Below are 57,671 nucleotides of genomic sequence, written 5' to 3'. Positions count from 1 at the left end.
GTGATAACCTATGGCAGGATTCCGGCTCACTTGTCATGGGCAAGGAAGATGTCTTCGAGGTGCATAAAAAAGCACCAGACGCCAAAGTCATCGCTGTTCATATGGAAGCTGTTAACCACTGGACATTATCCAGAGAAGAACTAAAACGTTTCGGAGAAGAGAAAGGCTTTTCCTCCAGTTTGTTAGTTCCTGGAGACGGTGAATCGTACAATTTTTAATATGCACTACAACGGAAGAACTATGTGTAGCTGAGGAGCACTGTGTGCATCGAAAATTTAGACCCGTTAAGGGTCTTTTCAAATTCTAAGCAAAATCGGCGTAGAGTTGTGTCTATTCAATTAAAGGGGGTATTGTACGTTGACATATCGAACTCAGAAAACTCAAAGAAACGTTGGTCCCCACAGTATTCAGCGTAGCTTATATAGGCGATCTCTGATCGTTGTTGTGATATCTCAAATGTTTGGCGGTGCAGGGCTTGCTGCCGGAGTAACGGTAGGTGCGCTGCTTGCTCAGAATATGTTAGGTACAGAAAGTTCTGCCGGTGTTCCCTCCGCACTATTAACGTTTGGTTCTGCTGTGGCTTCTTTTTTAATTGGTCGTTTTTCTCAGCGTTTCGGGCGACGGTCAGGTCTTGGATGGGGATTTATAGCCGGTGGTATTGGGGCAATTGGCGTAATTCTTTCGGCAGTGAATTCTAGTGTACCTCTTTTGTTTCTATCCCTTTTTATTTACGGAGCAGGAACTGCAGCAAACTTACAAGCACGGTATGCCGGAACAGACTTGGCAGAGCCAAATCAGCGAGCCAAGGCGATAAGTATTGCGATGGTCTCAACTACATTAGGGGCAGTTGCTGGCCCCAATATGGTGGGCATGACCGGCCGCTTTGCAACTTCTTTTGGACTTCCCGTCCTTACAGGCCTATTTATCTTAGCTGCAGTATCCTTTATCTTAGCAGGAATAGTATTACTTCTTTTTCTTCGTCCCGACCCGTTAATTACAGCTAAAACAATATCAGTTGAATCTCATCCGAAGACCGTCGAGAAAAAAGATTCGTCTCCCAAGAACAATAAAGGTCTTGTTGTTGGGGCAACGGTGATGGTTCTAACCCAAGTTGTTATGGTAGCCATAATGACAATGACACCAATTCACATGAAACATCATGGATTTAGTTTGGGAGACGTCGGGGTAGTGATTGGCATTCATGTCGGTTTGATGTATCTCCCGTCCCTTTTTACCGGTATTTTGGTGGATAAGATTGGCCGAACCGCCATGTCGATAGCATCGGGCTTTGTTTTATTATTAGCAGGTCTTATTGCTGCTCTAGCGCCTGTTAATTCCCAGTTGCTGCTCATTCTTGCTCTTGCATTGCTAGGCCTTGGCTGGAACATTGGCTTAATTAGTGGGACAGCGCTTATTGTTGATGCGACAGATTCAACGGACCGTGCTAAAAAACAAGGAGCGATTGATGTGCTGGTAGCCCTAGCAGGTGCAACGGGAGGAATTTTATCAGGAGTAGTTGTAGAGCACACCAATTACTCAATCCTTTCTTTTGCCGGTGGTGCATTAGCATTGGGGCTAATACCAGTTGTTTTATGGTCACGAAAGCGAAAGCAGAAATTAGCCTCCGATATCAAGTAAACCTATACGGACGCTCTTCTAACAAAGACAATACTATATCATCTGGCACCGGCATACATGCTGACATCAAGCTCGATGCGCGAAGCTTGTCCTTTGCGAGGGTTATAAATTTTGGGGGAATGTTAAAAAGTGAACCGAAGTTGGATATTAACTTTTATTGGCGTTGTGTTTGAGGTGGTTTGGGTTTCAGGTTTCAAGCACGCTGATGGGCCATTGTTATGGATGATTTCTATTGCATCATTGATTATTTCTTTTACACTTGTCCTCATAGCAGCAGTAAAATTACCTGTCGGAACGGTTTATGCTGTATACACGGGACTGGGTACAGCAGGAACTGTGCTGGTAGAGATGATGATATTTAATGAACCGGTTCAGGCATTTAAATTACTGTTAATTGTATTGCTCTTGGCAGGTGTGATGGGACTAAAACTATTCACAAGTTCTCCTGCTTCTAAGGAGGCCGAACAATAGTGGTTTGGTTATCTTTAATTGCTGCTGGTTTGTTTGAGGTTGTTGGAGTACTTGGTATGAATCGAGTAAAACGTGATAATAACTTAAAAGCATATTTGATCTTATTCATCGGATACGGTGTAAGCTTCATTCTTCTCAGCCTCACATTGAGAAGCCTTCCCATGGGTACTGCTTATGCAATATGGACGGGAATAGGAACTTCTGGTGGAGCGCTAGTCGGAATGCTTTTCTTTGGCGAATCAAAGGATTGGCGACGGATTCTATTCATTTTTATGATATTTGGCGCAACAGTTGGATTAAAGTTAATTTCTTAGAGCATATTGCGAATTGCATTGACCCCTAAAGTAGACAACTTATTAGTTAAGCTACCTGTAGGGCATGTGTCCGGTATTGTACAGGGCTCATGCCTTTTAATTTTGTCTTAATCTGTATGTTAGTCAGTCCAATACTTTATTTTCTTTGGACATTTAGTAGCGACGAAGTTTCGCTGTTATGCACGTTATAATAGATGGCATTCGGTTGATTTAGTCCGTCTAATTTTTGTCTCCGTTAAGCTAAACTGCCCGTTAGTTGAGAAACGGCAGCCATTATATCAGCTGCCGTATCTTAGTATTCATTGAGCTATCGTACCCGATAGCGGAACAAACAATTTTACATTCGCGAAAAGTCCATATCAATATATGGTGTGTTATCAAGTAAGTTGAAATAATAGAAGCGTCGAGCTTGTTCATCCCATTCACTCCAATCAGGAGCATTAAAATCTCTGCTTCTATATAGCGCGGATAAAACTCTAGCTTGTCTTAAATCGATAAATAAAGGTATTTTCTTTAACCATACTTGATTTATAGTATTTTCTTTACAATAGCCGTTTAAGAAGTTGGAAAAAAATCGCTTTGTAATCTCCTTTCTTACCTCTCCATCTACAACCCATGGGATAGGGATTTCATAAAATAATGGTGTAGCAATATCAGACACAAACCAACTATATTCCGCCTCATCAAAGTCGATAATATTGGCCTTATCCCCATCATTTAGATAATTACCGCAGCTGACATCTCCATGAATGAGGCCATATGTGTCTTTATCCTTGGAAAGAGCGCTAACCTCCCCAATTAAACGGTCGAAACTACTATATAATTCTGACGGACAATAGTTTTTAAATGAAGCTAATAAAGCATTGTCATTCCATTCATAGCGTATATGTTGGGGGGTATAGTGAAGTGAAAGCTTATGTATTTTTCCAACAAATTGACCTATATTCTCATAAAAAGTATTGCTCTCCTCGGCAATTTTTGCATTTCTGCCAGATACTTTCTCAAAGGCTGTCACAACAAAAGCATCATCAATTGTATGAAGAAGATCACCCGTTAAAGACTGAATCGGTCTAGCTACTTTTACACCGGACTCCGCCAAAAACATGATAAAGTCTAATTCCGCTTTCGTTAATATTTCATTCTGATGTGTGATATGGGCAATTCTTAGAATAACTTCACGATCTCCGACCAATCCAGAATAAACGAAGTTTTGAAACCCATTTAATTCGATCATTGAGTCTTCGCGTATACCATAACGTTCTGCGGCTTGTCTCAATATATCTTGATTGAATAGCTGTTTAATATTCTTATCCATAGTATTCTTCGATCACACTCCAAAGGTAATGTGATCTAATTCTAATCGAAATCAATTGATTGCGGTCAATAAAAAACGTCTTTAATTAAATTGTCCTGCCAGTTACTTCACTGCCAGAAGGCAGCCGCATCTAGCCGGCTACCTTCATGCCCTTATTGAGCTATCAGTACCCGTTAGTTGAACGACATTACCGTGGTTTACAGTCCTTAATCTCTTCTTTGATATCTTTCCAGATTTCCATCTGTTCTGATACCTGTCTAATTTTCTCATACAAGATTTCTGATAAAAGGATCTTCTCCTCATGTTATTTTCTAAATTCATTTGTTCCCCACCTTATTAACTTCTTCCCCTGGAACTAACGTTCCCCGTTAGCTTAACGCCCAGCAGTCATCTGTACAAAACATCTCATTTTGTGAAGATGTAGAAGGAGCTGCCTCCGCAGCTCCTTCATCGTTTATATAGAGATCTAAAACACCCTCCAATAATTTACTGGATGTGATTTACAATCACTCACAGTCATGTTAAAATATACGTAGTTACGTAATTACGTATTTAAATAATTTTAATGAGGTGATGTTAGTTGACTACTTCTAGGGATTACGGTAAGGAATTGGATTTTCTTACGGTGGAAATGAATGAACTTAAACAACTTCTAAGTCAATTTATCGGTGTTCAATCGTCACAAAAACCGTTACATGTAAATGATTTTAGAAAGGTGAGCCCGATAACGGAAGTTGAGAATGATTTAGGCGAGATCTTTTATTCCGGTCAATATCGTGGACAAAATGGGCTCAGATGGGATCCTCAACAAAGAAACGTAAGTCAATTGCTTGACCTCGACAGTGATAAGGGAGCAAAAGTGCTAGCTGCTCTCGGTAATAAGCAGCGATTGGACATTTTAACCACTGTTTTACGCGGACCACTTACTGGTTCAGAAATTGTAGATCAATTAAACATGGGGACTACCGGGCAGCTTTATCACCACACTAAAGCATTACTTGGGGCCGATCTTTTAGTTCAGGAAGAAAGAGGTGGTAGATACTCCCTTCCCCCTCACCGAACATTGCCTTTACTCTTGTTACTCTCTGCAATTTCCGACCTGCTTGATACAAGTAATTATATGGAGCTTACTGAAGCAAGAAATAATGCAGGAACATATCTAGGTGAACAACACGAGGGATACGATCCAAACCATCTTCTATGGGCTGTGCTCGAAAACTCTGTACTAGAGCATGAGGCCGGCTACTGTTCTGAAATAAGTATAGTTCTTCAGAAAGATGGAAGTGTGACTGTGGCTGATAATGGACGAGGCATTCCAATTCATGCACTACCTAATTCAACCAAGGCACCAGTACAAACAGTTCTTACGGAAATCGGACACTATAATACAGGTGCCTCTGTAGTTGCCCCAGGTGGACTTAAAGGAATCAATATGCCGGTGGTTAATGCACTCTCAGAGAGATTGTCCGTGGAAATTCGCCGTGAAGGAAAAGTGTTTCGTCAAGATTTCAAACATGGAATCCCGCAATCTGAACTATTAGTAATCGGGGTAACAAAGGAGACAGGTACCAGTGTTACCTTTAGACCGGATCAAGATATTATCGCATCCAGCTTTGATAAAACTCAATTATTGAATCATATAGCAGAATTCCAGAAAATTCACCCCGGTCTAAGTGTTGAAATTATCGAGTAGAGCAATCTCAGGCAACGGAATATTTCCGTTGCCTTTTTAAACGTAACTGCCCGTTAACTTAACGCTAATCACCAGGACATCCGTACAAAGACCATTATTTTGTAAAGATGGAAAGTAATGGCACAGTTCATTTAGCTGCTTAGGAGTTTTCCAAGCAATTTCATAGATGAGTCCATCAGGGTCATCAATAGTTGGTTGACCGCCTAAAATTGCAACTTCGAAATAGGTTACATGGTATTCAACTGGACCAAATGCCCCTGCCTTATCTTTTATTTCTTTGATAATTTTACAGCGGTAACCTATCTCCTAATAAACTTCCCGAATACAGCATTCTTCAGGGTTTCATCTTGTTTTTTTCCGCCAGATGGCACCGATCATCGTTTCTCTTCTTCTACCATGAGAACTTGGCTGTCAGAATTAACGCAAATAGCTGCCGCCCCAATCCACTTGCTTATCTTCTGTTCTAAACATTTACTTATGTGACAGGCAGAGTGATTAATCAATACTTCATAAAAAGGATAATTAATTCAGATTGCTAAGTATTCATTAATATTTCCCAAACCCTTTTTCGCAAGTAATGTCCAACGTGAGAATGTCATACAGGTTTTGCTTGGATTCATCTAATTTTTTTTGAGCGGCTTCAATTTCCGCAATTTTATTTTGTATCAGACTTACATGCTCATCCTTCGATATTCCGTTTTTCGAGATCATTGATTTGATATCCTGAATCGAAAAGCCAACTGCCAAACAATGTTTAACAACATTCAGATGATGAATGATGTCTGACGCATAAATCCGATAATTATTTTGATCCCTCAAAACATACTCATCCGTGATAATGCCTATTTGCTCATAATAACGGATCGTTGAAATCGGGAGATCAATACTTTTTGCTACTTCACTTATCTTTATGACCATCACCCCGTTTTTAGTGCTTGCTATAAAGTATACTTTATAGTTTACCATCTTAATAGTTATGATAAGCAACATCATTTCCAAACTCAACCGAAAAAGGAGAGAAACCTGCATGAGCATCCTTACAGGCAACTACCAGAAAACAAACAACTTCAATAAAATTGCACTGGAACGTCGTTCCGTTAAAGTTTACGATCCCGAAGTGAAAATCAGTCGGGAGGAAATGACCGAAATTTTAGCAAAAGCTTCCCGAGCTCCATCTGCCATTAACATGCAACCCTGGCGTTTCCTTGTGATCGACAGCGCCGAAGGCAAAGAAAAACTTGCGCCACTGGCCTCCTTCAACCAGACACAAGTTATGACATCTTCGGCTATTATTGCGGTATTTTACGACGCTAACAATATTGAATATATGGACGAAATTTTTAATAAAGCAGTAGAACTTGGCTATATGCCGCAGGACATCAAGGATATGCAATTGCAGCAGGCAAGACCGTATTATGCAAGCCTGACTCCATCCGCCTTGCGCGACATAAACATGCTGGACTCGGGTCTTGTTTCGATGCAACTGATGCTTGTAGCTCGCGCCCACGGCTATGACACCAACCCAATGGCGGGTTATGACAAGGATCGAATCGCGGAGGTCTTTAGCTTGGACAAGGAGCGATTCCAGCCGGTCATGCTGCTTTCGATTGGCAAAGCGAGCAAAGAAGGCTATCCATCCTACCGATTACCATTAGATACGATTACCACTTGGGCATGATCGGACTTGGGAGATTAGTCGTAGAGCAAAGACAAGCGATAATTAAAAAAATCGCTGTCAATAAGTCCTAAATGAAAAGTTGAGCGGAGAAGCAGAATGTTTTCCGCCCAACTTTTTGAACTCTTGCCCTTGTGTATGAAAGCAGCGAGGCCGATGCCGCTACCCTCATGAAATTGTGGGCCAAAGCCCCCCAAAAAAAAAGTTAGTGAGAACCTCCTTAGCGCCTTTCAGAAGAACCGAGGGAACAAGCGATTGCTCTTGATGAGACCGAACGCGCTTTCTACCACCACGCTGAGAGCATTGAATGGAATAATGCTCTTGTCCTGTCCCATCACATATTAGAATCTGACCAATGAAGATTCGTGGCTTGCCCGTAATCCCACCTTGGCGGCAACGTAAAAAAGACCTGCCACTTCCCCTTAGATATCTAATCGGTAATTGGTACATGTTCTTGTCCGTTATGACAAATGGTATAAGTTTTTCTCCTTCGACAGTATCTGCCTTTCTATCCTCTAAGCCTTTTCGTTTAAACTGTATTTGAGAAATCTTTTATTATTCACCCTTTAGATTTCCTGTAAGATGATGATATGAGAAAAATATTATCTTTCATGGATTGGGGTTTATTCGCTCTTCGTTTATATCATTATATTTTGCTGTTGTCCCGGGTTCTGGCAGTAAGTGAGTTTTCGAACCGAACGTTATTAAACGTGATCTGGCTGAGCATAGCCCTTGTCGTCCCTTTGCTGTTCTGGTTTCCTGGGCGCCGGATGAACAAAGTCTGGTTTTGCATACTGGAGCTATTGCTTGGCGGTTCTTATTATGTGAATTCTGTCATTCATCCTGATCTGACTTCAAAAGCGGACTATTTGCTGCCGAGTCTTACAATGGGGTACTTATTGACTAAGCAAACCCTTTTGATCATTCCCTTACTTGTTTTCATTCCTTTTTCCTTTCAGTCTTACCTAAGATTATCTTGGGAGCAAACCCTAAGTATCGGAACAGACAATCTGCTGTTCTGCTTCATCGGTATGTGGGCAAGCTTCGTAGCCAATGCGTATTATCAGAAGAATAAACTGGTAGCCGATGTAGAGCATCAAAATAAACTGTTAACTCACTACTCGGCCGAGATCGAGAAAATGACTTTGCTTGAAGAGCGCAACCGCATGTCCAAGGAGCTTCATGATACACTGGGGCATTCCTTTATCTCACTCATTCTGAGCCTTGATGCTTCTATTACCCTTATGGATAGCAAGCCTGCCGAGGCCAAAGATCGGTTAATTCGCTTAAGAACATTGGCTGAGAAAAATCTGGACGAAATGAGGAACATCGTACACGAGATGGGGGAAGAAGAGGAATCAAGTCTGATCCGACAGGTTGAATCCCTTGTGGCCCGTTTCCGAGAGCACACGGGTACGGCCCTGACTTTGAGTCTGCCGGGGACAGAGCGGTCCATACGTTTTGAAGTACGGCAAGCGATCCTTCGGGTCATCCAGGAATCCTTTACAAACGCACTAAAGCATGGAAAAGCTTCTCAACTGCATCTGGAGCTTAGATTTTCTGAGAGCAATCTGCAATTGTCCGTTCGAAATAACGGCAAACCGATCGACAAGCTAAATTATGGCTTCGGCTTGACCACGATGAAACATCGGGTTGAGCGGTTGGGAGGCAGCCTACACCTATCATCTGGGGAGGGAACTCCAGTGATAACCGAAGTCAGATGTGAAATCCCGCTGAAGGGAGTGATGCCGCATGGTGAAAATTAAAGTGCTGCTTGCTGATGATCAAGAGTTAATTCTCGAGAGCTTACATATCGTCCTGTCCATGGAAGAGGATTTGGAAATTGTCGGTTTAGCCAAGAATGGGGAAGAAGCCATAAAGGGCTGCGAGCAGTTTATGCCGGATATTGTGTTGATGGATATCAATATGCCAGTCATGGACGGCGTTGCCGCAACGGCCCTGATTAAAGAACGAATACCTGCAACCAAAATCATCATGCTGACTTCCTATAAGGAAGTAGAATATGTGTTAGCGGCGTTAAGCTATGGAGCAGAAGGATATCTGCTCAAAGCCCTTCATCCCAAAGACCTGGCTGCAGGCATACGGGTGGTTCAGGCGGGAGGGACTTTAATCTCGCAGGAAATGGCGAGTAAAATGATCAAGAGCATCAACAATACCACCCCTGCGAAAAATAATGAATTCGGGCTCACTGCCCGTGAAATAGAAGTGCTGCATAAGCTGGCTTCTGGCCTGCGTAATCAAGACATTGCCGAGGCGCTGTATCTTAGTGAAGGGACGGTTAAAAATTATATCTCAACGATTTATTCGAAGCTGAATGTGAAAGGAAGGCGGGAGGCCGCCCGTAAAGCCCGAGATTCGGGAATCATGGATCATTAAAAAGCCGATCCCCAATAAGCTGGTAACCTATTAGGGTTGCCGGCTTTTTTTGAATATAGCCATAGAATAAATGATGACAAAAGCGCACTGTCTCTTTATGACTTTTTCAGCCTATACTCATAACATCAAACAACAAAGGAAGCGATGTAAGACATGAAGAAAAAAATGTCCGAAAATAAAGAGATGCTGCAGAATGGCAGGAATTTAAGTGCTCGGAGTTCATTTTGGCGCTTTCCAATCGTCTGGATGATTGTGGGGGCTATCGGAATTGTTCTCATAGATACGTTATTCCGGCGGCTGACAGAGCAAGTAGAGGGGATGATTTCCCTTGTTTTTACACTAGTGATGGGATTTCTGGCCATCTTGGTTTATAAGTTCACGCTGACATACCTGGCCCGGCGGTCCACTCCAGAGATATCTAGACAGCGCGCAGGGATTGAAACTGTCCTGGGCGTACTAACCGGGACAATCTTTATCACAGGGTCCGCTTTTATTATTATGGCTCTGGGAGGTTATTCCTTTCAATGGGCAAGTTCTGCGGATACGAGTTCTGTTCTAATATCCTCCATTGAAGCAGCTTTAGGAGCAGCCATTGTCGAGGAACTTATCTTTCGTGGACTTATGTTTCAAGCCATTGATAAACTGGGGGGGAAACCGCTCGCACTCGCTGTGACCTCTCTATTCTTTGGAGTTGCCCATCTTGGAAATACAGGGGCAACATTATATAGCGCGTTCGCCATAGCCCTGGAAGCAGGTGTTCTGCTCGGAGCCGCCTTCTTGTGGCGGCGGAACTTGTGGTTTACCATGGGACTGCATTTTGCTTGGAATGCCATTGAAGGCTTGCTTGGCATTCCTGTTTCTGGACACTCTGCTGCCGGTCTATTTACTGTAAAGGTGAACGGTGCCGCACTTCTCACAGGTGGCGATTTTGGACTTGAGGGCTCTATTGTTCCGGTTGTGGTCAGTCTTCTGATCTCCATACCTATGCTAATTTGGACTGCACGGAATCGAGGAGTTGAGGTTGGGAACCTTCCTGTATCAAAGTAAACGGCAGAGGAACATTTACAAGACTCAATGATGGCTTTGTCAATATTAAAGATTTCCAAACAACCGGTGTTGTTGCTTTTACAGAAGGCACTCCTTTTAGCAAAGTAAGCACTGGTAGACACTTAACGGGTCTAACGGCGAAAAGCCTTGTCGTTATACAAAACAAAAAGGGAGAAATCCCTCTAACTTGCAGAGGATTTACAACACCATAGTTAACTTGCTGCTCTCTAAGATAATGAGCAAGGTTTAACCAGTAGTGACCGGTCGGCTCCATGCCGACGATGGCGTCCTGGAACCCCTGTTCCCGCAGCAATCCTTTTGGAACCAACTAACGAATACCTCAAAACCTTCTCGATTATTTTAAAATATGATGGGCTTCCCGAACTCGACACCGCGGTAGTCTTGTGCCCTGGCCACATGTTTGAATTTAGCAATGTCGACTCCGACAATTAAGGTAGAAGAAGTGATTTGATTAATTCGTTCATTTTGAGTAGAATGCATCTTGTAGTCTCCTTGGTTTGTATTTGGATCAAGTAGCCGGCCAGCGTCCTGGACCCGTTAACATCATACCAAGGAGTCTTTTTGTTTCTCAAACCTCGTATTTCTTCATAATAGGAATGCTGCCCGTTAGCGTAATGAAGCAGCCGATCATTGTGGTCGGCTGCTTCCGTGTTTTTATTGAACTATCGTGTCCCGTTAGTTGAACTTTAATGTCATTAAAACCTGATTTTCTTTCTCGATTGAATTGATGGTTTATCTATTAATTTTGCAACATTCTTCCCTTTTTTATATTTCACATGGTTAAGCCAATATATAAATGCATTCGAGTCAAAGCATACCGCATGAATTTCTCCACCTTCTCCGTCCTCTACAACCACCCAGTAAGGGTGAGCGTTTTTCCGCAGGCTGAGGCCGCTTATTGTCCTTTTCACCTTTCGGCGCAGCTTTTGCCGCGGATGACGCTGCCTGCTTTCTTTTCTTGCTCATCATCCTTACATTCCCCGATTCTTAATGATATCAATATGGACGATGTTTCGCATGCCTATATGTTTATAATAACATCCCCGCTGCAAAAAGGTTAACTCATCGGAACATCAAACCAATGCATTAATAGTACTACGATTACGATAGAAACCAGATAGGCCAACAGAGGCCTCTTATGATGAAAGATCAACATTGGAAACATCATGATATCAAATAAGAACGAATGAAATAAGCTCCATCCGTTTTGATAAGAGATTCGTCCAAAGTACTGCAAAATGATTTCTGCAATCGTGTAAATCAACAGCCATTTGGTTAAATAAATAAGCTGCTTCTTTATTGTTTGCGGGAATCGGGACAAGAAGAGCAGAACGCTAAGCGGCATCGTAACAAAAGCATATACAATGACAGTCATTTGCTGATTATATAGAAAATCCGGATGAAAACTCCAAAGTGTATGGCCTTTAGTTAAATACTCGTATAATAATCCGCCTGCCACTATGTAGAACATAGTCGCGTGATATTTTCGCCAATTTTGCCAGTCACCCCAACGCCAAACGGAGAAAATCGTAAATAGACAAATCGCTACATGCATATATCCACCATCGTTTTCATATTTTTTCTTTTTTTATATTTACCTCATCGACTTTTCTTTATTCTATTTCCTGAAATTTCATACAAACGAACATCTGAAAACTTATCCATAACTGTAAATGGGTATAAAAACAAGCAATGAAACCATAATAAAGAAATATTCTCGTTATGAGGTGTAACCATGCACTTTAATTCGTATTGGTATCTGGGATTAGGGATTCTAAGCCTTCTTCTTCTAGGTTATGTATGTCTGAAAAAAAGAAACAAGCGAAGCCTAATGCTGTTTTTTTTTATGATAGGTCTCGGTTACTTTATTGAAGCTATCATTTATATTTTCTTGGGCAGCTATCAATACTTCCCTAAATTTTTAGCTGATGAGCCTTATTATGATAGTAATATGGGAGCGATTGCATCCAATGCGTTAGCTTTGCCTTCGGCAGCAGCCTTCATTGCCGTTTTTCGATTACGGTGGATTTGGTTGTTTGTTTTTACAGGCCTATTCGTAGGTATTGAATTGTTATTTCTATACCTACACATCTATTCTCACAATTGGTGGCGCCTTAGCTATACGGCATTGGGCCTTCCCGTATTTTTTGCTACGGCTAAAATGCTGCACCTCAAATTGTTACAACCCTTAAAAGGAGCCATTCACTTTATGATCCTGATGTTCATTATTGGTCCCATTACAGGCACCTTGCATATTCTGCCTATTATGCTGCTGAACAACAGATATTACCGTCCAGGCTGGTTCGTTAACCTGGCTCATGATACAACGGCTTTTTCCGCCGTTTATTATATGTGCTTGAGTCTGCTCCTGGTGATCACGGTCAACCTCCATTGGAAATATAAATGGTTGAAATATGTGTTTGTTTCAGCTTTTGCAGCATTAGTTACAATCACTCTGAATGCAGTTGGCCTACTGTATAGCCTTGTGTGGTGGGATCCGATTTATTATATTGTTATGCCTATGGTTATTTTGAAGATCGCCATGGAGGTGAGTAAACGCCTTTCCATCGGTCCGGTATTAAGGAAGGAATAGGCCTTTCTTCGTTACGACGCCGTATACAAGAGATCGCGAGGAAATATAACTATGAAATTAAAAAGAAACTTCAACACCTCTGGACAAAGCGGTCAACAACAAAATATCGCGCAAGCGGAACCGCTGTATGCAAGTCTCGATGAAAATATAAGAAAGATCAAAATGGATCTCGGCAGCAGCACGGATATCATTATTCGGGAGATCCGGAGCGGCAAAGATAAGAAGACAAAAACAGCCATACTTTATACGGACGGATTAGCAGATAAACAAGTCATCACGGATTTTTTTATGGAATCGCTAATGCAGGAATCACAAATCGAACCGATCGAGCAGCTTTCTGAAAGCGACAATCGTTTGGAATCATTAAAAGGCATGGCTCTCCAAATTGGAGACAACAAAGAAATTACGGATTTCTCCTCTTTGTATAACTCTATTTTATCTGGAGACACGGTGATTTTATTAGACGGCTGCTTGCAAGGGATCTCTGCCAGCACTCAAGGGTGGAAAAGCAGAGGGATCTCCGAGCCTGTCGCACAAAGCGTTGTTCGAGGCCCGCAGGAAGGCTTCACCGAAACGCTGCGCACAAATACTGCCATGATCCGCAGAAAAATTAAAGACCAGAACCTTTGGCTGGAAACAAAACAAATCGGCAGCGTTACAAAAACCGATGTAGCCATCATGTACATAAAAGGTATCGTCAACGACAAGATTGTTGAAGAAGTCCATAAACGGCTTGATAAAATCAACATCGACGGGATCTTGGAAGGAGGATATATTGAAGAACTGATTCAAGACGAACCCTATTCTCCTTTTCCTACTATTAATAACACCGAGCGGCCCGATGTGGCGGCTGCCGAGCTTTTAGAAGGTCGTATCGCCATTATGGTCGACGGGACCCCCTTTGTTCTCATCGTTCCAACCTTGTTTATTTCGTTTTTCCAAACCGCGGAGGATTATTACCTGCGCGCGGATATCAGCACCCTCCTTCGGATCATCCGTTTTATAAGCTTATTTATAGCCATGGTTGGTCCGGCGATCTATATCGCGATTACCACCTTCCACCAAGAACTGCTGCCTACCCAGCTGCTTATCAGTTTGGCTGCACAGCGGGAAGGCGTACCTTTCCCTGCTTTTATCGAAGCACTCATGATGGAAGTAACTTTTGAGATTTTGCGTGAAGCAGGCATAAGAATGCCGCGGCCGATTGGACAAGCCGTATCAATCGTAGGGACGCTGGTCATTGGACAAGCGGCGGTCGAAGCCGGCATTGTATCGGCGTCCATGGTCATTGTCGTGTCGATTACCGCGATATCTAGTTTTGTCATTACGGGATACAGCATGGCAATCTCTATAAGAATGATTCGTTTCCCCATTATGGGTCTAGCTGCATCCTTCGGCATTTTCGGGATAGTTGTCGCTTTAATTGCTCTTGTTCTGCATCTTTGCAGCTTGCGCTCCTTTGGTATTCCTTACATGAGTCCTTTTGCTCCTATTGTGACTGCTGACCTGAAGGATACGATTTTTCGCCTTCCCCACTGGGCTATGACTTCAAGACCTCGTTTGATTAATCAGAAAAACGTGATTCGTGAGCAAATGTCCCCGCCCACTAAACCAAAGACTTAAATAAGCTCAAGAAAGGAGCTGGCATAGTGATACGCAAGGGGATTTTTTTCATCAGCTGCCTCCTGCTTCTTAACCTGTTAACGGGATGTTGGAATAGACGGGAATTGAATGAGCTAGGGATTTCAGTAGGGATCGGAATCGATAAAGAAGGGAAAGGATACCGGGTCTCTGCCCAAGTAGTCAATCCGGGAGAAGTGGCGTCGGCGAAACCGAGCGGGAACCGTACGCCGGTAACCGTTTATGAAGCAACCGGGGACACTATATTCGAAGCGATACGTAAAATGACAACCATCAGTCCCAGGGTCATTTATATGGCGCATCTTCGCGTGCTCGTGATTGGCGAGGCTTTGGCAAGGGAAGGAATTGAGAAACCTCTCGATCATTTTTCCCGGGACCATGAGGTGCGAACGGATTTTTTCATCGTTATTGCGAAGGGTTCGTCTGCCAAGGATGTGTTGAAGGTATTGACCCCAGTTGAGAAAATACCGTCAAACAAACTATTTCTTTCGCTTCAAACATCTCAGAAGATATGGGCTCCAACCTTGACGACCACCTTGGATGAACTCATTACGGACATTATCAGTGAAGGGAAAAGCCCTGTGTTAACGGCTGTTAAAGTGTCTAACGTAAATAAGGGCCAGTCCCAGGAAAACGTGGAATACATAGAGCCCCCGGGTAAATTAAGATATTCGGGTTTAGCTGTATTCAAAGAAGATAAATTAATCGGATGGTTGAACGAAAAAGAAAGCAAAGGTTATAGCTATATCAGGGATAAAGTAAGGAACACGGTTGGGACTCTAGCATGTCCCGAGGGCGGTAATATAGCCGTGGAGGTCATGAAGTCAAACACGGATGTGAAAGGCAAGGTGAAAAATGGAAAACCGCAAATTGACATCGAAATAAAGTCGGAAGAAAACGTGGGCGAGGTGGAGTGCGATATCGATCTTACAAAAAGAGAAACGATCGTTATGCTCGAAAAAAGCGCAGAAAAAAAAGTAACGGCAATCATCCTGGAATCCATCCATAAGACGCAGAAAAGACTAAAGGTTGATATTTTCGGATTTGGCGAAGCCATCCGCCGGTCGAATCCTGCAGCTTGGAAAACTTTAAAACAGGACTGGGAGGAACAGTTTTTAAGCTTGGAGATCAATGTAAAGGTAGATATAAAGATCAGGCGTATCGGAACAGTATCCAATTCGTTCCATAGAGAAAAGGAGGAATAATCGGATGTGGATGATTACGGGAATATTGGCAACAGCCTCTTTCATCGCCATGATCGAATTTCCCCCTTTGTTGAAAGCGAAATTAAAAAGGGAGCTTTGGCTCTTTTCTGTCCTGCTCGTGCTTGGAACCGGGTTAAGCATAGCGAAGTCTCTTCAATTCCCTATCCTTAATCCGCTCGACCTGCTCTTTATCATCTTTAAGCCTTTCAGTAATTTGTTATTCAGCTTCCTAACGTAATATTGGAGTGAAAAAAATGACCGTCAATATTAAAATATCTGTTCGTCAATTAACCATACTTGTCATGTTCTATACGGTCGGAACGACCATATTAGTGATTCCGTCTAGCTTAGCTGCGGATGCTGACCAGGATGCTTGGATAGCTGCGATTCTAGGATGGGCATTGGGATTTTTAATTGTAGGATTGTTTGTATGGTTAGGCCGGCAGCTTTCCAATATGACGCTCATTGAATATAACGAAAAAGTGCTTGGGAAATGGTTAGGCAAGCTCATCTCCTTCCTATTTATTTTCTTTTCGTTTATTGGGGCTGCTTCTATATTGTATTACGTGGGAAATTTCATGACGACGCAGGTTTTGCCAGATACGCCGATTGAGTCCTTTTCGATTCTCTTCGCAGGCATTGTCGTCATGGGGCTGCGTCTCGGTCTTGAAGTCATTGCCCGGGCCGCCGAAATTTTATTCCCTTGGTTTCTTATGTTGTTCTTCGTTACTACTCTTTTCCTTTTGCCTGAGATAGAAATTCAAAAAATACAACCGGTATTCGAGGGCGGCATTCAACCGATAATGAAAGGATCATTAACATTTGCAAGTATTGCTTCCCTTCCGCTAGTGATTCTCTTGATGATATTTCCTGCTTTCATTAACAATCCGAAGGACGCAGGAAAAGCCTTTTTTATTGGGACCCTTCTCGGGGGCGTGTTTGTTGTCATCATCACCTTTTTGAGCATTTCGATATTAGGGGAAGATTTCAGTGAAAGAAATATGTACCCCAGCTACGCTTTAGCGAAAAAAATAAATGTCGGTAATTTTATTCAAAGGGTGGAAATCTTAGTAGCGGGGATGTGGTTTTTGACCATTTTTTTTAAAACAATATTATATTCCTACAGTTTCTTGACGGGTCTAGCGCAAATCTTTGGCGTTAATGATTATCGTCCCCTTGTTTTGCCATACGGCATGATTTTGGTCGTTTATTCGCTTGTCGTCTATCCGAATGTGACTTATATGATGGATTTCGATTCTAAAATATGGACCCCTTATGCGTTAACGATTGGTTTATTACTGCCGCTTTTCATACTTGGCGTCGGATTGGTCCGCAAGAAAATAACCAATGAATTGCGTAAAAAGTAAGATTGGAGTGAAGCGTTAATGACAGGCAATATTAAAATTTCAATACGACAATTTACTGTGCTTGTCATGTTTTATACGATTGGCACAACTATTTTAGTCATTCCGTCGAGTCTCGCCGCTGATGCGGAACAAAATGCTTGGATTGCTGCCATAGTAGGCTGGCTATTAGGTTTATTCATTGTGGGCCTATATATATTGCTCAGCAAGCAATTCCCTGCTATGACGCTTATAGAATATACGGAAAAAATATTCGGGAAATGGATAGGCAAGCTTGTCTCTCTTCTTTTTGTTTTTTTTTCTTTCATCGGTGCTTCATCTGTATTATTTTATATGGGAAATTTTATGACGACGCAGGTTATGCCTGAAACGCCGATCGAGTCTTTTATCATATTATTTGCAGGGATTGTGCTTATGGGATTGCGGCTCGGACTTGAAGTGCTCGCTCGGGCAGCCGAAATCTTATTCCCATGGTTTTTATTGCTGTTTGTTGTATCTACGCTTTTCCTCATACCTGAAATGGATATTCAAAAAATCCAGCCCATTACCGAAATTGGCATAAAACCGATCTTTAAGGCTTCGTTATCTTATATCAGTACGGCTTCTCTTCCGCTCATTGTTTTTCTTATGGTATTTCCTGTTTGTGTGAATCATCTGGAGGAAGGAGGAAAAGCATTTTTTATAGGGAGTTTATTAGGCGGAATATTTGTCATTATTATTACTTTTCTGAGTATTGCGATATTAGGCGCTGATTTCAGTGAAAGAAATATTTACCCCAGCTATGCTCTCGCCAAAAAAATAAATATTGGCAATTTTATTCAACGGGTAGAGATTCTAATGGCAGGCATGTGGTTTTTAACCATTTTTTTTAAAACTTCATTTTATTCCTATCATTTCGTAGCGGGACTTGCGCAAATTTTCGGGCTTAAAGATTACCGCCCCCTTGTGTTACCCTACGGCATGATTTTGGTTGTGTATTCGCTTGTCGTCTATCCGAATGTTGTTTATATGATGGATTTCGACACGAAAATTTGGATCCCTTTTGCATTGACGATTTGTCTCTTCATTCCGTTAATTATGCTGGGAATCGGATCGATTCAGATGAAAATGAAAAAATGATGTTATCCGGACATATAAAAAAACCGCAGCATTTGCGGTTTCAACGCTAAGGATTTTACCTGCTTTAAACATGCTCCGGCCGATAGTATGGAGGTTGTTTAAACCAACCTTTTTTCATCGCTAAATCCTTTAACGGTAAAGAGGACGTGACCTTCATGATCTGATATTTGGCAAACATAGCCGCCACATCCGGTCTGACGGCCTCCGTCAATCCTCGGCAAGCATAATTTATGCCTAATACCAGATTAAATTGCAAAAGATTCGAGACTTCCTCGTCGTTTAATTTTGCGCCTTCCGGAATTTCTCGAAAATCACCGATCGGTTTGTCCGGCGTAGACGGCGGAAGTGATACTCCTTCTTCTCTGAGAAAGTCCGTAATTTCCTTAATAATCGGGGCATGGACATTGTTAATGATTTCATTTAGATTTTCTTTGAGCTCTGCATCTTGAACGATATTGAAGGATATTTGTTCTCCCCGCATGGTTTGCTCCGAAGCAGCCAAATAGAACCATAGATTCATCACTTCTCCTGCATGCAAAGGAGGCTTCTTCCCGTCTACAAAAGGCTTTATCGCATCCTTTAAGATCTCCAGCAAATTCATTCTTTCACCTCTTATTTCTCATTCTTTACAAATAAGATACCCTCTTTTGATGCATTCATTCATCAAAGAAAATGCAATGCAGGCGTATTAACTGAAATATTTGTTAACTATTTTTTCCGCTGTCCGCGTGGCCAAGGCTTGTGTCGTAAGCGTAGGATTGGCTCCTCCTAATCCATTAAAATGAGCGCTGTTATCGGCTATGAATAATCGTTTGACCTGATAAGCTTCGCAATCGGTATCAATGACAAAGCCCATTCTCATTGAGCTTTCCATATGTATAAACATACCCTGCGGCCAATTGGCGCGGCTGATTTGACGGGCTCCCGCTTTTTCTAATATATCGATAGCGATTTTCATTAATATATCCCGGTTCTCTCGAGCCCGTTGACTTGGCATATAACTGACCCGTGGAATGGGGCCATGTTCATCCGCGACATTCGATTCAACGGTAATCCCGTTACGTTGGTCCACGTCATCATCCGCATAAATGGTTATTTGCAATGCGTTTCGATAATCTTCCATTAATCCTGTCAGCTCTTGACCAACGATAAGTCCTTGCACGTTCCAAGGGGCATCCGGTGCAGGAGGCTGCAGGAAATTATAGCCTGACTCGCTGATCCCATAGCTAAAAACGGCAGTTAAACCAGGGCTCAGGCCCGTTACCTGAATGCAGCCTACCCCTGGATAGTCCAGCCTTGCGCCTGATGTATGACCGGCAAACGAATCAATATGCGGCGTTCCCAGGATCGAATATAATATCTTTTCATCAAAGATTCCCGTTACCCAGTCAAAATAATGATTAACAAGCCCTTTCCCCACCCACTCGTTTTTGGGCAAGTCCGAATTTAGCCAGAGTCGCGGACTTTCAATGCAGCCGGCAGCCATGACTACGGTTTTCGCATAGATGTCTTCCGATTCCCCGGTCCAGGTATCCCGAACCTTTACGCCTATGGCGCGCAGATCGCCTTGAGGATTCTTTTCCGTCAATATCTTAGTAGTGTACGCATTTGGCCTAATACGAACATTGCCTGTTTTTAATGCTAGCGGGATATAGCTTACATTAGTGGAGCGCTTGGCCATCTTATCCACCGAGGGTCCATGCGGACAACCGTTAATGCAATGCCCGGCTAACGTGCACCCTTCCATCCAAGATAATTCCTCTAACGAATAATTCGGATTCATCAAATGGCGATTGGGCGGAAGTATGGCATTCGGCTGGGGACGGTAACCGGGGCTCGTTACATCCAGCGTCGCAATTAAAGGCCAGCCGGCTTTTTGGGCCCCATAATAAAACAACTCCTCCTTAGCCGTTGTCGGGGCAAAGTCGACAGGCAGCGTAGCTTCAACTTTCTCATAATAGGGTATCAACTCACGATAAGAAATAGGCCAAACATCGTCAACCGCCAGTGGAAATGCCCGGGGGGAATGGGAAAGATAATGCTGTGTGCTCCCTCCCACGCCTGAGTTTTGCCAAATAAATCCTTTCTGTGAAAGTGTCCGGTTCCACGGTGCGCGTCTGCTGTCAGCTGGCCCCCAACGGACTCTACCGGATATTAGGTTGTTCATTGTATCCTCTAATTTGTTATAGAGCTGTTTAAAGAGAACAACGTCCAAATCCTCGGGATTCGAACTGCTAGCCGCTCCCCTTTTGCTGTTCGGTTCTGGCCATCGTTTATTCCCGTACCACGGACCTGCTTCCAAGACTAATACCTTTAACCCCAATTCTCCGAGCTCCTTGGCAATGACTGCGCCTCCACCGCCTGCACCGATCACGATGACATCTTGATCTGCCATTCAGATCCTCCCTTTCTGATGAGGAAAACGCATTAAGAAACCGCGAAAGTCGCGGTAACCGAAAGAGGGTCCCGGGTAACCGACCAGCTTCCAGCTAGGCGGGCAGCATTCGATTCTCTTAAGGTTTGACGGTAAAAGTCGGGTCGTTCCATAACCGAACCATTCCGAGTAATAGCCGAACAATGTTAACTGATTAATGGAAGACATCATGACCTGAACAAGCGCAGGGTTATTTTGATAGGGCTTCGGGACACTTTCAAGGGGTACTGCAAGGTGGTCCAGCAAAGTGACCGCACGTAGTCTGTCGCTTCGCGATAGCGTAGAAAATAAACCCTCGCACGGATACGAAAACCCGCTGCTAGGAACTATCATATGGTTTAAGCTAAGATATTGTGCTGCACCGATATCAAGCAATATCGCCGTTGACTTCGAAAGAGGCATGATATTCGGCTCCGCATCTTCCGGTATAAATTGGGAAAAATCCAGTTCCCTAATCACATAATCTTGAATTCTCAAACATATTGCGCCAGGCGCATATATCGTCGACGAAGCACCGGCATATGGGCAGGTATGCGGAATAATGGCATCAACAAGCGCCTGAAAGGCGGCCTGGGTATGCGAATCAAACTTGACCTTATGACTCCCGTCACTCGTCAATCGAAGTCCACCGCCTTCGTTCAATCCGATAATAAGCCAATGTTTTAATGTATTGAAGAAGTTGTTTTTCTATGCTAGGCAATGCTGCGCACAAAACGTATTTCAGGAAAATAACGAAAAACAAATAACCTCCAGATCCTTATATAAGAAAAATCTGGAGGTTTATTTGATTATTCGTATTGGTATCTGGGATTAGGGATTCTAAGCCTTCTTCTTCTAGGTTATGAATGCGGATAATCATGAGAACTTTTTTAACCTTCACTTTCTCCGAAATCTTCAACATGAGGCGATCATGGTTAACACGGTCAAAGAATTCCTCCAAATCCAGATCGACAACGAATCCATATCCTTCTTTAATGAATTCTCTTGCTTTCCTTACGGAATCATGTTCTGTCCTCGTGATTATTAAGCTATAGTTCCCCGTTAGTGTAACGAACTTGTGGTAAACTCAACTTAATTATGAGAGCTGGGAAATATGTTGGATGTCTCCGCAGCGCCAAGCATTGAGCCAGCAATCGTCAGAAAATCTTCGAATCCGATCTCGAAATGACCATAGCGAAAGGTATACCCCCAATTTCGATTCCCACGTGTGAAGGTAAGCTGGTCCATTAAATCGGCAATCTTCACTTCTCGACACGGAATATAGCGTATATTCCGCCGGAATGGCACAAAGGATTCGGACATCTGATATTCGTAGACTCTGTCATCCGCAACCTGTCCAATGGCGGTAAATGCTTGGAGCTTGTCCCCCTTCGACATATCCGTTTGTGGAGAATAGTATATCAGCCAATCACTAGGACACATCCTACGCAAAGGTGCAGACTTGCCATGGCAGAGCTGGGCGAATCCACCCAGCACACCCCGTTTCACATGAGAAGAAGATACAACGCCAATCCAGTAGCGGCTTTGCTGGCTTATTACATTCGTTGACATCGTTCCGATCTCTTCCTTCTTCATCATATTTCATACACTATTTCCCATTTTTTTAAACGGTCCATGTGCAGAAGATGATGTCGGTCATGCATTTCGATGAGCAAGAACCACCGCTGTAATGCTTCGATTGTGTTCATATTCTTCAAACAGCTCCTTTATGATAATCTAATGTGAGTATATAAAAACGCTACTGACAACAGCATGTCAGTAGCGTTTTAACATTTTTTCAGCTTCAACGCGGAACTCGATTCCGGAAGGCTTCGGGCTCCAGCACAACGACATCCGCTCCCCAGCCGAGCAGCCAATGCAGTAAGTCCTCGGGCTGACGAACGCGAAAGTTTACAAGCAAACCATCCGGATGATCCTCTGCTGCTTCCATGTAAAAGTTGTTTGATTCCTTCACTTTATCCGCAATGTTGATGAATTTCTTGCCGTAGATCACAATTCGCTATAAGCATCCATGATCCTTGAACAAGCACAAGTCCATAAGGTGCGGCAATACGAACACTATGACGATTCCCATCGACTTCGGGCATACTTTTCGAATAACCGAATCTTACCTTCCGCTCCTCCAATATTGCGCGACGGATCGTTTCGATGTACTCTTTCTCTTGTCCGCAAAAGAATCTCATTTGTTTCTTTCTATTGCTTGGATGTTCAAATGAACAAATAATTTCTAAGAATGTTGAACGATCTGATCTTGAAACAAGTCCACAAACATGGGTGCAAATAAAATCAAAAAAAATGGTATTTACTTAAAGAAAATGAATGAGGATAAGGTTCAAGCAAAGAAAATACGTTACCTCATTTACTCCAAAAAATACCTTAGCTACGACTATAGAACAATTAAATGAGATCTAAAAGATTGGACTCTATCTATACATGTGAAAGATAAAATGGCCTCAAACGACCAGTACGTTAAAACAGAGTCACTTTTCATAATTACTTTAGATACCTAACCCAAAAAATTGAAATTTACTTAAATGAGAATACAGTTGATTATCAAATGGAACAACCTTGGAGGGATATCGCCCTTTATTAATCTATTGCTGCTATTTTTTTATGATTCGACCCCTCCCAGATTCCAACATTATTTTGTTAAAAGCACGCGATGAACACCCTTACTACCTCCTGGTGCCGTCCCTATGTATAAATATCCGTTATGGCTTGCAGCCGTAGTTACGCCATACAACGAACCTTCCGGATCATGCCAGCTTCCGATAAGCTCTCCCTGCGGGCCGAACTCAGCTGCAAGCCCATGCTTCGCCGGTGCGCTTGCGCCGCTAAGCAAGGACTCTGGCACTTTGGCCATGATACCAGCCAACCACGGGCTGCGATGCATCTGATCTACGAAAGAAAGGCGAGTCGTGAAGATCCCGACCCAGAAATGACCTTGCTCATCACGCGTAATGTTGTCTGGAAACCCTGCAAGATTGTCAGCAAAAATATCAGATGTTCCCTTCTTTGGACCCTTGAGCCAGTATCTGGTCAACTGATAATGATACGATTCCGCAACAAGCACGTAATCTCCATCCGCAGACAAGGCAACCCCGTTCGCAAAATAGAGGCCTTCTAAAAGGACGGTCGTCTGTTTGGTCATTGGATCGTACTTCAGCAAGCGTCCATGCGGCTTGTTCTCGGCAATTTCTTTGAATGTCACACGTCCATAGTTCGAGGTATCGGAAAAATAAATGGAGCCGTCCTGGGCAATATCAAGCTCATTAGCTAAATAGATCGGCTTACCGTTTACTTGATTGGCCAATACCTCTATGCTTCCGGATTGGTTTATAGACAGAAGTCCCATCTTGATATCCGTAACGATCAAATCGCCTTTGGCATCGAATTTAAGCCCATTAGGCGTTCCTTTGGTGTCTGCAAACACTTGGGCCTTTTGCGGATTGCCCTCCGCATCGAAAGGAACCTTGTAAATTTTCCCGTCTGAATCTCCTGTATATAGCTGGCCAGCTTTATCGAATGTTATGAATTCCGGGAATTGTGGGGCATCACTGACCAGTTGAGCAGCGCTAAGTTTATTGTTCTGTTTCCAAGGGTCCGCTTTCTGAAAAGAGGGAGCCGTCGGCGCCAACCATTTTACCGGTTCTATGGGTGAAGGAACAAGTAAGAAAACGATGACTCCAAGAAGGATCACCGCAAGCAGCGATAGCCCTAATCTTCGTATTTTACGTGGTGAGCGCTTAATTCGATTCACGCCTTCAGTAGATTTAACGGATCGAGCTTGTGTATTTGGCATTAGAGTGCCTCCTGTGTCTTTTAAGTAAGACTTAAATTTGGACTACGATTTTACCGAAATATTGCTTTCCTTCAGCCAAGAGCGCGAATGCTTCTCCAATTCGATCCAGAGGGAATACTCGGTCGATGACGGGATGTAAACGATGATGGGTAATCGCTCGATTCATCTTTTCAAAGTGATCCCGGTTGCCGACTTGACTGCCGCGAATCGTAGCGGCTTTCTGCAAGATGCTCGTGACATCGTATTCCGGAATAGTCAAGCCCGATAAGAATCCGACCATACTCAAAGTCCCTCCAATGCGAAGCGCGTTTATGGATTTCACCATCGTAGTCGCTCCTCCAACATCCAGAACGTGATCGACGCCGCCAGTTAGCTCTAACGCTGCCTTATCCCAATCGGGAACTTCCGAATAGTTGATCGTTTTCCATGCGCCGAGAGCTTTTGCTTGTTCTAACTTGGCGTTGCTGCTCGATGTGATGATGGCTCGTGCTCCAGCCATAAGAGCGAATTGAAGCCCGAAGATAGAAACCCCGCCTGTTCCTTGCAGCAGCACGGTATCCCCCGCTTGCAAACCACCGTATTCGATTAGCATGCTCCATGCGGTTAATGCCGCGATTGGCAACGTGGCGGCCTCCTCCCAAGTGAGGTGATCGGGAATATGGACGATTCCGTCTTCATGTAGAACGACATACTCCGCCGCTACTCCGTTCAACGGACCTCCCAGACTGTCTTCTAATACCCCCGGTCTTGGGTTGCCGGCAAAAAATCGCTGTTGCAAATTACCCGCTACTCGGTGTCCGACCTGAAACCTTGTTACTCCTTGGCCAACGGCTACAATTTCTCCCGCTCCGTCTGATAATGGAATGATGGGGAATTTGATTTCAATCGGCATTAATCCGCTGAGGATCACTAGATCCCGGTAATTGAGAGAGGCTGCCCTCATGCGGATCAGCACCTCATGGGGGCCTGGCGTTGGTATGTCGAGTTCCGTTAAGTTTAATTCCTCAAAGCCGAAGCCGTTTGTCAGTTGTATAGCTTTCATCGTATTGTCCTCCCAGCAAGATCAGATTGATTACCTGTATTCTTATAATTATTATTATTGCCGGATCCTCCGCGTGGACGAAGCATGCCTCCAACAAGTCGAAGACCTTGCTTGCGTGTTATGAATCGCGATAACTGCGCCCCGATATAATTCTGCGCACCCGGAACGACGTATATTTTCCCTTCCTTCAACGCACGAAGTGCAACCTCTACGACTCTCTCCGGCGTATCTTTCTTTCCGACAGAGGCTTCTTCCGTTCCTACAACATTAAAGAAGCTGGTATCCGTCGAACCGGGACAAAGTGCGAAGAATTTGATACCTCGGTCGCGGTTTTCCCACCATAACGCTTGAGTAAACGACAGGACGAAAGCTTTCGTCGCCCCATATACAGCCATATAGGGAAGCGGCTGAAATCCGGCGGTTGAAGCAACATTGATAACTGCACCTGAGTTTTTGCGCAACATATCCGGTAAGAACAAGTGGGTCATATCTACAACAGCGGCGACATTGAGCATAACTTCTTCATGTTGACGCTCACCTGACACTTGTTCAAAAAAACCATGTGTAGCAAAGCCTGCATTGTTGACCAACAGCTCGATATCCACTTTCAAACGTCGACATTGCTGATATAACTCGCTGGGCGCGCCTTCTTTCGAAAGATCCATAGAAATAACCTCGGCTTTGATGCCATACATCTTTTTGAGCTCTGATGCCAGGCTCACAAGCTTGCTCTCCGATCGGGCTACGAGTACCAAATGGCTGCCTTGTTTGGCCAGTTGTCTCGCGAATTGCTCTCCAATACCGGAAGAAGCTCCCGTGACGAGTGCCCATTTTCCTTGAAACGTCATAGTTTTACTCTCCTTTTAGATACTATGTTATGATATAGAAACAGTGTTACCATATGCTCAAAAGTAATCCTCAATTACCAAGAAAATGAAGAGCCATTCGTCATTTGGTAACAGCGTTTCCGATTGATTTCATTGTAACTACACTTTTTTAGAAAGTCAATACGATTTTGGAACATCACGTGACTCATTGACAACTATCCATTCACTGTATAAAATTCTTTGTAAGAAATTAAGAAACTTTGTTTCCTGACGAAAACACGATAACCGAAGGTGATGATTATGAGCGACCAGGATAACTCCGTTAATAAGAACACACGAGTGTTGAAAACCTATCAAGAGGCTCGCTTACAGAATATTGAAAATCTCCGCAAACTCGTTGTTGATGCTGCAGCCAGTCTCTTGCAAGAAGAGGGACCGGAAGCCGTTACGGTGCGTAAAGTAGCGCAGAAAATGGATTGCTCGACAAAAATCATTTATAGCTTATTTGTCAATAAAGAGGGCTTGGCTCAGCAGTTGTATCTGGAAGGTTGTAAGCTTCTCGCTAACGAATTCGAGGGGACGCCGCAAGCTGCTGATCCGGTGCAGCATTTGCTGAATCTAGGGGAAACCTTTTGGCAATTTGGGCAGCGTTACTCCAGCTATTATAAGCTGATGTTCGGAGGAGCCTTCGCAGATTTCAAACCGGACGAAGAAAGCCTGCAGGGCACCGTAACAGCCATGCGGCAATTATTGACCTTGATCAGCAACGCGCAAGAGCAAGGTCTGATTCCCGGCCAGTACGACACGGAATCCGTTGTACGAATAGTCTGGGCCTCGCTCCACGGCGTTATTCACCTTTACATGGGTGGACACTTGGGAGATGTCCAATCGGCTCATGCCGTATACAGGCAAACTCTGTCAATGATAGTCAGTTCGTTGTTGCCAGATCACAGCACCTAATGCGGGATCCCGATTCGTTAGACAAGTTTAACCGTAGATATAAATGCCATGCTCCTCCGTAAACGTCAAATAGCCCCCAACTTGAAAAGATCGGGATTTGCTAAGGGCTGTTTTTTTGGGCACAAAGACGTTACCAGCCCAACGGGCGAACAAGGAGCCTTTTGTAGCTGAACAAATGTTGCCGCGTCAGGATGCGAAGAACATTCTGCGATGGCCGCAAAAGGAACAAGAAAAGACTGCAACGCCATTAAAACCCGAAAGATGGGCACTTTTTCTAAGTGTCTATCTTTCGGGTTACAATTCGCGATGGCAAATCTGCCTCTTCTTTTTTCCTATCAACCCAAATGAAATATTAATGTTTTTATTCAAGCTTCATTACTTCTCCTAAATTTTCATTATATTAGGCTTACTACTATGTGTATGCGAATGTTTCTATAATCATTGTATTCTGCGAACTTACTTGAATATTCTAAAATTCCACACTTGGTATTCGTGAAGTGATGAAACTTTCCTCCCGTTGCAGCCGAGTTCGTGGATCATTAATCTCTTTCAAGGTCGCGCTATCGTCAAACTCCATTACTTCGATTATATGGTCCGCATCGAGCCAATTCTCCTTATATTCAACCAGTCCGTATAGAGGACAGTCTGTTAAATTCTCGCAGACGAGATGACTCATGTTCAGTTCGAACGCGGTTCTTGACTCCACAACGAATTTCACCCGATGCAGTCCTCTCCTTGCCTTATGTTTTTCGCAATGCTTACTACCGGGTTGAACAGAGCGATGACATTGTTTACATCTTTCCATTTGATATCACCTCATATCCAATCTCATCTAGTAATCAATTGATAAACTGATCACTTGAACTAACGTACCCGTTAGTTCAGTATTAACCGACCTTAAAGAAAGGGGACTGCTTTCCATCAATTCTGGGAGCGGAAGTAGGGAATATCATTCCGAGGATTCCAACTCCCGCGTAAAAAGTGTCGTAATCGGTACTAAACTCATTCTGCTCCCTAACGATCGATAATTCATGGATTGAGAACAGAAGATAATTCGCGCTCCTAAAAGCAACAGGCTCTAGAGGGCTACTTTTTTGAAAATTGATACGCTCGTGCTTATAAACCCACTTTTCAAAATCCGAGCTATCTGGGTTTGTCCATAGCAGAGCAAGTAAAACTATACCTACAAGCAGAATCAGCAATCTCACGCCGAGCCCCCCTTACAGTCAAGTACAGTAAATAATATGTTGTGTACCTGAAGGCCATGACGGGTTGTACCTATTGTTTGTGTTATTCAACTATCCTGCCCGTTAGCTTAACAAAGAAAGGGAGCAGCTGCCGCAGCAAACTACTCCATGTTTGTTCAACTATCGTGTCCCGTTAGTTTAATGTAAAATGGTTACTCACATATTCAAAATTAGCTTGGTTTAATTAATGCTTGTTAGTCAAGGTTAATAATCTTATCAAAGCAGTAAGAATCTTTGTCATAGCCATTATGCTCATAAAAAGCATGGGCGTCGGTTCGCTTGAATCCGCTACATAAAATAATACTTGATATTCCGATTTCTTTAGCATAATTTTCAGTGTGTCTTAATAGTTTTGTACCTATCCCACCATGCTGAAATTCCTTTTTAACAGCAAGAGCTTGAATATGAAAATAACCAATCGGAACCCCTACGGATAATGCCTGAACTATAGTTACAAAACCAACCACATCATTTTCAAATAATGCAACAAATGTTTTATAATTCCCGTCAGTATTCATTTTTTCCATAGTAATTCGAAAGTTTTCATCATTAACATTGCGAATTCCAAGTACATCGTTCCATAAAAAAACAACTTCAGTATAATCACTTTCTACAACTTCTCGTATCTTAATTTCCATACCCAACCCCCCATTAATAGAAATATTCGAACAAAGGATTCGACAATTGATGAAGCAATCCTGCCCGATAGCTTAATGAAGCATCATCAGTCTAATATCGAAAGCCTGAAAACCTTTCGGCCTGTCGACGAAGCTTCTATTTTTTTGGGGGGTTTGCTTTTGGAACTCTCGAACGAAACAAAATGAAATGAAGAAGATCGTCTTTCTTCCAGCTCTTGGCCAGGGTATGATCGATCTTCTTTATATTCTGGCAGACCGCGGTGTCAGACATGCCTCGTAATCACTTTCGTTATATTGTGACACGGAGCAGAATGAAACGGACTAGCGTAATATCGAACGCTAGTCCGTTTCTGTTTGTTCATTTTTCTCCTTTTTGAGCTGCTTTCGCTCAACATGGGTTGCTCCCCATTGATGTAAGGTTTCCAAAATCGGAGACAGGCTCATGCCGTATTCCGTGATGGAGTATTCCACTTTCGGCGGGATTTGCGGATAAATGACTCGTTTTACGATCTCTTCCTCTTCCAATTCACGCAGTTGGAGCGTAAGCATCCTTTGAGTGATTTCGGGCAGCAATCTTCTTAGCTCATTGAACCGCAAAGGTTTACCTTGAAGCAAATGATAAAGTATAATCGGCTTCCATTTGCCGACGATCGAATCCAACGCCACAACGAATTGACATTGGTCAGAGTTCTTTCGCATACTTCAGCCTCCCTTACAGTATCTTTTTTAATACTATACCACATTATTGTGCCTACTTAAAATAAGTAAGTATATATAATATAATTATCCTTGGAAGTATAATTATTCTGATTACAGAAGGGAAGTTTTGATTCATGGCAACCGTATTGTACATCACCGCACACCCCCTCGATCCACAATCATCGTATAGCCTCGCGGTAGGCAAAGAGTTTATCGAAGCGTATCGCGAGGCAAATCCGGGAGATGAAGTTGTTCATTTGAATCTGTACAAAGAGAATATTCCGCAATTTGATGCTGATGTTTTAAGAGGTTGGGAAAAGCTTCGGTCGGGTTCATCTTTCGATCAACTGACTGATGCTGAGAAGTCAAAAGTGGCTCGTCTTGAGGTGATTGTTGATCAATTCGTGGCTGCTGATAAGTACGTATATGTTTCCCCGATGTGGAATTTCTCGATCCCACCGGTTTTGAAAGCATACACTGATGCGACTTCAATTCCGGGTAAGACTTTTAAATATACCGAAAACGGCCCTGAAGGTCTGTTGACCGGTAAGAAAGTCTTACACATTCAAGCTAGTGGTTCTGTTTATTCGGAAGGTCCTTTAGCTCCACTTGAAATGGGATACAGCTATCTGAATAAGGTTTTACAGTTCTATGGGATTCAATCTATTGAGGCAATTTTTGTTGAAGGAACGGCATTAAAATCACAAGAGCAAGCTCCAGCTATTAAAGAAAAAGCAATTGCACATGCTAAGGAAGTTGCCAAACGTTTCTAGTTGGGAGCATCGTTCTCAAACCGGAATCCATAAGAGCAAATCCACAAAAAGTGAAGTAATGCTTCGAAGCTGATTCTGATTACTTTTTGAGGGAGCCCTCATTTCAATGAAACAGCGACAGCTAGGACTTTATTTTCAGGTCCTTGGCTGTCGCTGTTTCAATTTCTGAGGTCAGTCTAAAACTTATTTCATGAAGTCTTACGGTGTTACAATCGATAATCCGCGTGGAATAAAGACACCCAGTCTAATACTTTATTTTCTGCCGACATCACCCGGCCATTGGCATCGTATTCGAAATGTTTGCGCATAAACAGCATCTCGATATAGCTGGGAATAACGGGTATGCCATCATCAGCTCTCCAATGGTCCAGATTCTGAAAAGTCTGCCCCAACTCTTCCCTGCACATCCCCAGCCGAAAAGGACCGATGCCGACATGCGGCGTTATGATGATTGCGTCCACCTGCAGACTCCTTTCAACGACAATTTCTCTTGTCCAGTATACAGGATCCCTAAACCTAACGTAATCTGCCCGTTAGCGTAATGAAGCAGCCGACTATTGTGGTCGGCTGCTTCCGTGTTTTTATTGAACTATCGTGTCCCGTTAGCGTAATCGACCAATGTCATAAGCTTTTTCTATTGATGATTTGTAGTTGTCCCATCCAAAGTGAAAAGGTCCTATATCAAGCAATTGATTATTATGTTCTAAGTAAAAATTGCTCCACTCAACAATATCTGCTTCTTTATCAATAGCTACAGAAATATAACCACATTCCAAATCACCGCACTGCGGACAAATCAATATTGGATACCTATGATATAAGCTTTTGATGCTCATCATTCCCCCAACCAAACGCAGGTACAAAGTCGTACTCTTTTAGCCTTTGATATAAGGACACCGAATCAATGATTATGTCAGCAAATACTGTGTTGTTCTCTTCCTTTGAACCATCTTCATCATATCTGCTCGCTAATCTTGTCTCTAGAAAATTTATATTAGTCATAGCTCCTCCATTGAAAACGTTCAAGTTTTCTTACACTCGGCAGAGTGATTAAACAATCCTGCCCGTTAGCTCAACGAGGCTGCCGTTTCATTCCTGCAGTTGCATTATCCATCCTTTAGCTTTTTATAATTAGCGCCTGCTCAACAATTTGTGTTATTCAGCTATCGCCGTGTCCAATTAGATTAACGTAACCTTTTAATGAACTTTACGTCTATAAGTTGTAGAAATTAAATCCAATTTTTAGAATGGGAAGGAAACTTCATCAATGAATAAAAAATTATTCGTTACCGTTTTGTGTACGTTTCTGTCGGTAAGTTTGATTTTCCGAGTAGCGTACGCAAGCGGCGCAATAAAAATTGTTGTGAATGGTAAAACCGTTGCAGCGGATGAAGCACCACGAATGATTAACAATCGTGTTATGGTACCAATCAGTTTTGTTTCCAAGGCTCTAGGTGCGGATGTCATTTGGGATCAAAAAACGCAGACAGTTGGAGTAAAGAGCTTTGGGATCACGCCTATGGTTTTTTGGAAAGATGATATTTCGACTTTGAGTCAATTTGATATGGCAGCAATAAATAATACTGTACAGGTGTTTATGGCTGGAATGGATTATGGAATTGAGGACCTCATTAAAAAACCGGTTACTAGCGACATGGATGTTAACACGTTAAAAGAAATGCATTTCCCAATGGGTCCGACGATGTAGGATGAGCAGGTCTATCCACACTTGTTAAAGATGGTTGGTACCAGTGTGGTTTTATGAGTTTATTACAATCTTACTTGCACTTAACAAAAATTCTTTAATTGAGTTAGTTGATATTCCACTATGGAACCTTCTAATTTCAAATAATGGCCATCCTTCAATATGTTTTATTTTTGCTAAATAAGTTCGGTTTCCTTTGTATTGTTCATTTAAAAAACTATTATAGGCATCAATTTTCTCTTGAGGATCGCCTTTCATTATTTGTCTAATATTTTTTTCATAGAAGGTATTTGTCTTATCCGCCCATGATATTAGTTCGCTTCGTGGTGTTGTTGCACACCGAATTTCATCCTTTCCTTTATAATAAAAGGTGCTGTCACTTATATCATATTCAGAAATAAACAAAAGATTTAATAAGATCCAAAAGTATTCTGCCTCATGTTTTATGTCCCATCCTGAACAATATTTAGGATGTAGTGTTACATGAGTAGAAATAAACCCCGCATAAAGTAAATTTAAGTCCTTAATTTTCTTGAAGGAATTGGGAATTAGATTTTCACTTCCTACAAAAGTAACAACTTCATCCGTAAGTATAATTTGTTTAATATCAGTGATTTTTTCTTTTTTAAGGTTAATGAATGTATCTGTCGAACAGCTAAATTTATCTGTTATTAAAATCTCTCCGTTTAGATTTGTGTTTATTTGCTTGAGGTCTGCTAACAATTTACATACAACTTCCTCAAAAGTTTGAAAACCATCTATTACTTCATCAAAACTATCCAAAGTGTAAGGAGGAGATGCGACTTCTATTAAGGCATTGGTGTACTCAGGGTGTATCTCCCAGCCTTTGCTAAACAAATATCCCACTTTTTTCACTAGATGTTCAGGAATATCCGACATAGACATTATTTTATCTATTATCTGTTGTGATGCTAATAAGTAACTTATGAAGTCACGTTCTTTATAAACTAATGCATATTCTTTTTCGATTCCAAACTCAAACTTCTCAGGAACAATTTTCATTGTTTTCCCCCTCATACCTCATTGTCCTATCCCGTTACTTCAACGAACAACGGCTGCCGATCGTGTGGCCGGCTACCTTCATGTCGTGTTTGAGCTATCGTGTCCCGTTAGTTTAATTTTAAACCTGAATACGAAGGAAAACGAACATCTATTATTTCATTCTTTTGGTAATCGGATGATCCTCCTTTAGCTCCAACAGGTCCCAAAGATTCCCGTATAAATCCTTAAAGACAGCAACCGTCCCGTACGATTGTTCTTGCGGCTCACGTACAAATTCAATCCCTTTTGCCTTCATTTCTTGATAATCTCTCCAGAAATCATCCGTGTTCAGAAACAGAAACACCCTGCCTCCAGCCTGGTTACCGATAAAAGGTTCTTGTACGAATTTGGATGCTCTCGCGAGCAATATCGTCGTCCCAACTGAACCGGGTGGAGAAATAACAACCCATCTTTTGTCTTGTTCAGGTTGATAAGTATCTTCGATGACTGTAAAATTCAGCTTTTCTGTATAAAATGAAATGGCTTCATCGTACTCTTTGACGACTAAAGCGATATGTACTATGGATTGAATCATTTATTACACTCCTTTAATTTAGATAAACGGGTCAGCAAGTTGAAGCTACCGGACCCGGTAAGGACTTTAAGTAAGAATGTCATTCGTACTTTTCCTTTTACCCTTTTCCTTGGTAAATGAGCAGGCTACCTTAGCGTCTGCTCATTTAATATCTAAGAATGTCATGATTTATGTCAGAGTCCCAAATCATCCCAATATTCCTTACACAAACTTTCCAGTTTACTGAGTTCAATTCTAATCCCCTCTGAATCATAAAGCTCAATTTGCTTCACTTTTATATTAAGGAAACCGAGTGTATTACCTTGATTTGCACTACAAAAAACTTTAATTCGGTCACCACATGCATCAGTTTTTAAAATTTCAAGATTTAGACTATTATGTTTTTGATAATCATAGGTGATAACATTCGAATCGGATGCCTTAAAATAAAAATCCTCTAGATAGATTAACTGAATGACAATGTGATTAAACATCGGATTTATCTTTTCTGCAAGATACTTTATATCAACAGAAAATCTCACACCGTTTTTGATAGTGGTGATATCCTCGATTGTCCCATCGTGTAACAAACTAAAAAGCAACGCTTGGTCTTCTAATATCATTTCTAAATATCAACTCATTTCTTTTGAAATGACCATAAATACACATTAAAATATTTAACTCTTTACCGCAGTATCCTGCCCGTTAGTTGAGCGAAGAGCTGCCATGTGGCAGCCCTCTCGATGTTGAACTAACGTGTCCCGTTAGCTCAACACATTCCCATTTTACTATCGAGTGTCAGATGCCACTATAAATTATTTTATAATCTTCAGACTCAACTCTGGTCGCAAACTCAATTAATTTACTAAGAGTATCAAGAACTTCTTTTCTTCTGATTGACAATTTTTCATAATCCCCTATTAATTTAGGATCATCATCTTCGTCATTCCAGGTATACAAACCCGTCAAAATAATTTCTTCAGGTGCTTCAGAAAACATTAGATACCAAGCTTCCATCAGTTTCAAGAATTTCATTGCACCCTTTTTCTCAATTATTGAGAATCCATAATAATTAAACCCAAGTTCACTTTCGTTTTTATCGGGATTGAAGTTTTCAATCCATTTCAATGAATTCTGGATATATCCAAGCATGTCGTCATGTAAATAAGTAACGCTTTCTGGGTATCTATCTCTATAATTAAAGATACCACTGAAAAAGGAAATTTCCTCAAAATCATGCTTTGAAATAAGTATGAAGTCATGAACTAAAGCTATATCGTTTCTCTCCCTTCCTTCCTTCGCGAATCATAAATAAGTCCCCAGTGATATTGAATGCTTAAAACTTACTTCAACAACCAGTTCTATTTTCCTTTCATAAATAATTACACACATGCCATTGAAAGCCAACTTATCCACGCTAGCCTGCCCGTTAGCGTAATAAACCATTTTCCTTGGGGATGCTTAGAATCGGCAAACTCTTTTCACCTTCATTATCACATTCATCGAGTATAAACATACTGTTCTTTTATTTCATTCATGTTAATGCTCTTACAATTGTAAACCAGTTTTCCACATTCAGAGCTCATTCTGTCCCTGGTATTGTCAATGGTCCATGTAATCTCCCTGCCGTTTGAATGCACATCATGTATCCAGTATCCGCCGTCGATAATCGGCGGAATGAGCATGAGATAATCGCCTTTCTCATTTTTATGGCGGTGTACCATCTCATTCAACCGTTCAGCATCCGCCTTATTGAAATGGTGAAGGATACTATCTTTTCTTTCAAGTTCATTTTTGTCAGTCGTTTGAGTAATAACCAAAATCACTAGCAATACACCAATAATACCAAACAGCATTCCAATCGTTATCTTTCTTAATATGCATGGCACCCCGTTTCTTCACACTTTTTTATGTATGTACAGCCAAATTGTCGCGTTATACTGCACGTTAACGTAGAAAAAGACAGCCAATTGTTCTACTGGCTGCCTCGGTGTCAATATTCAGCATCGTTACCCGTTAGCTGAATCAATCCTTCTCCAAATTATAAGTCCGAATTAGGTTAGCTCCTTCAAAAACTTAAATCCTTTCACAGCGAGGACATCTCCACCAATCATTTTTCTTGATCTGTTTTAGACTGACGCTTACAATGGAGTGAAAGTGCACACTTCATTATCGGTAGTGATGGTCAATGACCAGCCATCGGCTATTTCACCTGAACTGCCTCCAAAATCATCAAATACAAAAAGTCTCCATGGGCCATTCGGAGCCAGCCCGATAAAATTGCTTAGCCCAACGAATGGTGACGACGGAGGAGCAGGAGCTGGTAGGTTTTCGATAGCTTCGTAATTCGTAGGCTTGAACGTACCCGAGACGACCGGCCCACTATCAGGAATAAAACTGGCGGCACTGTCATCAAAGGTCAAGGTAACGTTAGTAATATTCGAACTGCCTCCTGCATCCGACATGAGGATGGTATTTGTAGTACCGTTCGGATGAACGAGTAGAATATCAATATCATCGGGGAAAGCATGACTCAGATTGAAAAGTGTCACAGTTACTTTTGCAATTGCCCCCGTCATGCCAGTGACGCCAATGGTGGACGGATAAGGGTTGGACTCTCCAGCCCCCGGGATTGTAATGGTTTCGGGATTCGAGAATACTGCTGTGGAACTGACGGTACTGTTGCACACCCTTTGGAAAGGTCCTACAGTTAGAGTTGAGTCATCTACGTTAATTGTTGGATTTACGTTAACGGGAGTTGGATCAACGTCTATTGTTGGATTTACGTTAACGGGAGTTGGATCAACGTCTATTGTTGGATTCACGACAATAATACAGCGTTTTTTCTTCAATTTCTTCTTTCGTGGACAAACGATGATCGTTTTCTTTCTCTCATAATATCGTTTCTTTTTTTTTTAGCCGTACATCCCATACGTTAATCGCCTCCTAGTAAAACACACATCCTATCTTATGTTAGAAATAGGATGGATTGCTTGGACGGGTGTCTAATATAAACTAGACTACAATCTATTTATTGTAATAATAGGTACGCTCCCATGAAAATTAAATCCGCGAAAAACCTCAAAAAGACAATAATAAACTAGACCTAGCCGAATAATTTTTTAAAAAAAAGGCTGTGCCTGAGAAGAGTTATGAAATTAAAATAAAGAGCTTTCAAGGCAGAACATAAACCATAGCTTATCGATCTTCCTCTCCCAGCCATATGTTAAGACGATTCACAAGTTCATATTGGTGTAGATAGGTTTTCATAATGATTATGACACCTTTCTTTTTATTCTATAGCTCAATTTATACAGGAAACCATGTTTTTTCTTAATTAGGTGGTTAAAATAGGGTGCTAACTATATCCGATGCTCGCGGCCTTAGCGATCCCTGCCGAGGATCCTTTTACTCCCGCACAAAATATAAAATTTTGTGTACATGTGTCTACGAAACATCGCCAAGCACGTAAAAAAGGCCCTAGATTCCATTTTTCTTTCTTAGACGAAGTTCACTTCGACACGAAAGGATGAAAATGGACTATCGGGCCTTTCTACTTTGGATAAGGTGACTGTACCCTTCCGATATATTTGATTCATGAGCTATTTAAATGATTTGTATCGATGCAAACATCTTCACAAAATAGGGGTTTTTGTACAGATGTCCTGTGGGGCGTTAATCTAACGGGACAAAACAGCTACATTTGTGACTGCATCCATAAACAAAACCTCTGTAGAGGCATAAAAAAGGCCCTATAAGCCATTTTTTTTATTTGATCGAATTAACCCCTTCGAACACAAAGGGAAAATGGTAAAATGGGGTCTTTCTGCTTGTTAAATGTATTATGGCATCTCCATGGCTACCGATAACTTAGCTTCTATGGTCTTTATGTTATTCGATATGAACCGCTATAACATTTTATCGTGTGACAACCTAGGTTCAAATTACCAGTCTTAAATAAGAAGAACATGTCGAAAAAAAGGTAAATTCAGACTATACAACTCTTGGAGTGGATGTAATTTGATTAAAATGTAAATTAGTAAAATTAAGGTAAAGACTATTTTCTAAGCAGTCTCCAAGCTAAAAGTAAACTTATCAAAATGAAAAATATACCAGAAACCAGAAATGACCAACCGTAGTTTTGAATATTCTCGTTCTTTACATTATCAGCTATTTCAAATATTAAAAAATTTATTCCTATTCCATCACCATCAGTTTTTGCCTTAAATAGAGTAGTCGACTTTGTAATTGAAAGAACACCAATTATCAACGCAACTATAGCTACAACAACGTAGCGCCTGCTCATCCTTGTTCCCCGTTAGCATAACAGTTTAATTGTTTAATCAAGAACAAAGAAGTCGTCAAAAGATTGACCTTCTAATGTATAAAGCATTTTATAAATACCTAGTTTTTTATTCTTATATACAATCGGTATAAAGGATACGACATAATCGAAACCATATGAGTAGCCTACATACACTCTTCAATATGTTTACCGTACCAACGTTTTTCTTCAGCATCAAACTCTACAACTGCATTTACTTCTAAGTTCTCCGTATAAAACACAATTTCCTCGCCTACTCTAATATTGAAAACATCAATTTGGTCATTTGAAATTCTGAACTTAAATGGGTAAGGCTCATTAAAATCAATAGAAAGCTACTTCATATAAACCTCCATTAGGCTCTCCGTCCTGTTAGTTCAACCAAGCCTCTTTTAATGAATTCATGAAATTCCTTATTACGTTAAGTGCTTACTCACTTGAAAGATCTCATCACTATAGTACCATATATTGTAACTAACCTGCCCGTTAGTTGAGCAAGTGCTGCCAAGTGACAGCCCTTTCTTGTTTGAACTATCGTTGCGCGTTAACGTAATGGAGACCGTGATTAAGAAAGGTCCAAGTCAAGAGGAGCGAGTAAATGAGGTAGTAGTAGTTGTAATGCAAGCTAAGATCGAACGCGTTATGACAAAGGTAATCAAGTTTGATGGTATGTATGACCAACGCCCTCCTGAATATGTGCTGTGCCATTGCTCCTGCCAATATGATTCATCATATTCCGTTCATCCCCCTACTTGTTAAACCATGATTAGGCTGACTGGGGCATGACCCCGAATCATAGGCGATAATGTGGACGACAAGAAGGTTAGGGGCTTCCGGCGAACATATAACAAGGAGTGGTTGGGGTTTACCCATGGCCACAGAATATATAGATGGAATGTTAAGTAAAATAATGCTTTTGGAGTTTTTCGAATGATCGACTCCGGGAGGTTTGGAGGAGCATAACGGGGGTAATACTGATCAAAAATACATATCGAAAGGGTGAATCAGACGATGAATCCAACCTCCGATAACCAAGAAGCGATCGAGAAGGTTCAGGAGTTGATCAAAGGCATTGAGATTGCGATGCTCACGACGGTATCGGAAGAAGGGCTAGTTTCACGCCCCATGAAAACCCAGGATGTCGAGTTCGACAGCAACCTGTGGTTCCTGACCAAGAAAGATACTAGCAAATTTCATGAACTGCTTCGCAACCAGCAAGTCAACGTGGCATATGCGGGTAAATCTTTCGTCTCCATCCGCGGTGAAGCCGAACTCGTGGAAAGTTCCGAGAAGGTGAAAGAGTTCTGGAGCCCGGCCTACGAGAAACTACTGGAAACCACGTATGACGATCCGAACCTCGTTCTCATCAAGGTCAAAGCCGAAACCGCCGAGTATTGGGATTCCGGCAACAAGTTCCAGATGGCCAAGTTCTTGTTCCGTAGGCTACTGGGCAAAGATACTGAAGGAACGGATATTAATCGGATCGTGGAATTGAATTAGGTTAAAATTTGAGATTCGTTGAGAAAACTTATTTGATGAAGAGAAATGCCTATCATGCTAAGGGCCGAATGACCCGAAGCGTGAATACGGTGTTATCTGACGTATTCGACTTCTATGAAATCCTTACAACTAGACCTTCCCCAATAGAATAAAAAACCTCATCATTCATCATGTATAGGCATTTCCATTCTTTATATATAGGATTCATTGTACATTCCAATTCTATTCTCATAGATATAATCGAGTGTATATGTAGGAGCTCCTTCTGAGCTATAAATCTTGGAGCCTTCTAGTCTCCATAACTCATATAAATCAATAAGTGTAGGTTTAGCCCCAAAACAATCATCAGTATTTCTATTCATTTGTTTCATTAGAGTAATAAATTCAATATATTTAGCTCTAGTCCAAAATATTGTTCCTTGATTAAACCTCAAATTGGATTGGAATTCCCGATTACTTGAAGCATACTTTGAACTCAAAGGCTCTTTCCATATAATATATTTATTAAAATCAATAACTTCTATAAACCCAAAGTCTGAACACCCAGGATAATAACAATGACTACAAACGTCAATTTGTATTAAACTTCCAAACTCAGCTTCTAAGTTATAGAAGTAATCTGCAATTATATTTCCATTTACTCTAAGGAAATATGTTCGTTCCTCATGATGAACTAATTCAAATTCTTCTACCACCATAAAAGTTCACCTCCAAATTCGACCCTCGAGTATGTCAGATAACGTCTTTTTCGTGAACTTCGTAAATTCGCTATACCGAAGGTATTCGCGAATTGATTCCGCTATCCTGCCCGTTAGCTCAACAAGCCACCGGGTAATTACCTATTCTGATCCGGCCATGAATCTCCTTCTCTTCGGCATACCCAATCATAATGCATACCGGAGTCAAATGGTTCAGTGGCCATCTTGATGCTATTTTTGACGATTTCTAACCCGTCAAGATTGATCTGATCTGTTAGATAGACAAGTGATATATGGAGCGTATTCGTGTCTCCACAAATGATAATAAATCACATTATTCTTTTAGGTGAGTTCAACACAATGACACTGAATCCTGTGATATGGTCTCTTATTCATGAAATGCGAGTATCATTGATATTTCCATTTCTTATGTGGGTTCTACATAGAGGAAATTTCAAAAAGAATTTATCTTTCATATTAGGAATACCTATTATATTTTTTATTACATATTATATTTGCCTTAAAATATTTTCATATGATATTACTGTTTTTAGCGGAGGGTATTCATCATTTATACTTACTCCACACTATGTAGCTTTTTTTATGTTAGGTGGACTGTTGGCTAAGTATCAGAAAAAGATCAGTGAGATATACAAAAAGATTAATGTCACTTATAAAATTAGCCTCGTGGTTCTAGCGTTAATCATGTATATGTATAATTGGCTTGTACTACCTAATAATTCAACCCTGCACTTATTTATTTTTAATGACTGGGCGATAGCTACTGGGTGTGTTATTTTTATTACTCTTGGATTAAACTCAAAATTGGTTAAAGTGTTTTTACTACTCAAACTAGTAAATTACGTAGGTAAAATATCTTACAGCTTATATCTGTATCACATTCCAGTGATTCTGGGATCGCTGTATTTCCTTCATGGACTAATGCCTGTTCGGTTGATATTATTTGTTTCCTTTGCCTTTTCTTTTATTGTTTCAGCTATTATGTATCATATGGTTGAGTTACCATCCGTTAATTTAGGTAAACGTTTTACAAGATCAAAGCAGCAGAATCAAATGAATCATGATAGCAAAACAGCAATCTCATAAAACTAGTTATATAAACATCATATATTGGAAATGACTTTGAAATAAGATTATATGGGGGGCAAATAGTGAAATGTGGCATGTATGGGAATGTAATCAATGCGGTTCAACAATGACAATAAACTACGATGTAACCGATGACGATTATAACAGGATTAAGGATTGTGGTTGTAAGTTTGAGGGTATATTAGAGTGGAAGCATAATTATGATGATGTCCATATTAATTAATATAAAATTGCCTCAGACAAAAGTCTAAGGCAATTTTACTTTTTCTAGAACTAAGGGCCGCTTGGAGCCGGATAGAAACCGATTTGTCTTTTGTAAGCTACAAAATGTACCAAATTACCATGCAGCACAAACGTCGGCATTTGATAACCGATCTTCTCAGTTGCTTCCGGAGCCGTGTCTTTAATCACTTTCTTTACCTTCTACAGTATTTCCTGGACCTCCGGAGGGAAACCGAGATATACTCCTCAATCGTATCATAGGTGATTTTGTTTCCTTCCATAGCTGCTCCCCTCCTTTTGTGGCCCTTGTTATTTGCGGCGTTTCCGGGCAATTCTAGAATAGAAAACGATTGCAGTGATAAGCATGCTAATAAAACCAATATTTTCTGCTGGTCCCTGTTCCATACCGAACACCATGCAAAGATTCGTAACCAAGCTCTTAACAAGCAGCGCCATTACGATCAGCAATAGCGGACGCATAATATTATATTTTTTCAACTGATCTAACACTCCTGACTGCAACCGAAATTAGACAGGCTCCCTCTAAATCCGATACTTGAAATCGCTTTTACGGGAGCAATCCCGGCAAGTATACCAGTTTCCTGCCCGTTCGTCCAACCTTTCAGCTTTTATGTTTCTATAACGTCATCGCCTGCCCATACTTTTCCGGAAACGCTTTCTTTTCTTTATAATCCGGCATGATTATTTCTTCAAGTGTTGAATAAATGACCGATAAATCAGCACTAGACGTTGATTGTACTTTATCTCCTTCCCACAACCCGTCAGAACCATCATCAGTAAAGTTTTACGATGCTCTGGATAGACTTACGTGAATGTTACTTCCGTCCTTGCTGTTGATATGCTCTAACCGGAGATTTGCCGTTAGCTTCCTTCAATGCTGGACACTTTTGCCTTGCTATGACCTTTCGAAAATTGAATCCTAAAGATAGCACCACTAGCAGTTTTTATGTTGGACAAATAACAACAAAAAAATGAACAGAGACAAAATAAAAGGAGCACGACACATGGGATCCCAAGTGTCGTGCTCTTTTTAATGAGCCCTTTATATAGGAGTTAAATTCAACATAGGCACCTGTCTGCCACCACGCAATCCTGCCCGTTAGTTTAATGAAGCACCATCAGTCTAATACTTTATTATTCTAGTCTACAACAAGATTTGATTTATTGCGGAAAGTGTAAAGGGAATATTATCGATCTTTATTCCAAATTATCAAACTTTGATTTGTCTACATCCGTTCTTGGAATATCGGTTGCAACCAGATATGTCCTTCCGTCCCGATCAACAATGGAAACTTTCAAGTCATGGCAACTCCATTCCAAGAGATCCACTTGAAGAGTTGCGTTCGCATATTTCACAATCGCGTCTTACACTTCGGGGTTCGATGAGTCGGAAAGATCTCTCACTTTGTAATGATATATAATTAACGCCATATAAACCGGTTTCAAGTATTAGTAAGCTTAATTGTTACAATGAAGATATTGATAGATTTCAAATTAGATTTTTACCTTATGCGATAAGCAGATTAAAAGAACGTCAGTTAAATGTGAACTTTCGAATTCTTAAAAATAGGTTTCCAACGATTTATAAGGAAGTAACGGAAAACCAAAGGATAAGAAAATTATTACTCAGTGGGAAGATCGATTTAGTAAATCCTATTTAATAAAAAGGTGGAATAGCAAGTGAAGATCTGGATGATGTTAGCTGGAAGTAATAATATGGTAGTAGACCCTGTTGATTATGATAGCTTTGATTATGTAAATGGTTTTAATGGTAAGCCAATAAGCGATTGGAAAGCAGCTCAATTCAAAGTAATAAAAAAAGGTAAATCCCAGGATTTTGTTTACTTACATGGAGGTATCCCGATTTTTAATGGAAATAGTTTGAAAGCATTAAATGGTTTAATGTCTGACTATGTCGATCTACTGGATTTGGAAGTTACTAATCATAATATCGAACTTAAAATGATAAATGTAGTTAACCTTATTGATGCAGTGGATTATTCACGTTCAATTCCAGAGAGACAATTAAGAGGTAAAGTTAAAGGATTCAAAAAGCTGAATTTTATAGATGAGAAAGTGGAAATGCAAACTATTTTCAAAATACCAGAGTTTCCTTATACAAGGGTGTATGTCTCTGACAAATTTAGGGATGTAGTTTTAGCTTCTAATCTAAAGGGCTTCGAATTTATCGAAGCTTGGGATTCCGAACAAACAGATGAAATAGAAAAAGTTGAGCAACAACGTTACGAAGCTTTTTTAGCAGAAATAGAGAAGAATAAAGGGACTGAATCTAACTGGTCTGATGCTGTAGATATGATTGAGCAAGGAACTGCCGTTGCAAGTGGTCCGTGGAAAATACAAAATGACAAGAATGGCATCATGCAGATTGCCAGACTTAGCTTAGATTGTAAGTACAGTTGGATTAAATCAGATATCGTGACTCCAATTCTTCTTGGTCTGAAATGGCACGAAGTTGAAAAGTTGGACATGTAACTTAAATTAGGATCAGTGGAGGATGACGGTATTGAGAGATGGAGTGCTGAAAAAATTCTTATTAATTGTTCTTGGTCTTTTTATTGTGTGTTGAAATCTCATCTCTTAAAGTAATTAAAGCAGGTCCGATAACGGACCTGCCAGTAACAACTATTGAATTTATAGGTTTTGCAGCCTCGAACGGCATTTATCAATTGTAGAAAGAAAATAAAGTATTAGACTGGATATGCTGATCCCACGCGGGTTTTCGAATTATAAAATCGTCAGATCTCGTAAAATAAGTATTAGACTGGCCCTAACTATAAAAACAGCGATAGCCGTGGATGAGAAAATAAAGTCCTAGACTGCCGCTGTTTTATTGAGCTAACGTTACCCGTTAGCTTAAAGCTTTAATCGACTAAGAACCTATCGCCCTTACTTATGGGTTGAGAAATTACAAGAAATTCAATCTCATCATTTGACTTATTGAACATTTGATGGGGTACCAAAGGAGCCACTTCTACTCCCTCTTGTGTATTGAGCACAATCTCATTGCCATCAATCTCTATGGTAGCTGTACCAATTAAAACAAAGAAAAATTGACGTGATTGTTGGTGATAGTGCTTTACTTCAGAAGTATGTGCTGGCATTCTTTCATGGATTACACTTAAATCTTGATTCTTTACTAAATGCCAACCATCGCACTTGTCGCCCCAAATATAGTGTTCAGCATTGTGTTTACTAATTTTCATTTCTGTAACTCCTCTCATAATGTAGGAGTAATTTTAACATAATTTCATTAAGCAAATCTGCCCTTTAGCTTAATAGAACAAGAGAGCAGACCCTCGCTATCTGTTTCCTGTAACTGCCATTTATGTTGGTCCAAAGGTGAGCATACAGAAAGGCTTACACTAATTTTATCAACTAAATGTTTTGTCCTCATATCCCCATCGTTCCAGTAGCCATTTATTTTCAATAATATCATCCTCAGTTAATCGGCCCAATTTAATTTTGGCAAGTAGAATGAGTTCTTTACGATCTATGTACTCGAAGTCCTTGTAGATTCCCTGATTCTCCTTATGGAATTGATGGATTAGCTCAGTTAGTTCGAAATATGGCAACACCCCTGATTTCCATTCCAAAAAAGATTGATACAAGGGTTCCAGAGCTTGTTCAGTTACAAACCTGTGATACTCGTCAATAATCTCACGCTCTTGCTGTCGTTTTTGTTGTTTAGAAGTTAATCTGTTCTCCACGATTTTCCCCTCTTTATATTGAAATATGGAATGCTTTAATGGCTCACTGCCGCTACCAAAAGAAAAGCAAAGCTAAAAGAACCGACGATAAAGTTCTCGCCGGCGTTCGCCGCGCAACTGAGCATATATTTGGGTGGTTGATGCTTTTTCATGCCCCAACATGCCTTGAATGAAATCTAACGGCGCTCCGTTATCAAGGAGCTGGCATGCATAGGTATGACGAAAGCGATGCGGGTATACATTTGCTTCGATCTCTCCCCGATCTGCAAGTCGTTTTAATGCCCACCTTAGCGTTGGAATGGCCATTCGTTTAACTGGATTTGTATCCGTTACAAATAAGGCTTTACACGAATCCTCTCGACTGGCTAAATACTTCTTCAACCATACTTTACACTCGGTCGTGAAGTAAACCTCCCTCTGCTTTGAACCCTTGCCATTTACAATAGCAGAGCAGTTCTCCCAGTTCAGATCCTCAATGTTTATTTTCTCCACCTCCCCAATTCGGCAACCTGTGCTGTAGAGAATCTCAAGCAGCGCTCTTTCCCTTAGTGTCGAACATGAGATCTTTAAATGAATAACATCTTCCTCCATCAAAAACTTAGGAATGCGCTTACCCATTTTTGGTTCGCGTAATTTTAGTGAGGGGTTGGAAGGTAAATACGTTTCTTCATAGGCAAAACGGAAAAGGGAACGTACAAAACGGATGCGATGCCCTAGGCTGCTTGGCTTCAATCGATCGGACTGCTTAGCTAAGCTAAATATTCCTTCAGCTGGTTCAAAGTTATCTCAGAAATATCCAAGTCACCGAGTTCCGTTACCAGCATCTTGAGCTGCAAGGCATAGGCTTTCAAAGTATTTGGGCTTAACCCCTGGATTCGTTTATCCGCTTCATAATGACGCCAAAGCTCGCTTAAAACCATAATAAAACCTCCCATTAGAGCAATTAATTCTAGTTTGCTTCTATATAGAAGGTTTTAGACTGCTTAATTAAACTAGCGTGTCCCGTTAGTTTAATCTTTCCTCCTCCATAATCCCCCAGAACAGGGAGTGAATCCACTCCTTGTATAAAAGAATGTATGTTTTGAATCGTATGTCAATGTTACAATCTCTATCCCGACACGTTCTGCCTCTTGCAGTAATTTCCTAACTAAGGCTTCGCCAATTCCTTTTTTCTGAAATTCCGGGTGTACGATTATGTCTTCCATGTACCCGTGTTGCAACCCCATCCCCGCAACATAGCCGAATGCTATAAGTTTATTTTCCTCATCTCTGAGACCAGCCCAAAAGTTACAACGTTCGAATAATGTTGGATAATCTGAATGTCTGCCGCCCCAACCAACCAGTTCTCTTAAATTGGGAACTTCAACTGCTTCTATTGGCAGATTAATTATTATCTCTTGATTCAATTTATTATCCTCCTTTGTCTATTCTAATTAAAGTTCTACACTATCTTGAAACTACCCTGCCCGTTAGCTTAATAAAAAGAGCAGGCCACCGTAGCACCTGCTCATCCATGTATTATTCAACTATCGTTACCCGTTACTTCAACAAATTATTTAGCCGGCGGCGTGCTTTGACCCATTCGCCGACAAAGCCAGTCTTCGGAAACAATTCAGATAATACTTTCTTAAGATAAAGAAAGCATCAGACCATCTGCATTAATGATGGTTAAAATTATGATTAACGCAGTAAAAACGATGGCCGCAGCCGTTTTGCTGATTGGATCTTTGACCCTGAAATGCGCGAGACACGCCAATAACATAGTGACTCCAAGCCAAATGCCAGCCCACGCGACCGCCCCTACATACCAGTAGCCGATGATGAGTAATGCTGCTCCGACTAACTGGACGATACCTGTGACGACACGAAACCACTGCGGTAGTCCTAGATTCTTGAAAATATCAGTCCAGTATTTGGCTCCTGCGATCTTGGCGCCTCCTGAAAAGGCATAGTATAAGACTAACAAACTTTGAAGAACGATGGAAAATACAGTCATTAAGACTTCCTCCCTTTATTTTAAGTACCATAAATTTCGTATTAACACAATGACTTTTCGAGCTGCCCACCCATTCTCACCTAATTGATTACTGGTGACCTTTTGTAAGGATTCGGAAAGTGACGCCGAATTTATCCGTAACATTGCCGTAAGCGGAGCTGAAGAAACTAGCTTGAAGCGGATCGTTCACTTGACCATCTTCCTTTAATGCTTCAAAATACTTGGTAGCTTTTTCTTTTTCGTTGGTTTGAACAACGATGGTGATTTGTGTTCCCTTCTCGTAGGTGCTTCCAGTGATATGATCTGTAATCTGTAGTTCCGAATCGCCGATTTTCAAGATGGCGTAATTAACCCAATCCTTCTTTTCCGGAGGCAGTGGAGCTTTGGGATCTTCCGGCATGTCACCGAATCGCAGCATATAGGCGACTTTGGCATCCAATGCCTTCACGTAGAATTCTATTGCTTCCTGGGCACTTCCGTTCATTTCAAGAAAAGGGATCAAAACAGTACTCACAATAATCAACTCCTTAGTTTAAATGTTCTTTCCGGGACACCTCGGTATTCTTCGTATGATCCGGTTTCCCTTGTCACTAACTATGTCGTAAGTCAGCGAGGAAACGTGACAGATACGGTGAAAAATATTTTAGGATAAATAAAATGTAGATTCGTACATCTCCTTGTCACGTTTGTTGAGTTTCGTACGACATATAAGTAAAAAGGAACCGCAGGAAGGAATGTGATGTATGAACGATCACGATTGGCTTGTGGAACAATTCGAGTCGCATCGAAATCACCTGCAAACGGTGGCTTACCGGATGCTCGGATCTTTATACGAAGCGGATGATGCTGTACAAGAGTCATGGATTCGTCTTAGCCGCACCGATACTAGAGAGGTCGAGAATATGGGGGGATGGCTGACAACGATAGTCTCTAGGGTGTGCCTGGATATGCTACGAACTCGTAAATCGCGGCGTGAGGAGCTTACGCTAGTGAATGTACCTGAACCGGTTAATAGCCATCAGGACGAAAGCAATCCTGAGCACGAAACATTGTTGGCCGACTCTGTTGGTCTTGCGATGCTAATGGTCCTTGGAAATTTGAAGCCCGCCGAACGCATCTCATTCGTATTGCACGATATATTCGCCTTAACTTTCTCGGAGATCGCCCAGATTATAGGGAGTAACGAGGTTGCAGCAAGACAACTTGCGAGCCGTGCACGCCGTCGGGTTCAGGGAGCGAAAGAGACTGCGGATTCGGACGAGTTCATACGAAAACGGGAGCTTGTAGATGCATTCCTTGCTGCGTCGCGTTCTGGAGATTTTGAGAAGCTTCTTGCGGTATTAGACCCCGATGTTGTGCTCCGACAAGACCCAGCATTTCCTCCGGTCGCAGCATGGCCAGTTGTTCACGGTGCGGAAGCTGTGGCCAAGGGCTTCGCTGGTCGTGCACAGGGTGCACGGCCGGTACTCGTGAACGGATCTGTAGGCGTGGTTGTTGCTCCTCGCGGTCAAATGCTTTTCGTACTCGAACTCAAAATTGTGAATGGCAAGATCACCGAGATCGACATGATTGCCAATCGAGAGCACGTTCGCCAGCTCGATTTAGCAGAAATGGATTGATGGTTCAGCTCCAAAGAGCAGTTACAATAACATTAAATTTGATTACAAAGTACAAAAAACGCATTGTCTTCGACAGTGCGTTTTTGTACTTTGATCAAGATCATGTCATTACTGCTTTTAACATCTGAAAATGTGTTTTCTCAAAATATTCCGCCCTAAGCAAATCTGCCCGTTAGCGTAGCGAAGGGCTGCCATGTGGCAGCCCTTCAGGGGTGGAACTATCGTTCTCCCGTTAGTTCAATTTTGAGACCATTACTTTGGGAGTTCAGTAATGACTCCATCCAAAGGAAATACCATTTGAACAAATTCTCCTGTATTAGCTTTGATATCAACTGCAACTCCATCAATCATAACAGACCATTGCCTATTCCCTGTAATTTTGTTCCAAATCGTATCACTCTCAAGTACACAATAATCAGCTATTTTATCCGTATCAAAATCAGCGTTCATTTTTTCGTTGATTACGTTTATATATCCTTTTGCTTTGATAATAGCATTATTTTCTGTGAGGATGGGCTTTTGAAATTGATAAATTGCAAATATGCTTATAGCCATCAGCAATAATAAAGAGATTTTCTTCATTGTGTTCACCTCTTAATTAATAACGAATATTGAGGCTATTTGTTGCGTTAAACTGCCCGTTAGCGTGGAAGAGGCAGCCGGTTGTCGGCTGCCTCTTTGTTGTCTGTATAAAGCTATAGTTCTCCATCTTCCTAATTCATTTTCAAATTCAGGATGAATAGCAAATATACCAGTTTCACGAATATTATCACCGTCATATGAAAAGTCACACCGTAAGCCCTGATAAACGGGATGTTTTCTGCCGCCTTCGTCTTCAGTATAAAGGCTGTATCTAATTCTAAAATCAGGAGAATGGTTTCTTACCTCCTCATACGGTTTCCAGGCTTCCATTACACAATTACCCCTTACATTAGATAACAGGATATATGTAAAATAATACCACAAAACACACGCATTTATTACGCTAATCTGCCCGTCCCTCAACAGGCTGTCAATGCCGGCAGCCTGCTTCATTATTGCGCTATCCTTTTCCGCAAGCAGAACAACAGAGTAAATATCCGTGTTGTTCTACCGCAGCTTCGTTTTCTTTGTAAAAATAAGCAATGTTCCAAAAATAAAATAGATGATGCCTACAACTAGGGTACTGTAAAGAGTCAGCGAGATCGTAGTTGGAGCCCATACTTTTATAAATGCCCAAGGCAATCCCCCAAGTAAAATTTTCGGAATCATAATCATAAATGTCAAACTTGCTGCAATGATCAAGGTATGCAGTATGAATAGTAGAAGCCTTTTTCCATTTAACGATGTCCAATTCCGTTGCTTTTTAGCGAGCTTCCTCAAAATTCTTATCGTGAACAACATGAACAATGTACCGAAACAACCGACGACTATACATATTATCGTGACGATTTGATCTAACTTTTGGTAGCTATCCGTATGATTATTGGTTACGTTCTTCCCCTCCCATAGATCCATCACGCCTTGGCCTATGGCCGTCGTAAAACTTGATCTCATATTGGCCAAAATGGCTACTCCTAATTTTTCATCGGGCTGCATAATGAAATAGGACGAAAATGTCGGATTCTCCCCTGCATGAAGTATATATTTTTTATCGTTTTCTTTCAGAATTCCCCATCCGTAAGCATAGTGGGTATTTTTATCGAAAGGCTCTACGGTCTGGTCAGGGATATGTGAATCGTTTATTAGCTGTTTGTCGATAGAATTGCTCAAATCGTTTCCTAACTGAAGGTTCATCCATTTCTCTATATCATTCGTATTACTGATAATATACCCTGCAGGTACATTCCCTCGATAGATTGGCGGTGTGTAAGCTTGCTCCTTCGTAAAACCTATTTTATAACCGGTAGCCATATGAGCGGTTTGGGCTTGATGCAGTCCAACAAACGAATCCTTCATTCCGATCGGGTCTAAAATATGCTGTTTCATATATTCATCATAAGGCTTCTTCATTACAATCTCGATCACGAGCCCCAATACATCGTAATTGATTGTCGCGTATTCGAAAGAGCTGCCCGGCTTACGATTTAGCGGCTGATCCTGCAATGTTTTTACAGTCAACTCAAGGGCGTTTTCTGCATTACTCTCAGGAATAAGAGCTATTGTATTGGAAGCAATTCCGCTGGTATGATGAAGCAACTGATCTAACGTAATCGCTTGCGGCTCCCCATTATAAGATAATTTCAACCACGGTATATACTTCTGGACATCATCGGTCCGTTTTAACAAACCCTCCTTTTCCAATTGTAAAATGGCTGCACCTGTGAAAGCTTTAGTTGTAGAACCGATTTCAAATAAAGTGTTAGCGGTCACCGGTGTTTTCGATTTTACATCGGCGTACCCGAAGCCTCTCTGATAAACGGTTTTACCCTTCTCCACAATAACTACCGAAATTCCTGGAATTTCACTCGCGTTTCTTTGTTCTTCAATAAACTGTTCGATCTTCAGTATTTTTTCATTGGATTCAGCGTTTGCTGTAATCGTTGAAAAACCGCTAACCGACAGCATAAAAGCGAACATCATAAGCATGACAATTTTTACAGATGATTTCATAATCGATTCCCTTCGGATATATTTATGCTTTTCAACAAGGAAATAAATGGTCTGCGTAATGATAATTTTCCTAAAACATTGCCTTCGGAGCTGAATATTATAATGGCCCCTGCGCTAGCTCATTTTGATCCTGCCTCCCCCATAGCTTTCTTTTGTTTCAACATCGTTTAGTTTAGTGGACAATGGTCGCCGAAACCATCGATCTATATGACAAATAGCGCTTCGAACATGACAAAAATGTCACAAAGCGCTCGTATCTATCTTGTTGTTTAGAATGTGTATGCCGTCAGGTGAAAATAAAGTGTTAGACTGGCACTGAAAAAAGAAACAGCGGAGGACAAGTAGTCGAAAATAATGTCTTAGACTGCCGCTGTTATATTGAGCTAACGTTACCCGTTAGCTCAATAGTCTTATGTTTTAATTAGAGTCGCTGCTTATAGTTGTGAGGCTTGCCGAACACCTAATGCAGTGACGTCCCGACGGGCTTAGGGGGGCTGGACGTGGTCACTCGCTTCTCAGAGTGACCCGGAGCGTCAATATGGTGTTAGCCGAAGGAAGTTCTGGAAGCAGCCATTGCATTTAAGGCGTTCTCAAAATAGCTATATACTTCATCTGCAATTCCCAGAAACTCTTCAACAAGTACATTACTATCCAAGTAACAAGCATACAGATAATCAACTAAAGCGGAGTCAATCTCACAATAGTTTAATATGGCATTCTTCATCTTAATAATGTCATCTTGCCATACACCTGTATCTTCTAAAACCAAAGAGTATAATGCACGAATTAATCTCTTAGAGTAACCTTTAATATATCTAGTTTTCATTGTGTTATCACTAGCATTAGAAAGTAAACTATGTATACGATCTACTTCCTCCTTGGTCTCTGTATTTAAGTCTAAAATGAACTCTGGAGAAATAATTATCGGTGGTACTTTTTCACCAACGTCATGACCATATATGCAAACACAAATTATCTTTACCCAAAAACCCCACTCATTTGGTTTACTTAATACATCATCAATCGAGCAAATTATCGTATCAATCTTAGTTACTACTGGATATTCTTCCAAAAGCCTGTCTTTAATATTTGACAATCTTTCGTAATCAATATCTTTGGGATTTACACATACAATAGTAAAGTCTGCATCTGACTTAAAAGGTTTAGCAGTTCCTTTTGGAATCGAGCCACACATATAAATGCTATGAATCTTACCTTTAAATTCGGTAAGTATATTATCTATATACTTATCAACAAAATCCTTATATTCACTTTGTATTACAATTCTATTTATAACTTTTTCTAATATCATATAGACTCCTCCAAAACTAAGAACTTCTTTCGGCTAACGTCTTTTTTGCGAACTTCGTAAATTCGTCATGACTTAAGTTATTCGCGAAATCATTCAACTATCCTGCCCGTTAGCTCAACGAGGCTGCCGATTTATGCCAGCAGCCTCGTTCTGATGATTGTTAAGCTATAATTTCCCGTTAGCCATCCATGCCGCTCACGCGACACCACAGATTATCGAAGTAATTGCGTTCTTCCATGGGAGCTTAATGACGCGTTTCGCACTTGGCTTGAAGGAAAATATCGGTATATGTCGAATAGCTCTCTAAAGGGAAATAAATTAACAGACTGTCTATCGATCGTTACAGTCCATAAGAAAATGGTGATATTGCTCAATGAAAGATATTATTGATTACGAGGTGTTTAAAGAAAGTCTTGTCTTACACTATACAAGTGTAATCGAGCAAATCACCAGTAGTGAGGACTGTATAGACATTTATGTTCTTGTCTTATGCACTGATGTGACCAATACATCCGTAGAGCTTACCTGGAACACTATAGGTGGATTAGATAAGAGTTACGAGGAACAAATAGAGATTTATGGAGACGACAAGTATTCTATCCAAGAGATAAAGTATGAGATTGCATATTTTGAATACGGAGAGATGTATGATTGGCCAGAAGGTTTACTTGTTTTCACAAGAACTTTAGATCAATACTTTTCATCATTGCCAAGTGACACAGATGAAGAGTGCGACTTTTATAATGAGGCATACGATCATTATTGTTCGAGGTTTATAGAATGTATGATTGAGGTTCTAAAACAACTACAACCAGCGATTAGTAAATTAAACAAGACTCCTGATTTTATCTCTTATGTGTCAGACCATGATGACGTTGAAGCGTTTCAATACGCCAAAGAGACTGTCCCTGAAGAATTATATAACCTTGTTTGTGCCCCGTATAAAAATTAGAGAAGGAAAACCGCATATTCATAGAGCGGTTTTCTTTCAATATTACGCAACCAGGAAATCAACAAATACTGGTGTACGTAGCGCTGATTTTAAGTTACTGAAACATTACGATTCCTACCCACTTTAATCTCTGAACAGAGTAAGAAACAATCTACAATCGTACTATCTAATACTGCCAGTTAGCATAAGAAAGCAGCCGATCATTGTGGTCGGCTGCTTCCTTATTTTTATTGAACTATCGTGTCCCGTTAGTTCTATAAATCGGTGTATAAATCCTATCCGTATCAGTATCTATAACGAAATCAACTTCTTCATCTTTATCAAAAGGTAATTGCTCAAAACTATGGAGTCTGCAAAATACATCGGGTAAATCCTTAATATCAGAAGTCAGCCTTTTTGCTTGTATATACTTTTGTATTAATTCTTGTTTAGTACATTTGGCACCTGTAATATAAACTCGGTGAAAATATCCATCAATTCTAACTAACATACGCATCACGACTGGTTGCTAACCAATCCATATAGCTAAGGTTACATACATAATAACTCATCCCGATTCATTAGTTAATCATTTTTCTTTACTCAAGAATCCTTTAACAAACGAATGGAGCCACCTTGTGGTATCCTGCCCATTACTTCAATAAACCAAAAAGAGGAGCAGCTTAAAAGCATACTCCTTCACAATCGTGTCCTGTTAGTTTAATCATTATGAGAAGCGATTGTTGATGTAAGAGCCAATTACAACAAGTGCAATAAGAATTAGCATAACTACTGGGTTCCCGACAAATGCTCGGTCAAATACATCTTGATTTTTATTTTTACCGTATTCATCATCTTGTTTATTCTTGGAAGAGACCACCTTATCAGTCAGTGTGTTGTTATGCTATCGTTACCCGTAACGACAAGCCTTGATGTCATCTTCTTAATAAACTAGCATAATCTCATTCAATTACCATGACTCCGTTTATTAATTGTTTGATGTAGTAGGAGTTAGATTCTAATTGTATTTCCAATTTTGAAAAGGTTGCGTCATTCACAATGAAAAAAGGATTTGTTTTTGGCTGTAGGCCGTTAAATACATTGAAGAGGGTTTCTGGTGCGTCTATTTCATGAAAAGTCTGAATAACATTTAGTTTTTGGTTTTCCCATAAGTCCACCGAGAGATTTATGAAATTGATAATACGATCCCCTTTAAATCTCAAGCTACTATCGCCTAGTAACACTTCGAGCTCAGGTACAATCATGTGCAGTTGTACTTCGTCATCTTGATAATTCCAAAATAACCTGAGGTGCTCATGCTTTTTAGATGCTAGAAGAATTTGTTTATAATCATGCATAACATGTTGATCTAAACCAAGCTCGAATTGCGAGAAAGCAAATCAGAATTCCAACTAATTATCTCATCCAATGAATTTTTTTCAGATTCCCAGTATCCTGATTTAAAGGGATAGTGGTTAAAAAAAACAGAATATACTTCATTAACGAACTGATCTGATACAGAAGAATAAGGAAATGAATAAACGACTGAAAAATAAGGTGGCATGTTTTGTCCCCTTTAATATCACTTAATTGAGTTATCAAGCTAATTACCCTCGATTGCACTTTTCCCCAACATCCACTTCATGGATATTTTATCATTGGGATTCGAGGATTCTCGAGCTATATTCAAGGAACTTCGTATCTTCTTTTCCCTTCATTAATTCTGGGTGCCATCACGTTATCCTGCCCGTTAGCGTAATGAAGCAGCCGATCATTGTGGTCGGCTGCTTCCGTGTTTTTATTGAACTATCGTTCCCCGTTAGCTTAATCTTCTTCCGATACTACTTGAAATTTGATAAAAGCTCACCTTTGATTATTTAAAGTTTGGATTTGCAACTACTTTTAATTGATCACCTATTTTTTCACAGTCAGGTGAGGACTCTTATCAAGAAGAGGCTGTGCTTCTTTTAAGGCAACTTTTCGTAGTCGATGGCATACCAAAGTGTTTTTTATCTGCCATTGAATGCCTTATGGCATTCGCCCCTATAAAGTTTTTTATCGGTAAATTTCCGCGCATTCCGTGCTTGTTGGTTGGTAAAAACAATGATTTTTCCAAGTACCCGCGAGCGGTTGACCGTACCACATTGCGGGGCAAGCTTGAGATGTTGGCCCCCACGGATTGAAATACCACAGAGAGTATTTTGAAGGCCATTCTCGCCAGCCTTTTATGGTCTGTTCAGCTAGCCGCCGCTCTCGTTCCCGTGTCTTCTGATAAAAATCGGGTTCTAATATGGCGTCGAACATGGCATCGCCATTCATATAATGATAAATAACATCATTAATATTGTTGACGTTCTTGAAGTCCGAACACCTGACTACGGCCCGATTAATCACGACAGCGCCAACCGTTAACATACCCTTTTCGCCTTCCGCCTGTGCCTCGCCCCTCATAAGCCGCGCCAACAAATCAACGTCAGACGACCTATACTTAACCCTCGCACCCATGGCAAAACCCCCTTTAACTGGTTAACACACTATATTCACATTTTGGCAAAATGACCGTGGGCGTGCGGGGCGGGTCACATGTGTGCCAGGGTGTCAAAACTTAAAAAAGCAGCCGATCGTTTGGCCGGCTGCCGCTGTGTAATAATGGTTGAACTATCGTTCCCCGTTAGCTTAATAGTTAAGTCTTATCTTTATAGTTTTTCAATTGCTGATTTGATTTGTTCATTTAGGATCGGCTTTTCTTTTGTAAAAATAAACCAACTCAGGATCAGAATGATCTACAGCTGCTACATCTTCAACCGAACTCATTACTGGAATAACATTATTCAATGTTGGTATTGTACCTGTCATCCCGAATGGTATAAGTTTTAAATTCTGTGATTCAAAAGCATTAATAACATCTTGAACACTATACTCATTTTCCTTGACATTTTTATCTTTAGAGCAACCAACTAATGCGATCATACATATCAGAACGATAATTCCTAACTTAGATTTCATGGTTATTCCGCCTCCTTTAGGGTGCCCTCATATTACCATAATTGGAACTATCCTGCCCGTTAGCTTTATGGAGTAGGCATTACCTTCTCCTCCCCTGAATTGCGGCTTACGGCTACCGCTTCGAATGTATCGAATACTAGCGTATGATATCGCGACCTAAACCGTAATAAAACGAAAACCCCGCGTAAGTTAGCGGGGTTAATCATTTCACTATCGTTCCCCGTCAGTTGAACGGATAATTCTTTTTTCCCATCGACCCATATGTACAAATAAATGATATTTACTTACCATCCCATACGTTCTTTTAGTGCTTCGATTTGTGAAATATGATGCCGATCATGCCAAACATATCTTTGAATCGCAACATTAAGACTCATTACTCCGTGGGTGGGACTCGTAAATGTCTTTTTAAAATC

64 protein-coding genes and 2 pseudogenes (1 of these 66 running past the window's edge) are annotated in these 57,671 nt (G+C 41.0%); 24 read left to right on the top strand and 42 right to left on the bottom strand.

The window, feature by feature from the left end:
• From HI950_RS32800 to HI950_RS32785, 4 genes are all read left to right on the top strand, one after another.
• Window positions 1-218: the 3' portion of an MBL fold metallo-hydrolase gene (locus HI950_RS32800; RefSeq protein WP_169090782.1), read on the top strand. It extends 547 nt beyond the left edge of the window; the window shows 218 of its 765 coding nt (coding positions 548-765); its start codon lies off the left edge, out of view; its stop codon occupies window positions 216-218.
• Window positions 219-357: 139 nt separating this feature from the next.
• Entirely contained in the window at window positions 358-1,638 is a 1,281-nt protein-coding gene (locus tag HI950_RS32795) for an MFS transporter (protein ID WP_223285649.1), read from the top strand.
• 129 nt (window positions 1,639-1,767) lie between these two features.
• Complete coding sequence (locus HI950_RS32790) at window positions 1,768-2,109, top strand: DMT family transporter (protein WP_169090784.1); 342 nt, start codon at window positions 1,768-1,770, stop codon at window positions 2,107-2,109.
• Window positions 2,109-2,423, top strand: a complete 315-nt coding sequence (locus HI950_RS32785) for a DMT family transporter (protein WP_169090786.1) — start codon at window positions 2,109-2,111, stop codon at window positions 2,421-2,423. Before HI950_RS32790 ends, HI950_RS32785 begins: the two co-directional genes overlap by 1 nt.
• A gap of 337 nt (window positions 2,424-2,760) precedes the next feature.
• Here the strand turns inward: HI950_RS32785 and HI950_RS32780 are convergent, their stop codons facing one another.
• Window positions 2,761-3,738, bottom strand: a complete 978-nt coding sequence (locus HI950_RS32780) for a phosphotransferase enzyme family protein (RefSeq protein ID WP_169090788.1) — start codon at window positions 3,736-3,738, stop codon at window positions 2,761-2,763.
• A 580-nt stretch (window positions 3,739-4,318) separates the two neighbouring features.
• On the opposite strand from HI950_RS32780, the gene HI950_RS32775 reads away from it, so the two are divergent.
• Window positions 4,319-5,431 (top strand): winged helix-turn-helix domain-containing protein, encoded by a 1,113-nt coding sequence (locus HI950_RS32775; protein ID WP_169090790.1) that lies wholly within the window; start codon window positions 4,319-4,321, stop codon window positions 5,429-5,431.
• A 546-nt stretch (window positions 5,432-5,977) separates the two neighbouring features.
• Here the strand turns inward: HI950_RS32775 and HI950_RS32770 are convergent.
• Window positions 5,978-6,424, bottom strand: a complete 447-nt coding sequence (locus HI950_RS32770; RefSeq protein ID WP_223285648.1) for a helix-turn-helix domain-containing protein — start codon at window positions 6,422-6,424, stop codon at window positions 5,978-5,980.
• A gap of 34 nt (window positions 6,425-6,458) precedes the next feature.
• Between HI950_RS32770 and HI950_RS32765 the strand changes: the two genes are divergently transcribed.
• From HI950_RS32765 to HI950_RS32750, 4 genes are all read left to right on the top strand, one after another.
• Window positions 6,459-7,109, top strand: a complete 651-nt coding sequence (locus HI950_RS32765) for a nitroreductase family protein (RefSeq protein WP_169090792.1) — start codon at window positions 6,459-6,461, stop codon at window positions 7,107-7,109.
• Between the two features lie 587 nt (window positions 7,110-7,696).
• Window positions 7,697-8,872 (top strand): sensor histidine kinase, encoded by a 1,176-nt coding sequence (locus HI950_RS32760; RefSeq protein ID WP_169090794.1) that lies wholly within the window; start codon window positions 7,697-7,699, stop codon window positions 8,870-8,872.
• Window positions 8,859-9,503, top strand: coding sequence for a response regulator (locus tag HI950_RS32755; protein ID WP_169090796.1), 645 nt, complete (start codon window positions 8,859-8,861; stop codon window positions 9,501-9,503). The genes HI950_RS32760 and HI950_RS32755 overlap by 14 nt, the downstream gene beginning before the upstream one ends.
• Before the next feature lie 153 nt (window positions 9,504-9,656).
• Window positions 9,657-10,550, top strand: a complete 894-nt coding sequence (locus HI950_RS32750) for a CPBP family intramembrane glutamic endopeptidase (protein ID WP_187768207.1) — start codon at window positions 9,657-9,659, stop codon at window positions 10,548-10,550.
• Between the two features lie 181 nt (window positions 10,551-10,731).
• Here the strand turns inward: HI950_RS32750 and HI950_RS37315 are convergent.
• Both HI950_RS37315 and HI950_RS32740 read right to left on the bottom strand, forming a co-directional pair.
• Window positions 10,732-11,051 (bottom strand): annotated as a pseudogene (locus tag HI950_RS37315) (IS110 family transposase); the annotation flags it as partial.
• Between the two features lie 577 nt (window positions 11,052-11,628).
• Complete coding sequence (locus HI950_RS32740) at window positions 11,629-12,126, bottom strand: CBO0543 family protein (RefSeq protein ID WP_169090799.1); 498 nt, start codon at window positions 12,124-12,126, stop codon at window positions 11,629-11,631.
• Window positions 12,127-12,306: 180 nt separating this feature from the next.
• Here HI950_RS32740 and HI950_RS32735 point away from each other — a divergent pair, with 180 nt between their 5' ends.
• The 6 genes from HI950_RS32735 to HI950_RS32710 are packed head-to-tail and all read left to right on the top strand — an operon-like array spanning window position 12,307 to window position 18,493.
• Window positions 12,307-13,164, top strand: a complete 858-nt coding sequence (locus HI950_RS32735; RefSeq protein WP_169090801.1) for a hypothetical protein — start codon at window positions 12,307-12,309, stop codon at window positions 13,162-13,164.
• A 51-nt stretch (window positions 13,165-13,215) separates the two neighbouring features.
• Complete coding sequence (locus tag HI950_RS32730) at window positions 13,216-14,787, top strand: spore germination protein (RefSeq protein WP_169090803.1); 1,572 nt, start codon at window positions 13,216-13,218, stop codon at window positions 14,785-14,787.
• Between the two features lie 26 nt (window positions 14,788-14,813).
• Complete coding sequence (locus HI950_RS32725; protein ID WP_317618495.1) at window positions 14,814-16,010, top strand: Ger(x)C family spore germination protein; 1,197 nt, start codon at window positions 14,814-14,816, stop codon at window positions 16,008-16,010.
• Between the two features lie 4 nt (window positions 16,011-16,014).
• Window positions 16,015-16,248: a hypothetical protein gene (locus tag HI950_RS32720; RefSeq protein ID WP_169090805.1), complete on the top strand. Its 234-nt coding sequence runs from the start codon at window positions 16,015-16,017 to the stop codon at window positions 16,246-16,248.
• 16 nt (window positions 16,249-16,264) lie between these two features.
• On the top strand, window positions 16,265-17,377 hold the full coding sequence (locus tag HI950_RS32715; protein WP_169090807.1) for a GerAB/ArcD/ProY family transporter: 1,113 nt from the start codon (window positions 16,265-16,267) through the stop codon (window positions 17,375-17,377).
• Between the two features lie 18 nt (window positions 17,378-17,395).
• Entirely contained in the window at window positions 17,396-18,493 is a 1,098-nt protein-coding gene (locus HI950_RS32710) for a GerAB/ArcD/ProY family transporter (protein WP_169090809.1), read from the top strand.
• Between the two features lie 64 nt (window positions 18,494-18,557).
• Here HI950_RS32710 and HI950_RS32705 read toward each other — a convergent pair whose 3' ends face one another.
• The 8 genes and pseudogenes from HI950_RS32705 to HI950_RS32670 form a co-directional block, all read right to left on the bottom strand.
• Entirely contained in the window at window positions 18,558-19,094 is a 537-nt protein-coding gene (locus HI950_RS32705; protein WP_169090811.1) for a DUF3231 family protein, read from the bottom strand.
• Between the two features lie 87 nt (window positions 19,095-19,181).
• Entirely contained in the window at window positions 19,182-20,888 is a 1,707-nt protein-coding gene (locus tag HI950_RS32700) for a GMC family oxidoreductase N-terminal domain-containing protein (protein WP_169090813.1), read from the bottom strand.
• On the bottom strand, window positions 20,889-21,545 hold the full coding sequence (locus HI950_RS32695; protein ID WP_169090815.1) for a hypothetical protein: 657 nt from the start codon (window positions 21,543-21,545) through the stop codon (window positions 20,889-20,891).
• A 453-nt stretch (window positions 21,546-21,998) separates the two neighbouring features.
• Complete coding sequence (locus HI950_RS32690; RefSeq protein ID WP_169090817.1) at window positions 21,999-22,478, bottom strand: EVE domain-containing protein; 480 nt, start codon at window positions 22,476-22,478, stop codon at window positions 21,999-22,001.
• 204 nt (window positions 22,479-22,682) lie between these two features.
• Window positions 22,683-23,092: pseudogene (locus HI950_RS32685) on the bottom strand (WYL domain-containing protein); the annotation flags it as partial.
• Between the two features lie 476 nt (window positions 23,093-23,568).
• The gene (locus HI950_RS32680; protein WP_169090819.1) at window positions 23,569-24,729 is read right to left on the bottom strand and encodes an SMP-30/gluconolactonase/LRE family protein; all 1,161 of its coding nucleotides are present in this window, start codon (window positions 24,727-24,729) and stop codon (window positions 23,569-23,571) included.
• A 31-nt stretch (window positions 24,730-24,760) separates the two neighbouring features.
• Window positions 24,761-25,771, bottom strand: coding sequence for a zinc-dependent alcohol dehydrogenase family protein (locus tag HI950_RS32675; protein WP_169090821.1), 1,011 nt, complete (start codon window positions 25,769-25,771; stop codon window positions 24,761-24,763).
• Entirely contained in the window at window positions 25,768-26,619 is an 852-nt protein-coding gene (locus tag HI950_RS32670) for an SDR family NAD(P)-dependent oxidoreductase (RefSeq protein ID WP_169090823.1), read from the bottom strand. The genes HI950_RS32675 and HI950_RS32670 overlap by 4 nt, the downstream gene beginning before the upstream one ends.
• Window positions 26,620-26,898: 279 nt before the next feature.
• On the opposite strand from HI950_RS32670, the gene HI950_RS32665 reads away from it, so the two are divergent.
• Together HI950_RS32665 and HI950_RS32660 are read left to right on the top strand one after the other, a co-directional pair.
• Entirely contained in the window at window positions 26,899-27,558 is a 660-nt protein-coding gene (locus HI950_RS32665) for a TetR/AcrR family transcriptional regulator (protein ID WP_169090825.1), read from the top strand.
• Window positions 27,559-27,673: 115 nt separating this feature from the next.
• Window positions 27,674-27,946, top strand: a complete 273-nt coding sequence (locus HI950_RS32660) for a hypothetical protein (RefSeq protein WP_169090827.1) — start codon at window positions 27,674-27,676, stop codon at window positions 27,944-27,946.
• A 499-nt stretch (window positions 27,947-28,445) separates the two neighbouring features.
• Here the strand turns inward: HI950_RS32660 and HI950_RS32655 are convergent, their stop codons facing one another.
• From HI950_RS32655 to HI950_RS32645, 3 genes are all read right to left on the bottom strand, one after another.
• Window positions 28,446-28,766: a hypothetical protein gene (locus tag HI950_RS32655; RefSeq protein WP_169090829.1), complete on the bottom strand. Its 321-nt coding sequence runs from the start codon at window positions 28,764-28,766 to the stop codon at window positions 28,446-28,448.
• A 233-nt stretch (window positions 28,767-28,999) separates the two neighbouring features.
• Window positions 29,000-29,443 (bottom strand): GNAT family N-acetyltransferase, encoded by a 444-nt coding sequence (locus HI950_RS32650; RefSeq protein ID WP_169090831.1) that lies wholly within the window; start codon window positions 29,441-29,443, stop codon window positions 29,000-29,002.
• 339 nt (window positions 29,444-29,782) lie between these two features.
• Window positions 29,783-30,142 carry a winged helix-turn-helix transcriptional regulator gene (locus tag HI950_RS32645; RefSeq protein WP_169090833.1) on the bottom strand — a complete coding sequence of 120 codons (360 nt, stop codon included), beginning with the start codon at window positions 30,140-30,142 and terminating at the stop codon, window positions 29,783-29,785.
• Window positions 30,143-30,276: 134 nt separating this feature from the next.
• Here HI950_RS32645 and HI950_RS32640 point away from each other — a divergent pair, with 134 nt between their 5' ends.
• Window positions 30,277-30,915, top strand: coding sequence for an FMN-dependent NADH-azoreductase (locus HI950_RS32640; RefSeq protein ID WP_169090835.1), 639 nt, complete (start codon window positions 30,277-30,279; stop codon window positions 30,913-30,915).
• Between the two features lie 206 nt (window positions 30,916-31,121).
• Here the strand turns inward: HI950_RS32640 and HI950_RS32635 are convergent, their stop codons facing one another.
• Window positions 31,122-31,376, bottom strand: coding sequence for a hypothetical protein (locus HI950_RS32635; RefSeq protein WP_169090774.1), 255 nt, complete (start codon window positions 31,374-31,376; stop codon window positions 31,122-31,124).
• A 141-nt stretch (window positions 31,377-31,517) separates the two neighbouring features.
• On the bottom strand, window positions 31,518-31,754 hold the full coding sequence (locus HI950_RS36865; protein ID WP_317618494.1) for a hypothetical protein: 237 nt from the start codon (window positions 31,752-31,754) through the stop codon (window positions 31,518-31,520).
• Window positions 31,755-32,182: 428 nt separating this feature from the next.
• On the opposite strand from HI950_RS36865, the gene HI950_RS32625 reads away from it, so the two are divergent.
• Window positions 32,183-32,623: a copper amine oxidase N-terminal domain-containing protein gene (locus HI950_RS32625; protein WP_169090837.1), complete on the top strand. Its 441-nt coding sequence runs from the start codon at window positions 32,183-32,185 to the stop codon at window positions 32,621-32,623.
• A 51-nt stretch (window positions 32,624-32,674) separates the two neighbouring features.
• On the opposite strand, the gene HI950_RS32620 is transcribed toward HI950_RS32625, so the two are convergent.
• From HI950_RS32620 to HI950_RS32590, 7 genes are all read right to left on the bottom strand, one after another.
• Window positions 32,675-33,643, bottom strand: coding sequence for a hypothetical protein (locus HI950_RS32620; RefSeq protein WP_169090839.1), 969 nt, complete (start codon window positions 33,641-33,643; stop codon window positions 32,675-32,677).
• 151 nt (window positions 33,644-33,794) lie between these two features.
• Entirely contained in the window at window positions 33,795-34,217 is a 423-nt protein-coding gene (locus HI950_RS32615) for a VOC family protein (RefSeq protein WP_169090841.1), read from the bottom strand.
• A 173-nt stretch (window positions 34,218-34,390) separates the two neighbouring features.
• The gene (locus tag HI950_RS32610) at window positions 34,391-34,819 is read right to left on the bottom strand and encodes a hypothetical protein (RefSeq protein WP_169090843.1); all 429 of its coding nucleotides are present in this window, start codon (window positions 34,817-34,819) and stop codon (window positions 34,391-34,393) included.
• 175 nt (window positions 34,820-34,994) lie between these two features.
• The gene (locus tag HI950_RS32605; protein WP_169090845.1) at window positions 34,995-35,324 is read right to left on the bottom strand and encodes a hypothetical protein; all 330 of its coding nucleotides are present in this window, start codon (window positions 35,322-35,324) and stop codon (window positions 34,995-34,997) included.
• A gap of 371 nt (window positions 35,325-35,695) precedes the next feature.
• On the bottom strand, window positions 35,696-36,052 hold the full coding sequence (locus HI950_RS32600) for a DUF4362 domain-containing protein (protein WP_169090846.1): 357 nt from the start codon (window positions 36,050-36,052) through the stop codon (window positions 35,696-35,698).
• Window positions 36,053-36,337: 285 nt separating this feature from the next.
• Window positions 36,338-37,048, bottom strand: coding sequence for a proprotein convertase P-domain-containing protein (locus HI950_RS32595; protein WP_169090849.1), 711 nt, complete (start codon window positions 37,046-37,048; stop codon window positions 36,338-36,340).
• Between the two features lie 1,205 nt (window positions 37,049-38,253).
• On the bottom strand, window positions 38,254-38,502 hold the full coding sequence (locus HI950_RS32590; RefSeq protein ID WP_169090851.1) for a hypothetical protein: 249 nt from the start codon (window positions 38,500-38,502) through the stop codon (window positions 38,254-38,256).
• A gap of 1,029 nt (window positions 38,503-39,531) precedes the next feature.
• Here HI950_RS32590 and HI950_RS32585 point away from each other — a divergent pair.
• A complete protein-coding gene (locus HI950_RS32585) occupies window positions 39,532-40,020 on the top strand; it encodes a pyridoxamine 5'-phosphate oxidase family protein (protein ID WP_169090853.1) in 489 nt (162 codons plus the stop codon).
• 191 nt (window positions 40,021-40,211) lie between these two features.
• Here the strand turns inward: HI950_RS32585 and HI950_RS32580 are convergent, their stop codons facing one another.
• Together HI950_RS32580 and HI950_RS36860 are read right to left on the bottom strand one after the other, a co-directional pair.
• Window positions 40,212-40,718, bottom strand: coding sequence for a hypothetical protein (locus HI950_RS32580; protein ID WP_169090855.1), 507 nt, complete (start codon window positions 40,716-40,718; stop codon window positions 40,212-40,214).
• Between the two features lie 137 nt (window positions 40,719-40,855).
• Window positions 40,856-41,038: a DUF6547 family protein gene (locus tag HI950_RS36860; RefSeq protein WP_317618496.1), complete on the bottom strand. Its 183-nt coding sequence runs from the start codon at window positions 41,036-41,038 to the stop codon at window positions 40,856-40,858.
• Between HI950_RS36860 and HI950_RS32575 the strand changes: the two genes are divergently transcribed.
• Window positions 41,037-41,825 (top strand): acyltransferase family protein, encoded by a 789-nt coding sequence (locus HI950_RS32575; RefSeq protein WP_223285650.1) that lies wholly within the window; start codon window positions 41,037-41,039, stop codon window positions 41,823-41,825. The two genes, HI950_RS36860 and HI950_RS32575, sit on opposite strands and share 2 nt — an antisense overlap.
• Before the next feature lie 276 nt (window positions 41,826-42,101).
• Here HI950_RS32575 and HI950_RS37210 read toward each other — a convergent pair whose 3' ends face one another.
• Complete coding sequence (locus HI950_RS37210) at window positions 42,102-42,239, bottom strand: hypothetical protein (RefSeq protein WP_187768206.1); 138 nt, start codon at window positions 42,237-42,239, stop codon at window positions 42,102-42,104.
• Between the two features lie 120 nt (window positions 42,240-42,359).
• The gene (locus tag HI950_RS32565; RefSeq protein ID WP_169090859.1) at window positions 42,360-42,548 is read right to left on the bottom strand and encodes a hypothetical protein; all 189 of its coding nucleotides are present in this window, start codon (window positions 42,546-42,548) and stop codon (window positions 42,360-42,362) included.
• A gap of 1,203 nt (window positions 42,549-43,751) precedes the next feature.
• Between HI950_RS32565 and HI950_RS32560 the strand changes: the two genes are divergently transcribed.
• Window positions 43,752-44,564, top strand: a complete 813-nt coding sequence (locus HI950_RS32560) for an imm11 family protein (RefSeq protein WP_169090862.1) — start codon at window positions 43,752-43,754, stop codon at window positions 44,562-44,564.
• Window positions 44,565-44,953: 389 nt separating this feature from the next.
• Here HI950_RS32560 and HI950_RS32555 read toward each other — a convergent pair whose 3' ends face one another.
• From HI950_RS32555 to HI950_RS32530, 7 genes are all read right to left on the bottom strand, one after another.
• Window positions 44,954-45,295: a cupin domain-containing protein gene (locus HI950_RS32555; protein ID WP_169090864.1), complete on the bottom strand. Its 342-nt coding sequence runs from the start codon at window positions 45,293-45,295 to the stop codon at window positions 44,954-44,956.
• Between the two features lie 168 nt (window positions 45,296-45,463).
• Complete coding sequence (locus HI950_RS32550) at window positions 45,464-45,799, bottom strand: hypothetical protein (RefSeq protein ID WP_169090866.1); 336 nt, start codon at window positions 45,797-45,799, stop codon at window positions 45,464-45,466.
• Window positions 45,800-45,871: 72 nt separating this feature from the next.
• Window positions 45,872-46,531: a tyrosine-type recombinase/integrase gene (locus HI950_RS32545; protein WP_317618493.1), complete on the bottom strand. Its 660-nt coding sequence runs from the start codon at window positions 46,529-46,531 to the stop codon at window positions 45,872-45,874.
• 17 nt (window positions 46,532-46,548) lie between these two features.
• Window positions 46,549-46,719: a tyrosine-type recombinase/integrase gene (locus HI950_RS36855; RefSeq protein WP_317618492.1), complete on the bottom strand. Its 171-nt coding sequence runs from the start codon at window positions 46,717-46,719 to the stop codon at window positions 46,549-46,551.
• A gap of 90 nt (window positions 46,720-46,809) precedes the next feature.
• Window positions 46,810-47,205 carry a GNAT family N-acetyltransferase gene (locus HI950_RS32540; protein WP_169090867.1) on the bottom strand — a complete coding sequence of 132 codons (396 nt, stop codon included), beginning with the start codon at window positions 47,203-47,205 and terminating at the stop codon, window positions 46,810-46,812.
• 221 nt (window positions 47,206-47,426) lie between these two features.
• Window positions 47,427-47,795 carry a DoxX family protein gene (locus HI950_RS32535; RefSeq protein ID WP_169090869.1) on the bottom strand — a complete coding sequence of 123 codons (369 nt, stop codon included), beginning with the start codon at window positions 47,793-47,795 and terminating at the stop codon, window positions 47,427-47,429.
• An 88-nt stretch (window positions 47,796-47,883) separates the two neighbouring features.
• A complete protein-coding gene (locus HI950_RS32530) occupies window positions 47,884-48,309 on the bottom strand; it encodes a VOC family protein (RefSeq protein WP_169090871.1) in 426 nt (141 codons plus the stop codon).
• A gap of 229 nt (window positions 48,310-48,538) precedes the next feature.
• On the opposite strand from HI950_RS32530, the gene HI950_RS32525 reads away from it, so the two are divergent.
• A complete protein-coding gene (locus HI950_RS32525; RefSeq protein WP_169090873.1) occupies window positions 48,539-49,414 on the top strand; it encodes a sigma-70 family RNA polymerase sigma factor in 876 nt (291 codons plus the stop codon).
• A 252-nt stretch (window positions 49,415-49,666) separates the two neighbouring features.
• Here HI950_RS32525 and HI950_RS32520 read toward each other — a convergent pair whose 3' ends face one another.
• The 4 genes from HI950_RS32520 to HI950_RS32505 form a co-directional block, all read right to left on the bottom strand.
• Complete coding sequence (locus HI950_RS32520; protein ID WP_169090875.1) at window positions 49,667-49,996, bottom strand: hypothetical protein; 330 nt, start codon at window positions 49,994-49,996, stop codon at window positions 49,667-49,669.
• Window positions 49,997-50,008: 12 nt separating this feature from the next.
• Window positions 50,009-50,326: a hypothetical protein gene (locus HI950_RS32515; RefSeq protein ID WP_187768205.1), complete on the bottom strand. Its 318-nt coding sequence runs from the start codon at window positions 50,324-50,326 to the stop codon at window positions 50,009-50,011.
• A 177-nt stretch (window positions 50,327-50,503) separates the two neighbouring features.
• Window positions 50,504-52,006, bottom strand: a complete 1,503-nt coding sequence (locus tag HI950_RS32510; RefSeq protein ID WP_169090877.1) for a serine hydrolase domain-containing protein — start codon at window positions 52,004-52,006, stop codon at window positions 50,504-50,506.
• Between the two features lie 544 nt (window positions 52,007-52,550).
• Window positions 52,551-53,318, bottom strand: coding sequence for a nucleotidyltransferase domain-containing protein (locus HI950_RS32505; protein WP_054024997.1), 768 nt, complete (start codon window positions 53,316-53,318; stop codon window positions 52,551-52,553).
• A gap of 373 nt (window positions 53,319-53,691) precedes the next feature.
• On the opposite strand from HI950_RS32505, the gene HI950_RS32500 reads away from it, so the two are divergent.
• On the top strand, window positions 53,692-54,270 hold the full coding sequence (locus tag HI950_RS32500) for a hypothetical protein (RefSeq protein WP_169090879.1): 579 nt from the start codon (window positions 53,692-53,694) through the stop codon (window positions 54,268-54,270).
• 235 nt (window positions 54,271-54,505) lie between these two features.
• Here HI950_RS32500 and HI950_RS32495 read toward each other — a convergent pair whose 3' ends face one another.
• The 3 genes from HI950_RS32495 to HI950_RS32485 all read right to left on the bottom strand — a co-directional run bounded on the left by HI950_RS32495 (window position 54,506) and on the right by HI950_RS32485 (window position 57,255).
• Complete coding sequence (locus HI950_RS32495) at window positions 54,506-54,766, bottom strand: hypothetical protein (protein WP_187768208.1); 261 nt, start codon at window positions 54,764-54,766, stop codon at window positions 54,506-54,508.
• 1,538 nt (window positions 54,767-56,304) lie between these two features.
• Window positions 56,305-56,754 (bottom strand): cell wall hydrolase, encoded by a 450-nt coding sequence (locus tag HI950_RS32490; protein WP_169090881.1) that lies wholly within the window; start codon window positions 56,752-56,754, stop codon window positions 56,305-56,307.
• A gap of 222 nt (window positions 56,755-56,976) precedes the next feature.
• Window positions 56,977-57,255, bottom strand: a complete 279-nt coding sequence (locus HI950_RS32485; RefSeq protein ID WP_169090883.1) for a hypothetical protein — start codon at window positions 57,253-57,255, stop codon at window positions 56,977-56,979.
• Window positions 57,256-57,671: the final 416 nt, after the last annotated feature.

The organism is Paenibacillus sp. PL91 (assembly GCF_012935325.2).
Lineage (GTDB): Bacteria > Bacillota > Bacilli > Paenibacillales > Paenibacillaceae > Pristimantibacillus.
The sequence above is the reverse complement of the archived record's forward strand: the minus strand, read 5'-3'. Positions and strand labels throughout refer to the sequence as shown.

Coding starts and splice junctions, on each gene's coding strand:
- HI950_RS32525 (WP_169090873.1), top strand. CDS start 48,539: ATGAACGATCACGATTGGCTTGTGGAACAATTCGAGTCGCATCGAAAT.
- HI950_RS32710 (WP_169090809.1), top strand. CDS start 17,396: ATGACAGGCAATATTAAAATTTCAATACGACAATTTACTGTGCTTGTC.
- HI950_RS32665 (WP_169090825.1), top strand. CDS start 26,899: ATGAGCGACCAGGATAACTCCGTTAATAAGAACACACGAGTGTTGAAA.
- HI950_RS32520 (WP_169090875.1), bottom strand. CDS start 49,996: ATGAAGAAAATCTCTTTATTATTGCTGATGGCTATAAGCATATTTGCA.
- HI950_RS32615 (WP_169090841.1), bottom strand. CDS start 34,217: ATGATTCAATCCATAGTACATATCGCTTTAGTCGTCAAAGAGTACGAT.
- HI950_RS32600 (WP_169090846.1), bottom strand. CDS start 36,052: ATGCTGTTTGGTATTATTGGTGTATTGCTAGTGATTTTGGTTATTACT.
- HI950_RS32670 (WP_169090823.1), bottom strand. CDS start 26,619: ATGACGTTTCAAGGAAAATGGGCACTCGTCACGGGAGCTTCTTCCGGT.
- HI950_RS32735 (WP_169090801.1), top strand. CDS start 12,307: ATGCACTTTAATTCGTATTGGTATCTGGGATTAGGGATTCTAAGCCTT.
- HI950_RS32680 (WP_169090819.1), bottom strand. CDS start 24,729: ATGCCAAATACACAAGCTCGATCCGTTAAATCTACTGAAGGCGTGAAT.
- HI950_RS32705 (WP_169090811.1), bottom strand. CDS start 19,094: ATGAATTTGCTGGAGATCTTAAAGGATGCGATAAAGCCTTTTGTAGAC.
- HI950_RS36855 (WP_317618492.1), bottom strand. CDS start 46,719: ATGGTTTTAAGCGAGCTTTGGCGTCATTATGAAGCGGATAAACGAATC.
- HI950_RS32620 (WP_169090839.1), bottom strand. CDS start 33,643: ATGAAAATTGTTCCTGAGAAGTTTGAGTTTGGAATCGAAAAAGAATAT.
- HI950_RS32675 (WP_169090821.1), bottom strand. CDS start 25,771: ATGAAAGCTATACAACTGACAAACGGCTTCGGCTTTGAGGAATTAAAC.
- HI950_RS32715 (WP_169090807.1), top strand. CDS start 16,265: ATGACCGTCAATATTAAAATATCTGTTCGTCAATTAACCATACTTGTC.
- HI950_RS32690 (WP_169090817.1), bottom strand. CDS start 22,478: ATGTCAACGAATGTAATAAGCCAGCAAAGCCGCTACTGGATTGGCGTT.
- HI950_RS32555 (WP_169090864.1), bottom strand. CDS start 45,295: ATGAAAATTAGTAAACACAATGCTGAACACTATATTTGGGGCGACAAG.
- HI950_RS32720 (WP_169090805.1), top strand. CDS start 16,015: ATGTGGATGATTACGGGAATATTGGCAACAGCCTCTTTCATCGCCATG.
- HI950_RS32515 (WP_187768205.1), bottom strand. CDS start 50,326: ATGGAAGCCTGGAAACCGTATGAGGAGGTAAGAAACCATTCTCCTGAT.
- HI950_RS32700 (WP_169090813.1), bottom strand. CDS start 20,888: ATGGCAGATCAAGATGTCATCGTGATCGGTGCAGGCGGTGGAGGCGCA.
- HI950_RS32780 (WP_169090788.1), bottom strand. CDS start 3,738: ATGGATAAGAATATTAAACAGCTATTCAATCAAGATATATTGAGACAA.
- HI950_RS32740 (WP_169090799.1), bottom strand. CDS start 12,126: ATGCATGTAGCGATTTGTCTATTTACGATTTTCTCCGTTTGGCGTTGG.
- HI950_RS32750 (WP_187768207.1), top strand. CDS start 9,657: ATGAAGAAAAAAATGTCCGAAAATAAAGAGATGCTGCAGAATGGCAGG.
- HI950_RS32490 (WP_169090881.1), bottom strand. CDS start 56,754: ATGGGTGCGAGGGTTAAGTATAGGTCGTCTGACGTTGATTTGTTGGCG.
- HI950_RS32500 (WP_169090879.1), top strand. CDS start 53,692: ATGAAAGATATTATTGATTACGAGGTGTTTAAAGAAAGTCTTGTCTTA.
- HI950_RS32755 (WP_169090796.1), top strand. CDS start 8,859: ATGGTGAAAATTAAAGTGCTGCTTGCTGATGATCAAGAGTTAATTCTC.
- HI950_RS36865 (WP_317618494.1), bottom strand. CDS start 31,754: ATGATGAGCATCAAAAGCTTATATCATAGGTATCCAATATTGATTTGT.
- HI950_RS32650 (WP_169090831.1), bottom strand. CDS start 29,443: ATGGAAATTAAGATACGAGAAGTTGTAGAAAGTGATTATACTGAAGTT.
- HI950_RS32510 (WP_169090877.1), bottom strand. CDS start 52,006: ATGAAATCATCTGTAAAAATTGTCATGCTTATGATGTTCGCTTTTATG.
- HI950_RS32590 (WP_169090851.1), bottom strand. CDS start 38,502: ATGAGCAGGCGCTACGTTGTTGTAGCTATAGTTGCGTTGATAATTGGT.
- HI950_RS32610 (WP_169090843.1), bottom strand. CDS start 34,819: ATGATATTAGAAGACCAAGCGTTGCTTTTTAGTTTGTTACACGATGGG.
- HI950_RS32730 (WP_169090803.1), top strand. CDS start 13,216: ATGAAATTAAAAAGAAACTTCAACACCTCTGGACAAAGCGGTCAACAA.
- HI950_RS32580 (WP_169090855.1), bottom strand. CDS start 40,718: ATGGTGGTAGAAGAATTTGAATTAGTTCATCATGAGGAACGAACATAT.
- HI950_RS32760 (WP_169090794.1), top strand. CDS start 7,697: ATGAGAAAAATATTATCTTTCATGGATTGGGGTTTATTCGCTCTTCGT.
- HI950_RS32640 (WP_169090835.1), top strand. CDS start 30,277: ATGGCAACCGTATTGTACATCACCGCACACCCCCTCGATCCACAATCA.
- HI950_RS32575 (WP_223285650.1), top strand. CDS start 41,037: ATGATAATAAATCACATTATTCTTTTAGGTGAGTTCAACACAATGACA.
- HI950_RS32770 (WP_223285648.1), bottom strand. CDS start 6,424: ATGATGTTGCTTATCATAACTATTAAGATGGTAAACTATAAAGTATAC.
- HI950_RS32485 (WP_169090883.1), bottom strand. CDS start 57,255: ATGAAATCTAAGTTAGGAATTATCGTTCTGATATGTATGATCGCATTA.
- HI950_RS32495 (WP_187768208.1), bottom strand. CDS start 54,766: ATGCGTATGTTAGTTAGAATTGATGGATATTTTCACCGAGTTTATATT.
- HI950_RS32535 (WP_169090869.1), bottom strand. CDS start 47,795: ATGACTGTATTTTCCATCGTTCTTCAAAGTTTGTTAGTCTTATACTAT.
- HI950_RS32765 (WP_169090792.1), top strand. CDS start 6,459: ATGAGCATCCTTACAGGCAACTACCAGAAAACAAACAACTTCAATAAA.
- HI950_RS32505 (WP_054024997.1), bottom strand. CDS start 53,318: ATGATATTAGAAAAAGTTATAAATAGAATTGTAATACAAAGTGAATAT.
- HI950_RS32625 (WP_169090837.1), top strand. CDS start 32,183: ATGAATAAAAAATTATTCGTTACCGTTTTGTGTACGTTTCTGTCGGTA.
- HI950_RS32585 (WP_169090853.1), top strand. CDS start 39,532: ATGAATCCAACCTCCGATAACCAAGAAGCGATCGAGAAGGTTCAGGAG.
- HI950_RS32645 (WP_169090833.1), bottom strand. CDS start 30,142: ATGCGAAAGAACTCTGACCAATGTCAATTCGTTGTGGCGTTGGATTCG.